General features: G+C 70.4%; 40 protein-coding genes and 1 riboswitch (2 of these 41 only partly in view). Of the genes, 12 read left to right on the top strand and 28 right to left on the bottom strand.

Going from position 1 to position 57,671, the window contains the following annotated elements; all coding sequences use genetic code 11:
* Both OG504_RS31580 and OG504_RS31575 read left to right on the top strand, forming a co-directional pair.
* On the top strand, positions 1-642 hold the 3' portion of the coding sequence (locus OG504_RS31580; protein ID WP_384286947.1) for an ABC transporter ATP-binding protein. 129 nt of this gene lie to the left of the window's left edge; 642 of the gene's 771 nt are visible here — the last part of the coding sequence; its start codon lies beyond the left edge, outside the window; the stop codon is at positions 640-642.
* Positions 643-1,202: 560 nt separating this feature from the next.
* A complete protein-coding gene (locus OG504_RS31575; protein ID WP_405992840.1) occupies positions 1,203-3,731 on the top strand; it encodes an ABC transporter permease in 2,529 nt (842 codons plus the stop codon).
* An 83-nt stretch (positions 3,732-3,814) separates the two neighbouring features.
* On the opposite strand, the gene OG504_RS31570 is transcribed toward OG504_RS31575, so the two are convergent.
* Positions 3,815-5,107 carry a class I SAM-dependent methyltransferase gene (locus OG504_RS31570; protein WP_405992839.1) on the bottom strand — a complete coding sequence of 431 codons (1,293 nt, stop codon included), beginning with the start codon at positions 5,105-5,107 and terminating at the stop codon, positions 3,815-3,817.
* Between the two features lie 230 nt (positions 5,108-5,337).
* On the bottom strand, positions 5,338-6,723 hold the full coding sequence (locus OG504_RS31565) for an NAD(P)/FAD-dependent oxidoreductase (RefSeq protein ID WP_405840779.1): 1,386 nt from the start codon (positions 6,721-6,723) through the stop codon (positions 5,338-5,340).
* A 487-nt stretch (positions 6,724-7,210) separates the two neighbouring features.
* Here OG504_RS31565 and OG504_RS31560 point away from each other — a divergent pair, with 487 nt between their 5' ends.
* Together OG504_RS31560 and OG504_RS31555 are read left to right on the top strand one after the other, a co-directional pair.
* Positions 7,211-7,954, top strand: a complete 744-nt coding sequence (locus tag OG504_RS31560) for a methyltransferase domain-containing protein (protein ID WP_405992838.1) — start codon at positions 7,211-7,213, stop codon at positions 7,952-7,954.
* Positions 7,955-8,030: 76 nt separating this feature from the next.
* Entirely contained in the window at positions 8,031-9,032 is a 1,002-nt protein-coding gene (locus tag OG504_RS31555; RefSeq protein WP_405992837.1) for a zinc-binding dehydrogenase, read from the top strand.
* 185 nt (positions 9,033-9,217) lie between these two features.
* On the opposite strand, the gene OG504_RS31550 is transcribed toward OG504_RS31555, so the two are convergent.
* The 14 genes from OG504_RS31550 to OG504_RS31485 all read right to left on the bottom strand — a co-directional run bounded on the left by OG504_RS31550 (position 9,218) and on the right by OG504_RS31485 (position 26,659).
* Positions 9,218-10,186 (bottom strand): exopolyphosphatase, encoded by a 969-nt coding sequence (locus tag OG504_RS31550; protein WP_405992836.1) that lies wholly within the window; start codon positions 10,184-10,186, stop codon positions 9,218-9,220.
* The gene (locus OG504_RS31545; protein ID WP_405992835.1) at positions 10,183-10,818 is read right to left on the bottom strand and encodes a DUF501 domain-containing protein; all 636 of its coding nucleotides are present in this window, start codon (positions 10,816-10,818) and stop codon (positions 10,183-10,185) included. Before OG504_RS31545 ends, OG504_RS31550 begins: the two co-directional genes overlap by 4 nt.
* Positions 10,819-10,887: 69 nt before the next feature.
* Positions 10,888-11,364 (bottom strand): septum formation initiator family protein, encoded by a 477-nt coding sequence (locus tag OG504_RS31540; RefSeq protein WP_019066681.1) that lies wholly within the window; start codon positions 11,362-11,364, stop codon positions 10,888-10,890.
* 107 nt (positions 11,365-11,471) lie between these two features.
* Positions 11,472-12,758: a phosphopyruvate hydratase gene (gene eno, locus OG504_RS31535; protein ID WP_033284339.1), complete on the bottom strand. Its 1,287-nt coding sequence runs from the start codon at positions 12,756-12,758 to the stop codon at positions 11,472-11,474.
* A gap of 318 nt (positions 12,759-13,076) precedes the next feature.
* Entirely contained in the window at positions 13,077-13,772 is a 696-nt protein-coding gene (locus OG504_RS31530) for a transglycosylase family protein (RefSeq protein ID WP_405992834.1), read from the bottom strand.
* A 9-nt stretch (positions 13,773-13,781) separates the two neighbouring features.
* Positions 13,782-13,955: riboswitch (cyclic di-AMP (ydaO/yuaA leader) on the bottom strand.
* A gap of 194 nt (positions 13,956-14,149) precedes the next feature.
* Positions 14,150-15,169: a transglycosylase family protein gene (locus OG504_RS31525; protein ID WP_405992833.1), complete on the bottom strand. Its 1,020-nt coding sequence runs from the start codon at positions 15,167-15,169 to the stop codon at positions 14,150-14,152.
* A gap of 214 nt (positions 15,170-15,383) precedes the next feature.
* Entirely contained in the window at positions 15,384-16,682 is a 1,299-nt protein-coding gene (locus OG504_RS31520) for a cytochrome P450 (RefSeq protein WP_405992832.1), read from the bottom strand.
* Positions 16,679-18,976: a sel1 repeat family protein gene (locus tag OG504_RS31515; RefSeq protein ID WP_405992831.1), complete on the bottom strand. Its 2,298-nt coding sequence runs from the start codon at positions 18,974-18,976 to the stop codon at positions 16,679-16,681. Before OG504_RS31515 ends, OG504_RS31520 begins: the two co-directional genes overlap by 4 nt.
* A 63-nt stretch (positions 18,977-19,039) precedes the next feature.
* Complete coding sequence (locus OG504_RS31510) at positions 19,040-20,065, bottom strand: nucleoside triphosphate pyrophosphohydrolase (protein WP_405992830.1); 1,026 nt, start codon at positions 20,063-20,065, stop codon at positions 19,040-19,042.
* An 87-nt stretch (positions 20,066-20,152) separates the two neighbouring features.
* Positions 20,153-20,800 (bottom strand): SurA N-terminal domain-containing protein, encoded by a 648-nt coding sequence (locus tag OG504_RS31505; protein ID WP_405992829.1) that lies wholly within the window; start codon positions 20,798-20,800, stop codon positions 20,153-20,155.
* A 179-nt stretch (positions 20,801-20,979) separates the two neighbouring features.
* Positions 20,980-21,807: a glycoside hydrolase domain-containing protein gene (locus OG504_RS31500; RefSeq protein WP_405992828.1), complete on the bottom strand. Its 828-nt coding sequence runs from the start codon at positions 21,805-21,807 to the stop codon at positions 20,980-20,982.
* A gap of 140 nt (positions 21,808-21,947) precedes the next feature.
* Positions 21,948-23,435 (bottom strand): protein kinase domain-containing protein, encoded by a 1,488-nt coding sequence (locus tag OG504_RS31495; protein ID WP_405996476.1) that lies wholly within the window; start codon positions 23,433-23,435, stop codon positions 21,948-21,950.
* A gap of 38 nt (positions 23,436-23,473) precedes the next feature.
* A complete protein-coding gene (locus tag OG504_RS31490) occupies positions 23,474-24,115 on the bottom strand; it encodes a hypothetical protein (RefSeq protein ID WP_405992827.1) in 642 nt (213 codons plus the stop codon).
* 246 nt (positions 24,116-24,361) lie between these two features.
* A complete protein-coding gene (locus OG504_RS31485) occupies positions 24,362-26,659 on the bottom strand; it encodes an N-6 DNA methylase (RefSeq protein ID WP_405992826.1) in 2,298 nt (765 codons plus the stop codon).
* Between the two features lie 248 nt (positions 26,660-26,907).
* Between OG504_RS31485 and OG504_RS31480 the strand changes: the two genes are divergently transcribed.
* Together OG504_RS31480 and OG504_RS31475 are read left to right on the top strand one after the other, a co-directional pair.
* The gene (locus OG504_RS31480; RefSeq protein WP_405992825.1) at positions 26,908-27,612 is read left to right on the top strand and encodes a hypothetical protein; all 705 of its coding nucleotides are present in this window, start codon (positions 26,908-26,910) and stop codon (positions 27,610-27,612) included.
* A 190-nt stretch (positions 27,613-27,802) separates the two neighbouring features.
* Positions 27,803-28,552 carry a hypothetical protein gene (locus OG504_RS31475; RefSeq protein WP_405992824.1) on the top strand — a complete coding sequence of 250 codons (750 nt, stop codon included), beginning with the start codon at positions 27,803-27,805 and terminating at the stop codon, positions 28,550-28,552.
* Between the two features lie 95 nt (positions 28,553-28,647).
* Here OG504_RS31475 and OG504_RS31470 read toward each other — a convergent pair whose 3' ends face one another.
* Together OG504_RS31470 and OG504_RS31465 are read right to left on the bottom strand one after the other, a co-directional pair.
* The gene (locus tag OG504_RS31470) at positions 28,648-29,385 is read right to left on the bottom strand and encodes an HNH endonuclease family protein (RefSeq protein WP_405996475.1); all 738 of its coding nucleotides are present in this window, start codon (positions 29,383-29,385) and stop codon (positions 28,648-28,650) included.
* 264 nt (positions 29,386-29,649) lie between these two features.
* Positions 29,650-30,558, bottom strand: a complete 909-nt coding sequence (locus OG504_RS31465) for an SCO6745 family protein (RefSeq protein ID WP_405992823.1) — start codon at positions 30,556-30,558, stop codon at positions 29,650-29,652.
* A 106-nt stretch (positions 30,559-30,664) separates the two neighbouring features.
* Here OG504_RS31465 and OG504_RS31460 point away from each other — a divergent pair, with 106 nt between their 5' ends.
* Positions 30,665-31,303, top strand: a complete 639-nt coding sequence (locus OG504_RS31460) for a TetR/AcrR family transcriptional regulator (RefSeq protein ID WP_405992822.1) — start codon at positions 30,665-30,667, stop codon at positions 31,301-31,303.
* A gap of 6 nt (positions 31,304-31,309) precedes the next feature.
* Here the strand turns inward: OG504_RS31460 and OG504_RS31455 are convergent, their stop codons facing one another.
* The 4 genes from OG504_RS31455 to OG504_RS31440 all read right to left on the bottom strand — a co-directional run bounded on the left by OG504_RS31455 (position 31,310) and on the right by OG504_RS31440 (position 40,620).
* A complete protein-coding gene (locus tag OG504_RS31455; RefSeq protein WP_405992821.1) occupies positions 31,310-33,328 on the bottom strand; it encodes an NACHT domain-containing protein in 2,019 nt (672 codons plus the stop codon).
* Between the two features lie 79 nt (positions 33,329-33,407).
* The gene (gene mfd, locus OG504_RS31450; RefSeq protein WP_405992820.1) at positions 33,408-36,938 is read right to left on the bottom strand and encodes a transcription-repair coupling factor; all 3,531 of its coding nucleotides are present in this window, start codon (positions 36,936-36,938) and stop codon (positions 33,408-33,410) included.
* Between the two features lie 323 nt (positions 36,939-37,261).
* The gene (locus tag OG504_RS31445) at positions 37,262-39,835 is read right to left on the bottom strand and encodes an ABC transporter permease (protein ID WP_405992819.1); all 2,574 of its coding nucleotides are present in this window, start codon (positions 39,833-39,835) and stop codon (positions 37,262-37,264) included.
* A complete protein-coding gene (locus OG504_RS31440) occupies positions 39,832-40,620 on the bottom strand; it encodes an ABC transporter ATP-binding protein (RefSeq protein ID WP_033284318.1) in 789 nt (262 codons plus the stop codon). The genes OG504_RS31445 and OG504_RS31440 overlap by 4 nt, the downstream gene beginning before the upstream one ends.
* 546 nt (positions 40,621-41,166) lie before the next feature.
* On the opposite strand from OG504_RS31440, the gene OG504_RS31435 reads away from it, so the two are divergent.
* Positions 41,167-42,579, top strand: coding sequence for an MFS transporter (locus OG504_RS31435; protein WP_405996474.1), 1,413 nt, complete (start codon positions 41,167-41,169; stop codon positions 42,577-42,579).
* A gap of 15 nt (positions 42,580-42,594) precedes the next feature.
* On the opposite strand, the gene OG504_RS31430 is transcribed toward OG504_RS31435, so the two are convergent.
* From OG504_RS31430 to OG504_RS31415, 4 genes are read right to left on the bottom strand one after another with little or no spacing between them, the layout of a single operon-like run.
* On the bottom strand, positions 42,595-46,194 hold the full coding sequence (locus OG504_RS31430) for a TIR-like protein FxsC (RefSeq protein WP_405992818.1): 3,600 nt from the start codon (positions 46,192-46,194) through the stop codon (positions 42,595-42,597).
* 7 nt (positions 46,195-46,201) lie between these two features.
* The gene (locus OG504_RS31425) at positions 46,202-47,263 is read right to left on the bottom strand and encodes an AAA family ATPase (RefSeq protein WP_405992817.1); all 1,062 of its coding nucleotides are present in this window, start codon (positions 47,261-47,263) and stop codon (positions 46,202-46,204) included.
* Positions 47,260-48,894, bottom strand: coding sequence for a hypothetical protein (locus tag OG504_RS31420; RefSeq protein WP_405992816.1), 1,635 nt, complete (start codon positions 48,892-48,894; stop codon positions 47,260-47,262). Before OG504_RS31420 ends, OG504_RS31425 begins: the two co-directional genes overlap by 4 nt.
* The gene (locus OG504_RS31415) at positions 48,895-49,833 is read right to left on the bottom strand and encodes an SEFIR domain-containing protein (protein ID WP_405992815.1); all 939 of its coding nucleotides are present in this window, start codon (positions 49,831-49,833) and stop codon (positions 48,895-48,897) included. It abuts the gene before it with no gap.
* A 363-nt stretch (positions 49,834-50,196) separates the two neighbouring features.
* Here OG504_RS31415 and OG504_RS31410 point away from each other — a divergent pair, with 363 nt between their 5' ends.
* From OG504_RS31410 to OG504_RS31395, 4 genes are all read left to right on the top strand, one after another.
* The gene (locus OG504_RS31410; RefSeq protein WP_405996473.1) at positions 50,197-50,727 is read left to right on the top strand and encodes a DUF485 domain-containing protein; all 531 of its coding nucleotides are present in this window, start codon (positions 50,197-50,199) and stop codon (positions 50,725-50,727) included.
* A gap of 32 nt (positions 50,728-50,759) precedes the next feature.
* Entirely contained in the window at positions 50,760-52,418 is a 1,659-nt protein-coding gene (locus OG504_RS31405) for a cation acetate symporter (protein ID WP_405996472.1), read from the top strand.
* Between the two features lie 125 nt (positions 52,419-52,543).
* The gene (locus OG504_RS31400; RefSeq protein WP_405992814.1) at positions 52,544-54,259 is read left to right on the top strand and encodes a PHP domain-containing protein; all 1,716 of its coding nucleotides are present in this window, start codon (positions 52,544-52,546) and stop codon (positions 54,257-54,259) included.
* Positions 54,256-54,852 carry a hypothetical protein gene (locus OG504_RS31395; RefSeq protein WP_405992813.1) on the top strand — a complete coding sequence of 199 codons (597 nt, stop codon included), beginning with the start codon at positions 54,256-54,258 and terminating at the stop codon, positions 54,850-54,852. The genes OG504_RS31400 and OG504_RS31395 overlap by 4 nt, the downstream gene beginning before the upstream one ends.
* Before the next feature lie 111 nt (positions 54,853-54,963).
* On the opposite strand, the gene OG504_RS31390 is transcribed toward OG504_RS31395, so the two are convergent.
* Both OG504_RS31390 and OG504_RS31385 read right to left on the bottom strand, forming a co-directional pair.
* The gene (locus OG504_RS31390; RefSeq protein WP_405992812.1) at positions 54,964-55,851 is read right to left on the bottom strand and encodes a cellulose-binding protein; all 888 of its coding nucleotides are present in this window, start codon (positions 55,849-55,851) and stop codon (positions 54,964-54,966) included.
* A 197-nt stretch (positions 55,852-56,048) separates the two neighbouring features.
* Positions 56,049-57,671, bottom strand: partial view of an SUKH-4 family immunity protein gene (locus tag OG504_RS31385; RefSeq protein WP_405992811.1) — the 3' portion only. Its footprint extends 1,215 nt past the window's final position; only the last 1,623 of its 2,838 coding nucleotides appear in the window; its start codon lies beyond the right edge, outside the window; the stop codon is at positions 56,049-56,051.

The following is a 57,671-nucleotide window of genomic DNA, read 5'->3' as shown; positions in this document are numbered from 1 at the left end:
GCCGAGTTCACCGCGATCATGGGCCCCTCGGGGTCCGGCAAGTCCACGCTGATGCACTGTGTGGCCGGCCTGGACACGTTCTCGTCCGGTTCCGTGCGCATCGGTGACACCGAGCTGGGCTCCCTGAAGGACAAGCAGCTCACGAAGTTGCGCCGGGACAAGATCGGTTTCATCTTCCAGGCGTTCAATCTGCTGCCGACGCTGACGGCCCTGGAGAACATCACGCTCCCGATGGACATCGCGGGCCGCAAGCCGGACAAGCAGTGGCTGGACTCGGTGATCACGATGATCGGTCTCGCCGACCGGCTGAAGCACCGGCCCTCCCAGCTCTCCGGCGGCCAGCAGCAACGCGTCGCCGTGGCACGGGCGTTGGCCTCCCGCCCCGACATCATCTTCGGCGACGAGCCGACCGGAAACCTCGACTCGCGCTCCGGCGCCGAGGTGCTGGGTTTCCTCCGCAACTCCGTACGGGAGTTGGGGCAGACGGTGGTCATGGTGACCCACGACCCGGTGGCGGCGGCCTACGCGGACCGGGTGGTCTTCCTCGCGGACGGCCGCATCGTCGACGAGGTCTACGAGCCGACGGCGGACTCGGTACTGGACCGCATGAAGCAGTTCGACGCGAAGGGCCGCACCAGCTGACGTTCGGCGGACCTTCGGCTGACCCTCATGACGGTCAGTCAACTCGCCGTGCGGGCCGTCGACTTCGCCACCCGGACAGCCGCCATCGACGCCCGGGCCTCGGCCTTCACCGCCGGGGTTTCGACTCCGCCGCCCGGGACCTCGACTTCGTCGCCCCGGCCTTCAACTCCGCCGCCCCAGACCCGACTTCGCCACCCCGGCACCCGGCTTCACCCCGGGGCACCCGACCACACCGTCCCGGCAACTGACTTCGCAACCCCAACGCCCAACTCCACCACCCTGGCCGCGATGTCAGAGCCCCGGCCCCGGCTTCACCACTGGGGCTTCGACTCCGCTGTCCGGGGCCCCGACCTCGTCGCCCCGGCCCTCAACTCCGCCGCCCCGCCCCCGGCTTCACCACCGGGCCGCCCGACCTCACCGCCCCGGCAACCGACTTCGCAGCCCCAGTGCCCAACTCCACTGCACCGGCCGCGATTTCAAAGCCCGGCCCCGGCTTCACCGCCCCGGTACCCACCTCCACCGCCCGGCCAGCCCCTCGTAGACCTGGACTGAGACAACCCATGTTCCGTACCGCCTTGCGCAACGTACTCGCGCACAAAGCCCGGCTCCTCATGACCGTGCTCGCCGTGATGCTCGGCGTCGCGTTCGTGTCGGGGACCCTGGTCTTCACCAACACCATCTCGAACGCCTTCCAGAACAGCTCGGCCAAGGGCTTCGACCAGGTCGACGTGGCCGTCCAGGCCAAGTCCCAGGACGACACGGGCGACACGGTCGGCAAGACGCCCGAGCTGACCCAGGCCATGCTCGACACCAGCGCCAAGGTGCCGGGGGCCGCGTCCGCGACCGGGGTCGTCAACGGCTTCACCGCCATCGCCGACAAGAAGGGCAAGCTCATCGGCGGCGGCTTCCGGTCCGAGGGCGGGAACTATTGGGGTGGCAAGGACGCCCGTTATCCCCTCACCTCCGGTGCCGCACCGCATGGCAGCGACCAGGTCGCGATCGACGCCGAGACCGCCAAGCGTGCCGGGTACAAGGTCGGCGACACCGTGCGCATCTCGGTCGACGGCCCGGTGCTGACCCCGAAGATCACCGGCATCTTCACCACCGACGACGGCAATGTCGCCGCCGGCGGCAGCCTCGCCCTCTTCGACACGGCGACCGCGCAGAAGCTGTTCGGCAAGGCGGGGACGTACGACGAGATCGATGTGAAGGCCACGGCCGGGACCAGCCAGGCCGCGCTCAAGGCGCAGCTGGACAGCGCCCTGCCGAAGGGCCTCACCGAGACCACCACCGCCAAGAAGCTCGCCGACGACCAGGCCGAGGCGATCGCCTCCTCGATGAGCGGGCTGAAGTCGGGGCTGCTGGTCTTCGCCGGGATCGCGCTCTTCGTCGGCACGTTCATCATCGCCAACACCTTCACCATGCTGGTCGCCCAACGCACCAAGGAACTGGCCCTGTTGCGCGCCGTCGGTGCCTCGCGCCGGCAGGTCACGCGGTCGGTGCTGCTTGAGGCGTTCGTGGTCGGCGCGATCGCCGCGGTGGCCGGTCTGGTCGCCGGTATCGGCATCGGCGCCGGGCTGCGCGCCCTGATGGGCACGATCGGCGCGACCGTCCCGGACGGCCCGCTGGTCATCACCTCGAACACGGTCCTCAGCGCCCTCGCGGTCGGCGTCCTCATCACCATGCTCGCCGCCTGGCTGCCCGGCCGCCGCGCCGCGAAGATCCCGCCGGTCGCCGCGATGAGCAGCCTGCACGCGACGGCCACCACCAAGTCGCTCGTCCTGCGCAACACGCTCGGCGCGCTGTTCTCCGGCGCGGGCATCGCCGTCGTCATCGCCGCCACCACGATGAGCGGCTCGGACGGCCAGGCGCCCATGGGTGTGGGTGCCGTACTCCTCATCATCGGTGTGTTCATCCTGACCCCGCTGCTGTCCCGCCCGCTGATCGCGGCCTCCGCACCGGTCCTGCGGATCTTCGGGATCTCCGGCAAGCTGGCCCGCCAGAACTCGGTGCGCAACCCGCGCCGTACGGCCGCCACCGCCTCCGCACTGATGATCGGCCTCACCCTCATCACCGGCATGACGGTGGTGGCGGGCAGCCTGCAGCAGGCGATCGACAAGATGGCCTCGTCCGCGATCAGCGCCGACTACATCGTCTCGATGGCGAACGGCAACCCGCTGTCCCCGGACGTCGACAAGACCCTCACCACCACCTCCGGCATCACCGCCAGCAGCCCGCTGCGCAACGCCCCGTCCCGCATCGACGGCAAGACCGAGTTCCTGACGGGCGTCAACGGCTCCGCCATCGGCAAGCTCACCGACCTCAAGGTCGACAGCGGCACCTTCAAGGTCGCGGGCACGCAGGTCGTCGTGGACGACGACACGGCCAAGTCCTATGGCTGGAAGGCCGGTTCGACCTTCACCACGCACTACGAGGACGGCAAGGCGCAGCAGCTCACCGTCTCCGCGGTCTACGAGGGCAACGAGCTGATCCGCGGCATCATGCTCGACAACGCGACGCTCGCCCCGCACCAGACCGACCCGGCCGACATGCAGATCCTCGTCAAGACCGCTGACGGCGCGTCGAGTTCGACGAAGGACAAGCTGGAGAAGGCCCTCGGCTCCAACCCGGCGGTCAAGGTCCAGGACAAGAAGGACCTGTCCGACAGCATCGCGCAGGTCTTCACCCTGATCCTCAACATGGTCTACGGACTGCTCGCCATGGCAGTGATCGTCGCGGTGCTCGGGGTCATCAACACCCTTGCCATGTCGGTCTTCGAGCGCTCGCAGGAGATCGGGATGCTGCGCGCGATCGGCCTCGACCGCAAGGGCATCAAGCGGATGGTCCGGCTGGAGTCCCTGGTCATCTCGCTCTTCGGTGGGGTGCTCGGCATCGGTCTCGGCGTGTTCTTCGGCTGGGCGGCCGGTGAACTGCTCGGCACGAAGATGGCGACCTACGAACTGGTCATCCCCTGGGCCCGGATGGCGCTCTTCCTCCTCCTCGCGGGCACGGTCGGTGTCCTGGCCGCGCTGTGGCCGGCCCGGCGCGCGGCGAAGCTGAACATGCTGTCGGCCATCAAGTCCGAGTAGCCGTAGAGGAGTTGACGGCCAAGAGGCAGGGGCCCCGTTCCGGATCGGAACGGGGCCCCTTGCTGTTCTCGGAAAAACGTTGCTCAGTTCCAGGTACGGGCGCGCAACGGCATCCCGGAGTTCCCGCCGTCCGGGGTGCGGACGGCCAGGACCTGGTTGACGCCGATGCGGTTGCGCTCGAAGGCGAGTGCGGAGGCCGCCATGTACAGGCGCCAGACGCGGGCCCGCCCTGCCCCGGCCAGCTTGGCCGCACGCGCCCACTCGGCCTCCAGGTTGGCGACCCAGCGGCGCAGGGTGAGCGCGTAGTGCTCGCGGATGACCTCGACGTCGCGCACCTCGAGCCCGGCGCGCTCCAACTGGGTCACGGTGGTGCCGATCGGGGCGAGTTCACCGTCGGGGAAGACGTACGCGTCGATGAACTCGTCGATGTCGTACGCCGATTCGTCCTGCCATGGGCGGCGGGCGATCTGGTGGTTCAGCAGCCGCCCGCCCGGTCTGAGCAATGCGAAGAGGTCCCTGGCGTACTCCAAGTAGCGCTCGGTGCCCACGTGTTCGGCCATGCCGATGGAGGAGATGGCGTCGTATGGCCCGTCGGTGACGTCCCGGTAGTCCTGCACCCGGATCTCCACCTTGTCGGTGAGTCCCTCGCCCGCGACGCGCTTACGGGCGTAGGCCGCCTGTTCCTGCGAGAGGGTCACGCCGACCACGCTCACGCCGTACTCGCGGGCCGCGTGGATCGCCATCGAACCCCAGCCGCAGCCGACGTCGAGGAGTCGCTGACCCGGCGTCAACTCCAGCTTGCGGCAGATGAGTTCGAGCTTGTCGCGCTGCGCGTCCTCCAACGTGCCGTCCGGGGACTCCCAGTAGGCGCACGAGTAGACCATCGAGGGGCCGAGGACGATTTCGTAGAAGTCGTTGCCGACGTCGTAGTGGTGACTGATGGCGCGTTTGTCGGTGCGTTTGGTGTGGAGGTGGGCCCGGCTGCGGCGGACCTCCTCCGGGGGCGGGGCGGGCGGCAGCGGGAGTCCGGCGAGCTTCACCAGTCCGCGTACGGCGGACCGGACGTCGGGGTCTCGCAGGGCCTGGGCGAGGGTGCGGGCGTCCTCGCCGCGCTCCCACACCAGCTCGGACATCGCGTCGAGGGCGGCGTACAGGTCGCCCTCGACACCCAGGTCCCCGGAGACCCAGGCGCGGGCCATGCCCAGTTCGCCGGGCTTCCACAGGAGTCGGCGCAGGGCACGGCGATTGCGTACGACCAAGGTCGGCGCATCGGGGGGCCCTGCCTCGGAACCGTCCCAGGCGCGGATGCGCACCGGGACAGGGGTCCCCAGTAGCTGTTCGAAGAGGGATTTGAGCCGCAGCGCGGCATCAGCCATGGCGCACACCTCCGTGACGCGGATCCCGGAATTGTCCATCACTACGTAAACACCGGCCAGGCCCGATCGCAGTCCTGCTTGAGCGTTACGAGTAGGCAAAATAGATGTAGCGGCCATGAAGGTGACACGTGCAGCACGCCGAAGGGGCCGCCCGCACCACGGATGGCGGACGGCCCCTTCGGGCGTAACAGGTATTACGGGTACTACGGGTCAGCGATGACCGGAGGGGGTCAGGAGGCCTTGGCCTTCTCCTCGGTCTTCGCGGCCGCGGCGGGCGCCGGCGCCGGCTTGGCGGCCTCGTAGAACTCCTCGCGGGGGTTCTCCATGGCGCCGAGCGAGACGACCTCGCGCTTGAGGAACATCGCGAGCGTCCAGTCGGCGAAGACGCGGATCTTGCGGTTCCAGGTCGGCATGGCCAGACCGTGGTAGCCGCGGTGCATGTACCAGGCGAGACGGCCCTTGACCTTGATCTTCACCTTGCCCATGACGATCATCGCGACGCCCTTGTGCAGGCCGAGACCGGCGACCGCACCCTTGTTGGCGTGCGAGTACTCCTTCTGCGGGAAGCCCCGCATACCGGAGATCACGTTGTCGCCGAGAACCTTCGCCTGGCGCAGCGCGTGCTGGGCGTTCGGCGGGCACCAGGCGTTCTCGACGCCGGCCTTGCGGCTGGCGATGTCGGGCACCTGGGCGTTGTCGCCGGCGGCCCAGACGTAGTCGGTGCCGGTGACCTGGAGGGTCGGCTGGGCGTCGACGTGGCCGCGCGGGCCGAGCGGGAGGCCGAAGCGGGAGAGAACGGGGTTCGGCTTGACGCCGGCCGTCCACACGATCGTGTTGGAGTCGACCTCGAGGCCGTTCTTCAGCACGACGTGGCCGTCGACGCAGGAGTCCATCGAGGTCGAGAGGTAGATCTCGATCCCGCGGCTCTCCAGGTGCTCCTTGCCGTAGAGGCCGAGCTTGGGGCCGACCTCCGGGAGGATCTTGTCGGCGGCGTCGACGAGGACGAAGCGCATGTCCTCGCGGGAGACGTTGGTGTAGTACTTGGCCGCGTCCCGGGCCATGTCCTCGACCTCACCGATGGTCTCCGCACCGGCGAAACCGCCGCCGACGAAGACGAAGGTGAGCGCCTTGCGGCGGATCTCCTCGTCGGTGGTGGAGTCGGCCTTGTCGAGCTGCTCGAGGACGTGGTTGCGCAGGCCGATGGACTCCTCGATGCCCTTCATGCCGATGCCCTGTTCGGCGAGGCCGGGGATCGGGAAGGTGCGGGAGACCGCGCCCATCGCGATGACGAGGTAGTCGAAAGGCAGCTCGTACGCCTCGCCCACGAGGGGGGCGATCGTGGCGACCTTGCGGTCCTGGTCGATGGTGGTGACCCGGCCGGTGAGGACCTCCGCCTTCGGCAGGACGCGTCGCAACGGGACGACGACGTGCCGAGGGGAGATGCTGCCGGCGGCGGCTTCGGGGAGGAAGGGCTGGTAGGTCATGTACGACCGGGGGTCGACGACCGTGACGGTCGCCTCGCCGTAGCGCATCTTCTTGAGAATGCGCCGAGCTGCGTACAGGCCTACGTACCCACCGCCTACTACGAGGATCCTGGGACGCTCCGTGGTGCTCATGGCATCGAGTATCCACCTGCCCCAGGGGGGTCGCTCGTGCGCCCCTTCACAAGCATCGGTGGGGGGTGTGTTATCCTCCGCGACTCGCATGATCCAGGTCACTCCGCGGGCTGGGAACCACGGTGCGGTTCGCCCCGTTGTCAAGGCCGCGTGAGCTGCCGCTCTACCCCTTCGGCCCTCCTGGACCACACCTCCACGACACCCTCCCGAAACTCCCCCGAATCACTCCCGCACCACCCCGCGGAACACGCTCCCAGGCCCGCCGAGACCCCGGAAGGGCCAACCGGGGCAGTCTCGTCGTCCAACAGGACAGAATTCCTTGTGAAGAACTTCACGAACTTTCTTACGGACGCGTTCCGAAGGGGGTCGGCGAGCGCCCCTGCAACCGCTCATACGTTATATGGGCTGCTCAGGAGTTTAATACCGGCCAGTAATAATTCGGGGTCGCGAGGGTCCGGTTCAGCCGCTTCTCGCCATACTGAGAAGCATGGCGGTCTACGACACGCTCGGCACGACGTACGCCAGGACCCGGCGCCCCGACACCCGCATCGCCGCGCGGATCCACACCGCGCTCGGGGACGCCACGGACGTGATCAACGTGGGCGCGGGCACCGGCTCCTACGAGCCACCGCACACGCTTCTCGCCGTAGAACCCAGCCGGACCATGCTCGCCCAGCGCCCGCCCGGTTCCGCACCCGCCGTGTGCGCGGTCGCGGAACGCCTTCCACTGCGCGACAACGCGGCCGACGCCGTCATGGCGGTGCTGACCGTCCACCACTGGACCGACCTCGCGGCCGGTCTCGCCGAACTCCGCCGGGTCGCGCGCCGCCGCGTCGTCGTCCTGACCTGGGACCAGCGGGTCTTCCGCGAACGGTTCTGGCTCGTGCGCGACTACCTCCCCCAGGCCGCCGCCTACGACGACACCCGCGCCGTCCCGCCCGAACGGCCGGCCGCGCTGCTCGGCGGGGCGCGGGTGGAGACCGTCCCGGTCCCGCACGACTGCACGGACGGGTTCGGCGCGGCCTACTGGCGCCGCCCGCACGCCTACCTCGACCCCCAGGTGCGTGCCGGCATCTCGATGCTCGCCCAGACCGGCGAGGACGCCCTCGCGCCCGGCCTGACGGCGCTCGCCGACGACCTCAGGACGGGCCGCTGGCACGACCGGTACGCCGATCTGCTCGCGCTCGACACCGTCGACGTCGGCTACCGGCTCCTGGTGGCGGACTTCTGACCCACACGGACACCAACGGCCGTAAATACAGGGCGAGTCGGGAATGAAGCCGCCCCGGCCGCACGTTGGCAGCCCCATGACGTCCTCGCCGAGCACCATGCGCGCCGTCCGGCTCTCCGCACCCGGCCCCGTGGAGAACCTCCGGCTGACCACGCTCCCGCTGCCGCCCGAGCGGGACGGGTGGGTGCGGATCCGGGTCGAGGCGTTCGGGCTCAACCGGTCGGAGCTGAAGCTGCGGCTGGGGGTGAGCGAGGGCGTCAGCTTCCCCCGGGTGCCGGGCATCGAGGCCACCGGCACGGTCGACGCGGCCCCGGCCGGCAGCGGGTTGGTCCGGGGGCAGAAGGTCGTCGCGATGATGGGCGACATGGGGCGGACCTACGACGGCGGGTACGCGGAGTACACGTCGGTGCCGCTGGCGCAGGTGATCCCCGTCGAGACCGAGCTGCCCTGGGAGGTGCTGGGCGCGCTGCCGGAGATGGTGCAGACGGCCTACGGCTCGCTCACCGTCGGGCTGGATCTGCGGCCCGGGCAGTCCGTGCTGATCCGGGGCGGTACCTCCTCGGTGGGCCTGGCCGCCGCCGCGCTGGCCCGCTGGCGTGGCGCCACGGTGCTGTCCACCACCCGCCGCCCCGACCGACTCGCCGCGCTGAAGGAACACGGCGTCGACCACCCCCTCCTCGACACCGGCGAAGTCGCGGCCGCCGTACGGGAGTTGTACCCGGCCGGCGTCGACGCGGCCCTCGACCTCGTCGGCACCCCGACCCTCCCGGACACCCTGCGCGCGGTACGCGTCCACGGCACGGCCTGCTTCGGCGGCAGCCTCTCCAACCAGTGGACGGTGCGGGACTTCTCCCCGAACGAGTACCTGCCGAGGGGAGTTCGCCTGGCGGGCTACTTCGGCGACGCGTCCGACCTGCCCCCGGCGGTCTTCCAGGAGATCCTCGACGCGGTCACCGCCGGTCAACTCGCCTTCCCTGTCGACCGGGTGTACGACGGCCTGGAGCAAGTACCGCAGGCCCACGAGGACATGGAGCACGACCGGGCCACGGGGAAGCTGGTGGTCCGGGTCCGGCACTAGCACCGGCACCGCATGACCGGCGGGGCCTGGACGGGGACGGTGTGGCCGCCGGGCCGAGGGCCGACCCGGTCGCGCCGGCACCCGAAAGCCCGGCGGAACTAACGGAGTCGGGCGAGAGTCTCACGCGACTCGGGCCGCTCGTCCCAGGTGGAGACGAAGGCACCGCCCTCCTCATCGTCGTAGCCCTAGTCGGCGCCCCCGGCCTCTTCCGCGACCTTGAACGCGATGCCGTCCAGGATGTCGTGTTCGCTCACCACGACCTCGCTCGCCCCGACCCGCTCCATGATCGAGAGGAGTACGAGGGCGCCCGCGCCGATGACGTCGACGCGGCCGGGGTGCATGGAGGGGATGGCGGCTCGTTCGGCGTGGGTGGAGCGGAGGAGGGACTCCGTGATCTCGCGGACGCGGTCGTAGGAGACGCGGGAGTGGTGGATGGCCTCCGTGTCGTACTCGGGGAGGTTCTGGGCGATCGCCGAGACCGTGGTGACCGAGCCGGCCAGGCCCACCAGGGTGCGGGCCTCGCGGAGGGAGACCGTCTGTTCGGCGAGGTCGAGGGCGGCCTCGATGTCGGCGCGCATCGCCGTGATCTGGTCCGGGGTGGGCGGGTCGGTGACCTTGCCGTCGCGGACCAGGTGGCGCTCGGTCATGCGGACGCAGCCGATGTTCACGGAGCGGGCGGCGCGGACGGTGTCGTCGCCGATCACGAACTCGGTCGAGCCGCCGCCGATGTCCACGACCAGGTAGGGCTTGGCGAGGGCCAGGTCGTCCCGGCCGGTCAGTTCCGCTGTCGCGCCCGTGAAGGAGAGTTCCGCCTCCTCGTCGCCGGAGATGACCTCCGGCTCGACGCCGAGGATGTCCAGGACCCCGCGGACGAAGTCGTCGCGGTTCGAGGCGTCTCGGGAGGCCGACGTGGCGACGAAGCGGACGCGTTCGGCGCCGAGTTCCTTGATGATCGCCGCGTAGTCGCGGCAGGCCGCGAAGGTGCGCTCCAGCGCCTCGGGGGCGAGGCGGCCGGTCTTGTCCACGCCCTGGCCGAGCCGGACGATCGTCATCCGCCGGTCCAGGTCGACGAGTTGACCCGTCGCAGGGTTCACGTCGGCGACGAGGAGGCGGATCGAGTTCGTACCGCAGTCGACGGCGGCGACACGGGTCACTGGTCGTCCTCCTTCGTCTCGGCGGGCTCAGCGGGCTTCTCGACGGGCTTGTAGGCGAAGTAGCCCGTCCCGTCCTCGTTCGTCTCCGTCTGCCAGCCCTCGCCGGTCGGCGGCACCCCTGGCACGCTCACGCACGGCCCCTTCGCCCACCACTCCGGCAGCATCGCGATCGCCTCGTCGCCCAGCGGGTTGACGCCCGGGCCCGCGGCCAGGGAGTGGCCCACCAGGACGTGCAGGCACTTCACGCGGTCCGGCATGCCGCCCGCGCTCGGGAAGCCCTCCAGGACCTCGATGGCGTCACGGCGCGCGATGTAGTCCTCGTGGGCGGCGCGGTACGCGGCGGCGAGTTCCGGGTCCGTCTCCAGGCGGGCCGTCATCTCCTTCATGACGCCGTTCGCCTCCAGCGTGCCGATCGCCGAGGCGGCGCGCGGGCACGTCAGGTAGTACGTCGTCGGGAAGGGGGTGCCGTCGGGGAGGCGGGGCGCCGTCTCCACCACGTCCGGCTGTCCGCACGGGCAACGGTGTGCGATCGCGCGCAGCCCGCGCGGCGGACGCCCGAGCTGCTGCTTGAAGGCCTCGACGTCGGCGTCGGTGGGCTCGGTGCGCGGGGTGGGCGGCGGGGGCGTTTCCATGACTGTCTTCAGGACGTCTTTCTATGGGTCAGTTCTCGCCGGTGGTTCTCACTGGCTCGCTGGTGGTTCTCACTGGTCGGAGGCGTCGGACTTGTCGACGCCGTCCCAGACGTTCGCGTACCAGGGACGGTCGGCCGCCCCCAGTTCCGCGCGCGACTGCTTGGCCGCGTCCGGGTCGATCACGATGTAGCCGGTCTCCCCGGGCATCACATAGTGCAGCCGCTGCCGGATCTGCTGCTCCGCGTACGAGTCGTCCTGCCAGCGCGCCTTGAGGTCGCGGAGCTGCTCGACGCGCTGCCGCGCCTGCTCCTGCTGCCGCTGGAGATCGGAGATCTCGGCGCGCTGGGAGACGTACTGCCTTATCGGGTAGGCGAGCGCCACGATCAGCGAGCACAGCACCAGGGCGAGGAGGGCCGCCCGGCCGGTGAGCCGGGAGCGGCGGGCCTGCCGCTTGGTCTGGGAGCGGTAGACACGGGCCGCCGTCTGCTCGCCGAGCAGCTTGAGCCTGGTCGCGGTGGAGAACCGGTCCCGGTCCTTCACGGCCATGTCCCGCCTCCCCTTCACACGTGCGTACGTCCCCGCACACGGTACGGGACCGGGTGCGGGGACGTACGTACGACTGGCTAAGGATTGACCCGGTGGATCGCTGGGGGTCAGCCCTTGAAGCGCGGGAAGGCGCTGCGGCCCGCGTACTCGGCCGCGTCGTCGAGGATCTCCTCGATGCGGAGCAGCTGGTTGTACTTGGCGACGCGGTCCGAGCGGGCCGGGGCGCCGGTCTTGATCTGGCCGCAGTTCACCGCGACGGCGAGGTCGGCGATGGTGGTGTCCTCGGTCTCGCCGGAGCGGTGGGACATCATGCACTTGAAGCCGTTGCGCTGGGCCATCTCGACGGCGTCCAGGGTCTCGGTCAGCGAGCCGATCTGGTTCACCTTGACGAGCAGGGCGTTGGCGGTGCCCTCCTCGATGCCGCGGGCGAGGCGCTCCGGGTTGGTGACGAAGAGGTCGTCGCCGACGATCTGGACCTTGTCGCCGATGCGGTCGGTGATGACCTTCCAGCCGGCCCAGTCGTCCTCGTACAGCGGGTCCTCGATGGAGACGAGCGGGTACGCGGAGACGAGCTCCTCGTAGTACTCGGTCATCTCGGCGGCCGAGCGGGACTTGCCCTCGAACTCGTACTTGCCGTCCTTGTAGAACTCGGACGCGGCGACGTCGAGCGCGAGCCCGATCTGCTCGCCGGGGATGTAACCGGCCTGCTTGATGGCCTCGATGATGAGGTCGAGGGCGGCGCGGTTGGACTCCAGGTTCGGGGCGAAGCCGCCCTCGTCGCCGAGGCCGGTGGACAGGCCCTTGGTCTTCAGCACCTTCTTGAGGGTGTGGTAGACCTCGGCGCCCCAGCGCAGCGCCTCGGAGAAGGACTCCGCGCCGATCGGGGCGATCATGAACTCCTGGATGTCCACGTTCGAGTCGGCGTGCGAGCCGCCGTTCAGGATGTTCATCATCGGAACGGGCAGCAGGTGCGCGTTCGGGCCGCCGAGGTAGCGGAAGAGGGGGAGGTCGCTGGCCTCGGACGCGGCGTGCGCGACGGCGAGGGAGACGCCGAGGATGGCGTTGGCGCCGAGCGAGCCCTTGTTGTCGGTGGCGTCCAGGTCGAACATCGCCTGGTCGATCAGGCGCTGCTCGGTGGCGTCGTAGCCGACGAGCTCCGGGCCGATCTGCTCGATGACGGCGAGGACGGCCTTCTCGACGCCCTTGCCGCCGTAGCGGTTGGGGTCACCGTCACGCAGCTCGATGGCCTCGAAGGCACCCGTGGAGGCGCCGGACGGAACGGCGGCACGACCCGTGCTGCCGTCGTCGAGGCCGACCTCGACCTCGACCGTGGGGTTGCCTCGGGAGTCCAGGATTTCCCGGGCTACGACGACGTCGATGGACGGCACGAGCATCTCCTTCTTGGGATCTGACGCGGCTACGGCAACACCGCAGCGGCTCTGCGAGACGAGCCTAACCGGCTCGGGGCGATTGGCCATCCGGTCGGCCGCCTGATGGACAGAACCGAGAGTAAATTGTTTCCGAACGGAACAAAGAGTTCGGCAAAAGTGCGGGAACACGGGCGGGGACGCAAAAAAGCCCCGCCCCGGTGCGTACGGGGGAACACGCACCGGAGCGGGGAGCCCGTGGGGGACGGGGGTGGCCCTCACGGGGTCTCCATCATGGACACCACGGATGTGAGGGCGCTGTGGTTCAGCTACGAGCCGCGTAGGTCACTTCAGGTGGAGCTGCTGGCCCGGGAAGATGAAGTCGGCGTCGTCGATGATGTCCTTGTTCAGCTTGAACAGCTGCTGCCAGCCGCCCTTCACCTTGTGCTTCTCGGCGATGGAGCTGAGGGTGTCGCCCTTGACGACCTTGTACTCGCCGTCACCCTTCTTGACCTTCTTGCCGGTCGGGGTGGTGACGGTCTTCTTGGCGGCCGGGCGCTCGGCGGAGCGGGAGGCGGTGGTGTCGCTCGTGGAGCGGTCGCTGGTGGAGCCGCTGCTCGAGGAGGAGCTGTTGCCGCTGGAGCTGGAGGAGCTGCCGCCGGAGTAGGAGGCGCCCGACAGGCCGGTGCCGCAGTTGGGCCAGGCGCCCTTGCCCTGGGCGGCGAGAACCTTCTCCGCCACGGCGATCTGCTGGGACTTGGAGGCCTGGTTCGCGGTGGAGGCGTAGGCGGTGCCGCCGTACGCGGCCCACGTCGAGGCGGAGAACTGCAGACCGCCGTAGTAGCCGTTACCGGTGTTGATGGACCAGTTGCCGCCGGACTCGCAGCTGGCGACCGTGTCCCACTCGGACGCGGTGGCGGCGGAGGCGCTGCCCGTCGCCATGAGCGGGGCGGCTATCGCGACACCGGTGACGCCGGCGAGCGTGGCGACGCGGGTGGCCTTGGACGGACGACGGTGCTTGCCCTTGCTGGAAAACAGCATGGAAAATCCCAATCCCCTCACCGACGCCTGCGAGGTGAGCTGTCGGGTTCGGGCCGTGTGAGTTGCCCGGCCGCACACCTCTCGGTGCGCGACTTCACCCCAAGCCGGTTCCGGTCGTCTCTCAACTCCCGGGCCCGGCGCTTACCTTGGGTCCCCCGCTCCTGCCTACGGCGCTTTACGCGACGACTGTTCCCGGAGGCCGCTGGCAGGACTCGGCGTTGCGGCAACCGGACGCTCGTGGTGACGAGCGGCCTTGACCGTAGACACGGAATCCACGGAATTCCAAAGACGATCAGGCCTTCTGAGACTCATCCCACACTTTGATCAAACCGGACATTCCCGAGCGAAGCGTGACGTGAACTCCCGCTGCCCTCTTGCTACTTTTCGTCCACTTCCGTACCGACGTCCAAGGTCTGACCGGCGGCGATCTGGGTCGGATCGGCGCCTATCACCTTTTTGTTCTCGGCGTAGAGCGCGCGCCATCCGCCGTCGTAGCCAAGGGAGTCGGCGATGGACGCGAGGGAGTCGCCGGCGCGGACGGTGTAGGTCTGCGGCGACACGCTTTCCTCGGCACTGGCGCCGCGATGCTTGCCGGCACTCTGCCGAGTGCCCTGCTGCTCGCCCTGCTGGTCGTCGGAATCGCCGAGCGCGCCCGTGTCGACGAGGCTCCACTTGCCCACCGCCTGGGCCGAGTTGTCCGTTTCGTCGATTTTCGGGGAGGCGGCGGCCGAGTCGTTGCCGGCCGCGGGAGTGGTGGACTTGTCGGACTTGCTGGAGTTGTCCGTCGCGGTCGGTGAGGGACTGTCGGTCGACGAGTCGCCGCCGGACGCGTCGGACGAAGTCGAGTCCGTGGTGCCGGAGTCGGACAAGCCGGAGGAAGCGGACGAGTCGGATGAACCGGAGTCGGAGTCGGAACCGGAGCCGGAGTCGGAGTCGGAACCGGAGCCGGAGTCGGAGGAGTCGGCCGGGGTGGCCGACGGGGAGTCACTCGCGAGGCCGGTGTCGACGTCCGTCGAACCCGAGGTGGTGGTGAGCCCGGAGAGCAGCGCGCAGGTGGTCCAGGCGGAGGTGCCCTTGTCGGCGAGGATCTTCTCGGCGACGGCTATCTGCTGGGAGCGGCTGGCCAGGTCGGCGCTGGGCGCATAGTCGGGGCCGCCGTACTTGTCCCATTCGTCCTGGGTCATCTGCAGGCCGCCGTAGTAGCCGTTGCCGTCGTTCATGCTCCAGGAGCCGCCGCTCTCGCAGTTGGCCACCTTGTCCCAGGTGGTGCCGTCGGCGGCGTTCGCGGCGGCGGCCCCGAGGAGGGGGATGGCGATGGCGGAGCCGGTCACCCCGGCCGCGACGAGGAGAGCCGGAGCCTGGCGGGGGCGACGGTGACGACCGTTCCCGGAGAGCATGCGGAGGCCTTTCGCGTGACAGCGGGGGGACCGCGCGGCGGGTGGGGCAAGGGGTGGTGCGGGGCGCCGCGCTGGTAGGTGAACGTATCCACAGTCGATCACTTGTCACAAGTTAATGCCACGGAGATCACGTGAAGATCACAGAGTTGAAGAACTGTCACTTTCGGGTTTAGGGGTCCGGACTGCCTGTTCAACGGCGCCCCGGACCGCCTGTTCAACGGCGTTCCGGGGTGAACTCCACGGGGAGGGTGCGCAGTCCGCGCATGATGAGGCCGCCGCGCCAGCGCAAGTCGGCCGGATCTCCGGCGAGTTGCAGGTCGGGGAGGCGGGTGAGGAGGGTGGCCAGCGCGGTCTGGCCCTCCAGGCGGGCGAGCGGGGCGCCGAGGCAGTAGTGGATGCCGTGGCCGTAGCCGAGGTGTTGATTGTCACGGCGCCCGAGATCGAGGACATCGGGATCGGCGAACCGTTCCGGATCCCGGTCCGCGGCTGCCAGCACGACCAGCACGGGGTCACCGGCCGCGATGTCCTGCCCGCCGAGGGTGAGCGGGCGGGTGGCGAAGCGCCAGGTCGCGAGCTCCACCGGGCCGTCGTAGCGCAGGAGTTCCTCTACGCCGGTCTCGAGGAGGTCGCTCTCCCCCGCGGCCAGGGACTTCTCCAGGCGGGCACGCTGCTCGGGGTGGGTGAGGAGGGCGTACGTGCCGTTGCCGATGAGGTTGACGGTCGTCTCGAACCCGGCGAACAGCAGGATGAAGGCCATGGCGGCGGCCTCGTTCTCGGTGAGGTGCTCGCCGTGGTCGGAGGCGCGGATCAGGCCGGAGAGAAGGTCTTCGCCGGGGGTGGGGGCGGAAGTGTCGGAGAGTGCCTCGCGCTTGCGGTGGATGAGGTCGGCGAGATAGGCGCGCATCTTCTTGACGGACCGTGCGACTCCGCCCCGCGGCCCACCCCCGTGCCGGATCATCATGCCCGCCCAGTCCCGGAAGTCGTCCTGGTCCTCGCGGGGGACGCCGAGGAGGTCGCAGATGGCGTAGATGGGGAGCGGGAAGGCGAAGTCGTGGATGAGGTCGGCGGAGCCGTCGGCGGCGAACCGGTCGATCAGATCGTTCGTCAACTCCTGCACCCGGGGCGCGAATTCGGCCACCCGCCGGGGTGTGAACGCCTTGCTGACCAGTCGTCGGAGGCGGGTGTGGTCGGGCGGGTCGATGTTCAGCAGATGCGTCATCAACTCGGCCTTGCGCTCACCCGGGATACCGGTCTTGCCCTTGGCGTGCGCCGGTTCGTCGTGGTGCGCGGGGTTCTTGGAGAGCCGGGGGTCGGCGAGAGCGTGCTTTGCGTCGACGTAACGGGTGACCAACCATGCCTCCACCCCGCTGGGGAGCCGCGTCCTGTGCACGGGGGCGTGCTCGCGGAGCCAGGCGTAGGTGGGGTAGGGGTCGGTGGCGAATTCCCAGGTGAAGAGTTCGGGGGTGGGAGTCGCGGGGTTCGGCGGGGTGGGGTGGCTGGGCTGGTTGGTCACTCCTTGACGGTATCCGGGGTGGGGGCCGGGTCGGCCTCGGGCTGTGGCGGTGGCGGAGGGAGGGCAGCGGGGAGGCCCGTGGGGTTCGCGATGGCAGCTCTGCGGAGCCACACCTCGGCTTCAGCGGTTTCGCCCTGCCGGTACAGCAGTTGCCCGATGGACTTCTCCGCGTCGACGACGCCTCCTTGAAGGGCCTGGTGATACCTGGCCATCGCCTCCTCGAAGCGGCCCGACTCCTCCAGCAGCACGCCAAGGTTGCGTGCCGCGTTCGCGTCTCCGCCGTCCGCTGCCTGCCGGAAGAAGCGCCCCATCTCCGCTTCGTCCCCGCCGGGCACCCAGGAGAGCTGAATACCCATTTCGCCCGCGCCCCGCGCATCGCCCCATGCGGCCGCATAACGCAGCCAGCTGTCCGCCTCCGGATCCCGCCAGCTTCTGAGGAGCGTGCCGAGACTCGCGGCCACCTCGCGACGACCGGCCGCCGCAGCCTTGCGGTACCAGCGCAGCGCCTCGTCCTCTCGGCCGGTGCCGACCAGCATGTCGCCGAGTTCATGGGCGGCTGCGGGGTCACCGGCTTCGGCGGCTTGGCACAGCCAGGTTTCGGCACGGTCGCGGAGGAGGGTGCCGAGTGTGGCGGCGGCCTCGGCGTCGCCCGCCTCGGCTGCCTGCTCCAGGTAGGGCTCGGCCCCGGCCGTGTCGCCGCGGGCCACGAAGAGTTCGGCCAGTGCCGCGGCTGCCCGGAAGTGGCCCTCGTCCGCAGCCTTGCGAAAGCAGTACTCCTGATCGATCGTGCCGAGACCGTGGTCGTACCTGCCGAGACGGAACAGTGCCTCCGGGCTGCCGGCCGCCGCATGGGGCATGAAGTACGCGGCTGCCGCCTTCGCGAACCGCAGGTGGAACGCGGACCCCTCGCCCTCGTCGAGCGCGAGTGTTCTGACCGCCTCCCAGACGCCGTAGGGAACCTTCCGCGTCTGCGACGACCGCCGCGCATCCGCCGCCAGCGAACCGAAGGCGCGCAGCTCGCCTCGCGGACCGTCCTCGACGAGCATCCCGGTCACACCGTGCCGAACCTCGGTCGCCCAGGCGAAGGCGTCCGCCCGTGACTCGCGTTCCGGGTCGAGTCCCTCGAACAGCTCGTAGTGGGCGCTCAGTTCCTCCAGAACGTCCGGTGACACACCCTTGTCCACTCCGAGCCGAGCCAGGTCGGCCGCCACCCGCACCACCACATGCCCCCGCGGATGCGCCGTCGCCCGCCGCGCCCGCCACCACTCGTCCCACAGCTCCGGGCCGACCGCCAAGTACTCGGTCACACCGCGCTTCCCGCGCCACTCGCGGGCATCGGCGAGGCGCGGGTCCCGCTCCCGGGCGAGCCTCGTCAGCTCCGCCTCGCTCCAACGGCACGTCAACTCCAGCGGCTCGGCGCGGGCGAGCACGCGAGCCGCAGGTCCCCCGCCGAAGCGCCGCGCGTCGTACGCCTCGTCGTTCATCGTCGCCACGACCGGCACCCGCAGTTCGGCGAGCTGGGCCAACAGGGCGGAATCGAGGCCTCGTTCGCCGAAATGCCCGTCCAAATCGTCGAGCCAGAGGACGTACGAACCGTCCCGGTCCCGCAGCACACCGGGCAGCGCGCGCAGATCGGCACCCGGTGAGGGGCTGTGGACCCTGGTCTTCGGTGACAGTGCGCCGAGTACGGCGGCCCATGCGGTACGGCTCTTGCCCGAGAGAGGTTCGCCGGTCACCACGACGAGACCGCCACCGCTCACGAGGGCGCGGAGCCGTTCGTCGATGTCCCGCCCTACGTAGGCCGGGAGTTCGGGGTCCTTGTCCAGCCGACGGGTTCTGCGGACGCCCAGGCCGATGGGGTCGGCGGCCTCCACGGTGGACCATCCTGCGGGGTCATGGAGGGTGCCGGTGCCGTAGTGGTTGTGCTGGACGGCCGCCACTGTCCCGTTGAAGGTGCTGCCCCGGAAGTCGAGGTGGTCCTGGGACGAGTACGGCTCGTGCGGGCCGGCTGCGAAGTAGGGGGTCAACTCATCGATGAGAGAGACGAGTTCAGCGGCGGCCAGGACGGGTCTGGGCGCGTTCACGAGCACATGGAGGAGCTTGAGGTACCACTGCCTCTCAGGAGTGTTCGGGCTGAGCTCGGCCAGGTCGCCGAAGGAGCGGTAGGTCGACGCATGGCGGCGGAACCACTCCGCGAAGCCGTCACGAACCGGGACCCACAGCGCAGTTGAGGCTGCCCCCTCCGCGAGGAGACCCGCCCCGTCCACCGCCAGCCGCTCAACGTCCGTCGCCACACTCGCCCCCGCGCACACTCCAACGACTCCCCGTCAAAGGTACTGAGTCGGAGGGCCGCCGAGTCAGCCTTCGGTCACACTCCCGGTCCCCTTCCCAACCCCGGTCTCCTTCTCCTTGATCGCATCCCGGTAAGCCCGCCCCGCCGCCCGCAACGCGGCCTCCGGATCCACCCCGGCCGCCTCCGCCCGCACAGCCAGCGCCAGCAAGTCGTACCCGATGCCGTCGTCCCCCGTAGGCAACGGCACCTCAAGTCCCGCCGTGCGCACGCGTGATGCCAGCTTCGACGCGAGGGCGAGGCCGGGCTGGCCCATGGGGATGCCCTCGGTGATGGAGGTGCGGCGCTTCTCCTCGGCCTTGGTGCGGAGCCAGTGCGCCTTGACCTCTTCGGGAGTTGACGCCGTCTCGTCGCCGAAGACGTGCGGGTGGCGGTGGATCAGCTTGGTGACGATGCCGGCGGCCACGTCGTCGATGGAGAAGGGGGTGTCGGGGTCCTCCTCGGCGATGCGGGCGTGGAAGACGACCTGGAGGAGGACGTCGCCGAGCTCCTCGCGCAGTTCGTCGCGGTCGCCCTCCTCGATCGCCTCGACGAGTTCGTACGCCTCCTCGATGCCGTACTTCGCCAGGCCCTTGTGGGTCTGCTGGGAGGACCACGGGCACTCGGCACGGATGCGGTCCATGACCTGGACGAGGTCGAGGAGGCGGGCGCCGGGCAGGTCGTAGGAGGCGGGGAGCAGTTCCAGGTCCGGCATCTGGACACGGCCGGAGCCGGCCAGGCGGGCCAGGCCGTCGGTCAAGGTCGGCTCGCCCTCTCCCGTGGCCACGATCACCACCGTGGAGCCGTCCGCGCAGGCCGCGACCAGTTCCTCGGCGGTCGGGGACGCCTCGTCCACCCGTATCCCCGCCTCGCGGAGATACGGCAGCTGCGGATGCGCGCCGTCCGCGCACAGCACCCGGTCGGCGTCGCGCAGCGCCTGCCAGGCGGGCCAGGACAGCAGGCCGGGGGCGACGCGGTGGCTGGTGGTGAGCAGGACGATGCGGCCGGGGGTGGAGGCCGGGCTGCCCTCGGGGGCGGGGCTGGTTGCGTTCACCCACCGAACGTAACCCACGCCGCCGACAGCCCCGGAGTTATCCACAGGCCGGGTGAGAGCTCTGCGGACAGCGCCCCCGCCGTACCGTTACGCCGGCTGCTGGGTCTGCGTCGCAGTGACTTCCCGCACCCACGGCGTCTTCGCGTCCACCCGGCTGCTCTTGGCCACGTCCCACGTGCCGTAGCGCGGGTTGAGGTCGACGTGGAGTTCCTTGGAGGCGGTGGAGAGGGCCTTCCAGAAGGCGGGCTGGGTGGTGTCGGTGCCGAGTTTCGCGGCGAGTTTGCGGCCCTCCACCTGGAGGCGGAGGTTCTCGTCGAGGCGCTGCGGGGGGACGCCGTACTGGGCGAGCCAGGTCGCCTCCAGGGCCTTGGAGCCGCCCGCCTGCTGGGCGAGGGCGGTCCGCATGTCCTGGATGTCCTTGCGGGTGACGGTGACTCCGGCGTCCTGTGCGGCGCGGTGGACGACCTGGTCGAAGACCATGCCGTAGAGCGTCTCGCGGGTGAGGCCGCCGGTGGTGGCGATGGCGCGCTCGTACTGTGCCTCGTTCTGTACGGACGACCGCTGGGCCGTGCGCACCTCGTTGACCCTGCTCTGCAGCTGCGCGACGGTGATGCGTTGCCCGCCCACGACGGCCGCGGCGCCCGGATGCGCCTCGTTCCCGCAGGCGGTCAGGGCGGGGGCCGCGGCGGCGATCACGGCGGTGAGGACGAGCGCGGTGCGACGGCGGCGGTGCAAGGGAGCCTCCCGTTGGAGATTGTGCGACGGTGCACAAAGTCTTGCGGTGATCGATGGTAGGCAGTGGGTCGCCTGTGGCCAACCCATTCGACCAACGATTCACCAGGACTTCGGGCACCGGCACGCACGCGTGGGCTCCGCGGGCTCCCCGTAGTCAGCCTCTTCGGGCTTCCCCGTCCTCAGCCGGTGATGGCGACCGGCGCGTCCCACGTGTCGCGGTCCACGGTGATCGTGTAACCGCCGCGGGTCTCCTTGCTGTTGACCATGTACTGGTGGGCGCGGCTGTGGCTGGTGAACTGGGTGGAACCCCACGGCCAGTCCGAGGTCGTCGTGTACGTCTTGTCCCACAGCGCGTACCAGAGGTTGCCCGGCAGGTCCGTCTTGTTGGTCGCGGTCGCGATCGCCTTGGCGCTGGAGCTGGAGAAGCCGTAGAGGCCACTGCGGTAGATCTTGGCGTGCAGTTCCTTGTCGAAGGCGCGGACGTACGTCAACACGGCGTTGTTGCAGGCCGTGTTCGTGATGTCGTACGACTCCATGTCCAGGTAGACCGGGCTGCCGGCCTTGAAGCCGAGCGCGGCGGACTTGGCGACCGCGTCGTCCGCCTCGGACTTGCCGACCGCCGCGGCCGTGGAGGCGCTGATCTTCACCGAGCCGCCGGAACCGCAGGACGGCTGCGAGCCGACGTAGAGCGGGATGAACTTCCAGCCGACCGTGCTGAGGGACTTGACCCAGGACGCGGTGAGGTTGGGCTGGCTGCAGCCGCGGTTCTTGCCGCCGATGTAGACGGCGGCGGCACCGTAGGCGCCGTCGGTGTGCCAGGCCTTCATCGCGGCGAGGGAGGGCGCGGCGCAGGTGTCGAAGGCGCGGCCGGTGTAGGTCTTCTGCGCGGGCCAGGTGGTGGCGGCCATCGAGTTCGTCGCGGCGATACCGCCGCCGGCGACGACGGCGGCACCGGCGACGCCCCAGGCGATGTATCTGCGCTTCTTCGACTGCCGATGCTCGGACATGAAAGACCCCACCCCTGGTGTACACGTGCTTGCTCGTACGTTTCTGGCAAAAGAGAACCGCAACGTATCCGTTGCAGCTCATGCGTTCGGGAAACTCCGCCCCCAGAAGGTCACAACGTTCTCCCAGGGAACGGCAAAAACTAGCCGCGCACCTGCCCCAGCCACTGCAGGGTCCGCCGGATGTCCGCCGCGAGCGGGTGGCCGGGGCCGTGGCGGCGTTCGACGTCGACCAGGAGGCGGGCGAGGGTCTCGTGGGCCGCGCCCCGGTCGCCGAGGGCGAGCAGCAGGTGGCCCATGCGGCGGCGGACCTCGTGGGCGAGCTCGGGGTCGCCGGCCATGTACTGGTTCTCGTAGTACGGCAGCAGCGCACGGTACTCCGTGAGCGCCGCCGCCGGGTCGCCGAGCGACTCCAGGCACTGGGCGGCCTCGTAGCGGTAGCGCAGGGACTGCGGGTCGGACGGGCCGGCCTCGGCGGCGCGTTCGTCGGCGAGGCGGCGCAGTTCGGGCAGTGCGCGCCGGTACTGGCCGTCGTCCATCAGCGTGGCCGCGTACTGCTTGCGCAGGGTGCGGACGACCGGGGAGTGCACACCGTGCTGCTCCGCGGCGGTGGGCAGGATCGCGCCGAGGATGTCGACGGCCTGCGTGATGCGGCCCTCGCCGAGCAGCCGCTTGACCTCGTCGACGGCGGCGGCGACATCGCGTTTCTCGGCGGCGGGCGGCGCGAGCGGGGCCGGCTGCGACGCGGGCGTGCGGGCGCGGTCCGGCCAGGGGGCGTGCGGGCGCAGGAACGGGCGTGTGGGGTCGAGCGGCGCCCCGCTGGGCATCCCGCGCGCGGGCAGCAGCAGCGCGAGACGCTCGTAGACCTCCTGCGCGGAGCCGGGGCGGTGCTGCGGGTCCTTGGCGAGCAGGTGCAGGACGAGCGCTTCGAGGGACTCGGGGACCTCGGGGCGGATGTGACGGACGGGCACCGGCGGCTCGTACAGGTGCCGGTGCAGTACGCCGAGGGCCGTGGAGCCCGCGAACGGGACGTCGCCGCTGAGGAGTTCGTGCAGCACCACGCCGAGCGCGTACAGGTCGGTGTACGGGCCGACCGCGCCGCCCATCGCCTGCTCGGGCGCCATGTAGGCGGGCGATCCGATGGGTGTGCCGGTGTGCGTGAGGCGGGTGGTGTCGGCGTCCATGACGGAGGCGACGCCCAGGTCGAGGACGGTGACCGTGCCGTCCTGCTTCACCATCACGTTGCGCGGCTTCAGGTCGCGGTGGACGATCGGCACGGCGTGCACCGCGCTGAGTACGGCGCACAGTTGGGCCGCGACCGAGACAGCCCACTGCCATGGGTACGGGTCCTGCTCGGCGAGGTGGTCGGAGAGGTCGGCGCCGTCGATGTACTGCATGACGAGGAACAGCTCCTCGCCCTCGCTGCCCGCGTCGTGCACCGTGACGAGCCCGGGGTGGTCGACCTGGGCGGTCACCCGGCACTCGCGCACGAAGCGGCGGCGCAGTTCGTCGGCCTCCTGGCCGGCCACCTTGTCGGGGCGCAGCAGCTTCACCGCCACGCGCCGGTCCAGGCGCCGGTCGTAGGCCGTCCAGACCTGGCCCATGCCGCCCTGTCCGATCAGCGTGGACAGCTCATAGCGGTCCGCGACGACCCGTCCTGCCGTCGCGGTCACTTTCCGCCCTCGTCGTGCTTGCGCAGGTAGTCACTCAACTCGTCCAGTTCGGCCCGCACTTGGTCGATCCGGGCGGGCGCGGGGCGCTGCGGCGGCGGGGTGTTCATCGGCGGCTGCGGCACGGGCGTGTGCGGCATGGGCGGCGGGGTGTGCTGCTGCGGCACGGGCGTGTGGGGCATCGGGGGCGGGGTGTGCTGCGGCGAGGTCGTCGCGGTGTACGACGGGGGCTGGGCCGGCCGCGCGGGCTGCGGATAGCCGTAGGCCGGGGCCGGCTGCCCGCCGTAGGCGCCCTCACGGAGCTGCTGGAAGTGGCGTATGTCCGCCGCCAGGTAGTACGCGATCGACGCCACCAGGGTGCCCAGGAGCAGGGTGATGCCGAGATAGCCGCCGGCGGTGTGGACGTCCTCGCCGGGCTCGGAGCCGAGCAGCACGACGCTGAGGACGTCCGCCGCCAGCGCGGCCACGAACAGGCCCCAGTCCAGGGACTTGCGGGTCACGATGGCCAGCCGCAGCAGCATCGTCCAGGCCAGGAACCCGATGCAGAACACCGAGATCCCCACGAACAGCACGCGCACGAGGACCAGCGCCCCGGTGGGCGGCGGTGGCTTCGCCGGCTGCGGGTAGCCGTGGCCTTGCATGGCTGCTCCTGGTGCCTTCAGAGGGCGTACGGGTTCGCGGCCGGTGCGCTCCGGGATACGGGCAACACCGGTCGTCCGATTGTCGCTTCGAGCGTATAGGCCGACACCGACAAGCGGTCCCGGGTTGTACCGAACCGTTGTCGTGCCGATCACACAGTGCTCGCTCCCGTACGACGTCGCAGGTGCCGACGGGTGCGCACTCCTACTCAGACCTGTACACACTCCTACTCAGGCGGGTACGAGCTCCTACTCAGGCGTGACCGTGCCGTCCGTGAGGCCGTCGTACATCCCGCGCACGAGCTGCTCGCCGAGCCGGCCCGCCTGCCGCAGCGCCCGCTCGAAGTCCTCCAGGGCGCGGAACCGGGCACCGTAGCGCCGCTGTTCGTCCAGGGGGAGGCGCGGCAACTGGAGCCTGCGGACGTCGAGTCGGGTCGCCGTGGACGCGTAACTGCTGGCCTGGCGGTTGTTGGCGGTGCCGCGCAGGAAGCCGGCGAGGAACCACGGGTCCAGCGCGCCGGGATCGGGCCGCAGCAGGACGAGGCTGCGCCCCAGGGCGGCGCCCGCGGTCGTGTCGTCGATCACGCGCGCCATCGAACCGCCGCCTAGCACCGGGACGACGACATCGCCCGGCTCCGTGAGGACGGCGACCTCGTCACTCTCGGGGAGGAGGCCGGACGGGGCCGTTCCGGCGAGGACGTCGTGGTCGGTGAGAACGGGCACACGCGCGTGGCCGCCGTTTCCGCCGGTACGCATCACCAGGGCGCCCCCGCGCGCGAGTTCACCGATCGTGGTGAGCGGCCAGCGGGTGGGCCGCTCGGCGCCGGTGGAGTGCTCCACGGGTGGTGGAGTGAGGTCGGCGGTCAGCCGGAGCGTCTCGCCGAGCCGCTCGCGGACGGCCGTGAGCTCGTCGGCGCCCTCGGCCGCGGTCGCGGGCGGAAGGTGCCGGGCGGGGGCCAGGTCGACGTCGTCGTCGAGGAGTTCGATCACCGGCACGGAACGCGCCAGCCCCGGCTCGTCGGCCGGCCGTCCCGCCCGGTCGAACATCTTCCAGGCGTCGAGCACCGCACCCCGCACGGCCTGCCAGTCCGGCCCGCCCCGCCCCTCGGTGGCGAACCGCCCGGTGTCCACCAGCAGCACCTCCGGCTGCCCGGCCGCCCGCTCCGGCCGCCGCAACACCCACAGGTGCAACGGGATGTTGTACGGCGGCGCCGCCCCGATCGGCAGCGCTACGACCGCCTTCAGCGCCCCGCGCCGCAGCAGGTCGGCGCGGATCCGGCGGCCGGAACGCCGGGAGGCCGCGGCCGGCGGCATCAGCAGCACCGCCGTCCCGCCGTCCTTGAGCCGGGCCAGCGCGTGCTGCACCCAGGCCAGCTCGGACTCGTTGCGCGCCGGGAAGCCGTACTCCCAGCGGGGGTCGTAGGCGAGTTCGTCATGGCCCCAGTTCCGCTCGTTGAACGGCGGATGGCACAGGACGACGTCGGCCCGCAGCGCCGGGTACGCGTCGGCGCGCAGCGTGTCGCCGGTCGTGGCGCGCACGGTGACCTGCGCGTGCAGGGCGAGCCGGAGCGCGGTGAGCGCGGCGAGGTCGGGGGCGTCGTCCTGGGCGTACAGCTCCTGGCCGGGGCGGGGGGTGACGGCGCGCAACAGGGCGCCGGTGCCGCAGGCCGGGTCGAGCGCGGTACCGGCCGGGCCCGCCACCTCTGCCAACTCGGCCATCAGGCGGGCGAGTTCGGTCGGGGTGAGCGTGTACTGGCGCGGGTTGGCGTCGAGATGCCGACCGAGCAGGAACTCGAACGTCTGGCGTGCGCCCAGCTCGGCGGCGAGTTCGGCGGTGCCGCGGAGGAGGAGGGCGGAGGGGAGGAGTTGGGGGCCGGTGGGGGTGTGAACGGCGGGGATGGGGCTCGGGGTGGGGGCGAGATTCGCGGCGGGCGGTGTGTGAACGGCTGGCGATGTGTGAACAGCGGGGGCGCTGTTCGCGACCCGGGCCGTGTTCACAGGGGGTGCGGTGTTCACAGGGGCCGGGGGTGTTGTCGAGTCGGCCGGGGCGTTCACAGCGTTCGGGGTGTTCGGGGCGGCGTGGGTGTTCGGCGTGTTCACAGCCGCCGCAGCGCTCCCCTCCCGCCCCCTGTGAACCCCGCGGCCGCACACCACACCGAAGCGCGGCACGATCACCTGCTCCAGCGCGCCGGGCAGCATCGCGGCCATCCGCTCGTCCGAACCGGCGCTCACGTCCAGCCAGACGGTGGGGCGTTCATGGATGAGCAGCAGGGCGCAACCGGCGTACACCAGAGCGGTGACCGGGCCCTCGGGGTGGCCGACGACTTGCTGCCAGACCCGCTCGCGCAACGGGACTTCGGCGAGTTTCCCCTGCTTGCGGAGCCAGGACTCGATCTCGGCGAGGGCGAAGGCGGGGCTGGTCTCGGTGCCGCCGACCGGTTTGGGGAAGTCCGCGTGGCGGCGGCGCCAGTTGCTGACGGCGGCACGGCCGACGCCGGCGAGCCGTGCGATACCGGCGGCGGTCACCTCTGTCGCGTTGTCCTGCACTCGCCCCACTCCCCTCGTCGCACCGGCCTCGTCCCGCCCGCGCTGCCTCTGCACTGTGTCCGCGTTACGCCTGCCGCCCATCTGTGACGCCGAGCATACCGACGCAGACAAGATCTACCCCTTCACGGCCGTGTACACACTGCATCACGTGAATCGTGTTGACTCGGTTCACAGCCTCTGCTCTTATTGACCCAGCGAACAAACGACCGCCCGAGGGAGGCGGTCGCCGCATCGGGGAGGGGACAGCCATGGGGATGAAGGGCAGGCTCACGCTGGGCGCTGTCGTGGGGGTCGTCGTCATCGGGGTCGTGTCGGCGAACGCCAACACCAGTGGCGGGAGCGGCAATTCGGGCAGTGGTTCCGGCAGCGGCGCCAAGGGCTCTTCGGCGTCCGCGGAACACAGGACCGCCACCGAGAAGAACCCGGGCCCGACCGAGGCCGCCGCGAAGAAGAAGACCGCGTTCGACGGGGACGGCGACTTCCGGGTCGGCACGGACATCAAGCCCGGTACGTATCGCACCAGCGGCAACACCGACGGCATGTGCTACTGGGAGCGGGCCAAGAACGCCTCGGGCGACACGGACTCGCTGCTGGCCAACGACAATGTGAGCGGCGCCGGTTACGTCACCGTCAAGGCCACCGACAAGATCTTCAAGTCCAGCGGCTGCAAGGACTGGGAGGCCGTCGACGCGAAGGCGCAGGGCTCGCCCGCCACGCAGATGGCCGGCGACGGCGGCATGTTCAAGGTCGGCGTCGACATCACCCCCGGCACCTACAGGTCCACCGGCAACACGGACGACCTCTGCTACTGGGAGCGCGCGAAGGACGCCGAGCACGGGCTGGACTCGATCCTCGCGAACGACAACGTGACCGGCACGGCCGTCGTCACGATCAGCACCAAGGACGCCTACTTCAAGACGACCGGCTGCAAGGACTGGACGAAGACGGCCTGACGTCCTGATCAGGTCAGGTCAGGTCAGGTCAGGTCAGGTCAGGTCAGGTCAACGCTGTCCGTCTGCCACACGCGTGCCCATCCCGCCGTGGGCCCATCTCTGCCCGCCGATCTGCCCGGCGCCTCTCCGGACCTCGCTTCGGGGCGCCCCCTCATCTCGTCACCGCTCACCACACCACCAAGGAACTGCCATGCGTCGTACCGCACTTGCCGCTCTCTGCCTCACCACCGTGGCCGCCGCGGGACTCACCGGGTGTCTGCCCGGTGAGGACAAGGCGGACAGCAAGCCGAAGGGACCGTTCGCCGGGCTGACCGGTGGCGAGATCGCCGACAGGTCCCTGACCGCCACCACCGACGCCTCGTCGCTGCGGCTGAAGGGCGACATACCCGACGACGAGAGCGGCGGCACGATCCTCATCGACATGGCGCTGAACAAGAAGGGCGAGTGCGCCGGCACCCTGAGCATGCAGGGCCAGGGCAAGGCCGACATGATCAAGGTCGACGACACCATCTACATGAAGTACGACGAGGCGTTCCTGCGCGCCCAGAGCGACGGTGAGTCCAAGGCGGACACCGATGCGGTCGTGGACATGATGGCCGGGAAGTGGACCAAGATGTCCGCGAAGGGCACGGACGCCAAGGACATCGCGAGCTTCTGCGACCTGAACTCGATGCTCGGCGACGCCGCGGACGGCAAGTCCGACGCGACGCGCGGGAAGACGACCACCCTCGACGGCACCCCGGCGATCGCCCTGCACGAGAAGGACGGCAAGGACAGCTACACGCTGTACGTGGCGACCGAGGGCAAGCCGTATGTGCTGCGCATCGTCAGTGTCTCCGCGAAGGACCCGGGGACGCTCACGTTCGGCGAGTACGAGAAGCCGGTACCGGCGAAGAAGCCCACCGGCAAGATCCTGGACCTGGACAAGCTGGGCAGCTGAACCACTGAGCCACCAAGTCTCCTGCGCGGCTACGGCACGTTCACGGGGTGTGCCGTAGCCGCGGGTCGGGTTCGTCAGGTCGAGGCCGTGTCACCTCAGTTCGCGTGGAACCTCGCCGGTGCGTTCGTCGGGTTGCCGCCGGTCGGCAGGGCCTGCTTGGAGCAGGCGGAGAGGACCTTCACCATCGCGGCCTTCTCCGCCGAGGTGACCCACAGCCCGTACTTCTTCTTCACGGCGACCTGCGCGGCGACATACGTGCACCGGTACGCCTTGGGCGGCACCCAGGTCGCCGTGTCGCCGTCGCCCTTGCTGCGGTTGGGGCTGGCGCCGACGGTGAGGAGGTTGAGCGGGTCGTTGGCGAGAGCTATGCGCTTGCTGGCGTCCCAGTACTTGGCGCCCTTCTGCCAGGCGTCGGAGAGGGCGACCAGGTGGTCGATGTCGACGAGGCTGGCGCCGCGCTTGTAGACGACTTCCTTGCCGGAGTACGGATCGGATTCGAGGACGCCGTACGACACCTTGCAGTCGCCGTCGGTGAACTTCACCTGCTTCAGGTCCCGTTTGAGGATGTCGTCCCTGGTGTCGCAGCTGTTGGAGTCCGTGTCGGCCCAGGCGGTGCCGAACCGTTCACGGGAGTAACCGGTCTTCGGCGCGCGCCCCTTCACGGGCAGGGCCTCGGCGGCGGTCAGGGCCGCGCCCCCGCCGGAACCCGTGCCGGCACCTCCACCGGCCGTCGCCTGGGGCCCGGAGTCGCCCGTTCCCGTGGTGTCCGTCTTGCATCCGGCGACCGACAACATGACCAGGGCGGCAATGGCCGCCCCACCCCTCAGACGCATCACGTGCGCCCCTCCCCTTGCTCACCCGGCCCCGCCCCTGCAGGGGCGGATATTGCCTGGTCCCCACGGTAGCGGCGCACGCGTCACGGGCATACAGGACCTAAGCCCGCATGGCTCGCAACCCGCCTGTATCGCAGTGGTGGAACAGGCCGAAGTACCGGCTTCCCTCACCCCCTCTCCTTACTCCCCTTACTCCGCCCCGGATTTCACGCTGTCTCAGACCGTCAGACCGTCAGGCCGTCAGGCCGTCAGGCCCTCACCCCGTCAGACCTTGCCGATGCCCAGCGTCGACTCCGAGGGCAGCAGCCCGGACCCGAGTACGGCGACCCAGAACTCCCCCAGCAGGTCGGCGAGTCGGTCGGCATCGGTCCGGCCGAGGAACTCCCAGGGCGCTGCGGCCAGTTGGTCGGTGCGGTGTTCGACCTCCTGGCGCAGATCGCGGCCCGCCCGCGTCGCCGTACCCCTGTCGTCTATGACGCCTCGGGCGACCAGCCGTTCGCGTGCCGCCGCCCACTCCTCCCGGCTCCAGCCCCGGCTCTCGAAGCGCTGGACGGAGGCGGCTCCGATCGCGGCGAAGGAGACCAGGGACTCGACCGGGTCGAGGCCGGCGACGAGGAGGGCGGCGAGGTGGCCGTCGCCCCGGTGTTCGCGCAGGACCGTGGCCGCCTGCCACAGCTGGAGGTGGGGTTCCGTGGGCCAGGGCAACTCGGCGTTGGCCGCGGCGAGGGGGCGGCCGGCGGTGTTCGCCGCCTCGGCGGCGCGGCGGGCGAGGGCGGCTGCCTCCGCCAGCTCGGGGCTGTCGACGCGGTCGCCGAATATCGCGCGGTAGGCCCGGTCCATGCCGCGCAGCCGCGCCTTCAGCACGGCGTCGGGGCTCGCGGTGCTCCACGCCGAGTCCATGTGCTCGGCGACCATGCGGGGGCTGAAGCTGTAGAAGGCGGAGGTCACCCGCTCACTGCCGACCGGGCCCAACGGCGCGGCACGCAGCGGGAAGTAGCTCGGCCAGCGCTCCCCGGTGTCGTACCCGAGTGCGGCCGCCTCGTCGAAGACCTCCGGCGCGTAGTACACCACCGCGTGCAGGGGTTCGAGCAGATGCCAGAGCTGGCGCACGCGGCTCAGCTCCACGGTGGGCAGGCTTTTCGCGGTCTCCACTCCACGCACGCTTTCCGGCATGACGTAACTCCTCGGCGCGTCCCGGTCGTTCCATAACTTGACACTGACTAGATTGCCTCACCCGCCCAAACTTGTCAATGCCTAGATTCGGCGTACGCTGCTGACCATGAGCACAGCCAAGCCCGCGAAGACGGACGAGACCGCCGGGAGCGCAGAGAGCGCCAAGGCCTCCGAGGGCACCCGCCGCCCGTACCACCACGGCGATCTGCGCCGCGCCATCCTCACCGCCGCGCTCGACGTCATCGCCGCCGACGGCCCGTCCGCGCTGAGCCTGCGGGATCTCGCCCGCCGGGCCGGTGTCTCGCACGCGGCGCCGGCGCATCACTTCAAGGACCGCACCGGGCTGTTGACGGCGATCGCGGCGGAGGGGTTCGGGCTGCTGGCGGGCGCGATCGGGGAGGCGGCGGACCTGAAGAACGCGGGCGTCCGCTACGTACGCTTCGCGCGCGAGCATCCCGCGCACTTCCAAGTGATGTTCGCGCCCGAGCTGTTGCGCGACGGCGACCTCGAACTCACCACGGCCCGCGCCCTGGCCACCGACGCCCTGCGCCACGCCGTCTCCGCCGTACCCCCCGAGGGCCGCGGCCCCGACGACCGCCTCGCCGGTGTCGCCGCCTGGTCCCTGGCGCACGGCTTCGCGACCCTGCTGCTGGGTCACAACCTGGACGGGGCGGTGGGTGAGCGGGACCCGGAGGAGGTGTTCCGGGTGCTGGCGTCGATGTTGTTCCGCGTGGCGGCCGACTGATGGCGCTCAGGGAAGCGGTACCGCCACGGGGTGCCGTACCAGCCACTCCTGGAACTCACGGTGGCGGAACTGGTAGGTGACGCCCGAGGTGCGCATCAGGCCCGCGGCGACGGACCAGTCGAGGAACCTGGCCAGGCGGAAAGGGAGTCGGGGAGCGAAGAGGAGGAAGACGGCGTACTCCATCCACTCGCAGCCGCCCGCGAGGGCCACGGCGAGAATCGCTGCCACCATGCCGACCAGGTCCCTGTTGACCGGTCCCCACGTGGTGACCATGACGAGGATGGCGCAGCCCAGAGCGACCGCTCCGAGCACCCCGCCGCGCGCCCAACCCGACGGCCCGACAGCGGCCACGTTGATCCACTGTGTCGCCATGACGGCCGCCACCACGAGGAGCAGCGGCAGATAGGCCAACGCGAACCTCCACATCCCCAGCCCACCCGCTGGCCGGGGAACCGTGAGCGCCACGCCGGCAAGCACCATCCCGCCGAACATGACGAGTTGCAGGCGCCGTGTGCCGCCCTTGACAGCGAGTCTGGGGCCGACCCGCCACAGGGAACTGCGCAGTCCGGGGATGTACCAAGACATGTGCAGCCGCAGTTGCTGCCTCACCCGCACGGACAGCACGCTCACCATCGCCACCACACCGACGACCACGGTGAAGACGAACAGCGGGAGTTCGGCACCATCCGGCCAGGGGTCGGCCTGGAGCCAGATCGACACCGTCACACACCCCAGAATCAGGGCCCAGAGCACGGCCCTCGGCCAGTACCCGCCCAGCTGCCGGCTCACCTGCCGCAACCGCAGATCGGTCTGCGCACCCCCCGACGAATCCAACGACCGGGCCAGCACCGCGAGTCTTCGGTGCACCTCCGCCGCCCCGGCCCGCCGCTCCGACGCGCCCCCCGCCCCGCTCACCGCCGCCGGGACATACCTCCGCAGCAGCAGATCCGCGGCCTCGCCCATGGTGTGCGCGGCCAGCAACTCCCCTGGATCGCCGTCGCGTTCGTACACGGTCGCCGCGAGGGTCAGGCGCCACGGTGTGGACAGCGCCCGGCTCACCACGCCCCTGGGCGCGAAGCGGAGTTCGTCCAGCAGGGGCTGCCAGAGGGCAGGTCTGCGGGCGGCTCCGCGCAGTTCGAGGAAGCGGAGGGCCCGATCGGGGGTCACCGGGTCGATCTCGATGCGGGCGGCGTCGAGGAGGTGGTTGGCGTCGGCCTCCAGGGCGTCGTACTGGCGGGTGCGGCAGGTCAGGATCAGGGGCGCGGGATCCGTGCCGTCCTGGTAATGCGCCAGGGCGTCCAGTGCGAGGCTCGCACGGGAGTCGCCGACGGTGGTGTCCGCCGCGTCCATCTCGTCCAGGCCGTCGAGGACAGGCAGGGCCATACGGGCCTCGACGATCCGGCGTGCAGAACGGGGCGGCAGAGCGTAGTCCCGTTCCAGGTGGCGGGCGATCCAGTCGCTCACGGCTTCTTCCTCGTCCCAGTCGGCCAGGGCCATCAGGACGGGGACGGGTTCACGTTCGGTGCGGGCCTTGTTGAGCTCCATGACGAGTTTCCAGGCCAGGACGGTCTTCCCCGCGCCCGCCTCCCCCGTGATCACCAACCGCCGGGGCCTGAGCGCACGGTAGTCCTCGACCGCGCGCTCCAACTGCCCCGCCGGCGTGGACGGAGGGGCCGCGGCACGCTCGTGTGCGTACGGCCGAAAGGTGAACGTCACATCGATCGCGGTCAGGTCCCCGCCGAGGCTGTGCGCCCACTGCGGCTCTCCTACGGCGCGCACCTCGCGGGCCAGCCGGGCGACGGCGGCCGCCTCGTCCTCGTTGCCGCCGGGGCGGGCCCAGACGGCCGCGAGGACCGCGATTACCAGGGCGGGCAGGGCCGCGACCATGGACACCAGACCACTGCGGTCGGACACGCCCAGCGGCGCGTGCGCCGACCCCAGTACGAAGACGAGGGCGCCCGCGACCAACGCGCAGGTCGTCGCCCCCGTCCACGCGATCACGCTCGCGCGCCCCCTGTCGGCCATGGCCGACATCCTGCCCGAGGACGGAGGCGCGTGGCCCGTGTTTCAATGCCCGGCTTTCACCAACGCACTGTCACTCGGCCTACGACCCCAGGATGGTCGCCAGGAACTCCCCCACCCACCCGAGCAACTCCCGCCCGACGAGCGGCTTTCCGCCCACCTTCGCCGTCTTCGGGCGGGGTACCAGCACCTGGTGGGCGGCCGGCTTGATGACCGTGCCCGGGTAGAGGCGCTTGAGGCGCAGTTCCTGGGATTCCCTCAACTCCACCGGGGCGAAGCGGATGTTGGTGCCCTGGAGGACGATGTCGCCGACGCCGCACGCGCGGGCGAGCATGCGCAGGCCCGCCACCAGCAGCAGGTTCTCCACCGGTTCGGGCAACTTGCCGTAGCGGTCGACGAGTTCCTCGCGTACGGCCTTGATGTCCTCCTCCGTGTTGGCGGAGGCGATGGACCGGTAGGCGGAGAGGCGCAGGCGCTCGCCGGGGGCGTAGTCGTGCGGGACGTGGGCGTCGACCGGGAGCTCGATCTTGACCTCCAGGGGCGGCTCCTCCTCGACACCGCCCTCCAGGGAGGCGCGGTAGTCCGCGACGGCCTCGCCGACCATGCGGACGTACAGGTCGAAGCCGACGCCCGCGATGTGGCCGGACTGTTCGCCGCCCAGGAGGTTTCCCGCGCCTCGGATCTCGAGGTCCTTCATCGCCACGTACATGCCCGCGCCCATCTCCGTGTGCTGGGCGATCGTGGCGAGGCGCTCGTGGGCCGTCTCCGTCAGCGGCTTCTCCGGGGGGTACAGGAAGTACGCGTAGCCGCGCTCGCGGCCTCGGCCGACACGGCCCCTGAGCTGGTGGAGTTGGGACAGGCCGAAGTTGTCACCGCGCTCCACGATCAGCGTGTTCGCGTTGGAGATGTCGATGCCCGACTCGACGATCGTCGTCGACACCAGGACGTCGAACTTCTTCTCCCAGAAGTCGACGACCACCTGCTCCAGGGACTGCTCCGACATCTGGCCGTGGGCGGTCGCGATGCGCGCCTCCGGGACGATCTCGCGCAACCGGGCCGCCGCACGGTCGATCGACTCGACGCGGTTGTGGATGTAGAAGACCTGGCCCTCGCGCAGGAGTTCACGGCGGATCGCGGCGCCGATCTGCTTCTCCTCGTAGGGGCCGACGAACGTCAGCACAGGGTGACGCTCCTCCGGGGGCGTCGTGATCGTCGACATCTCGCGGATGCCGGTCACCGCCATCTCCAGGGTTCTGGGGATCGGGGTGGCGGACATCGTCAGGACGTCGACGTTCGCGCGGAGCTTCTTCAGCTGCTCCTTGTGCTCGACGCCGAAGCGCTGCTCCTCGTCGACGATGACCAGGCCGAGGTCCTTGAACTTGGTCTCGGAGGAGAACAGGCGGTGGGTGCCGATGACGAGGTCCACGGAGCCCTCGCGCAGGCCCTCCAGGGTCGCCTTCGCCTCCGTGTCGGTCTGGAAGCGGCTCAACGCCCGTACGTTGACCGGGAATTGCGCGTACCGCTCGGTGAACGTCCCGAAGTGCTGCTGCACGAGCAGGGTCGTCGGGACGAGGACGGCGACCTGCTTGCCGTCCTGTACGGCCTTGAAGGCGGCCCGTACCGCGATCTCGGTCTTGCCGTAGCCGACGTCGCCGCAGACCAGCCGGTCCATCGGGATCGACTTCTCCATGTCGTCCTTGACCTCGGCGATGGTCGTCAACTGGTCGGGCGTCTCCGCGTACGGGAAGGCGTCCTCCAGCTCGCGCTGCCAGGGCGTGTCCGCGCCGAACGCGTACCCCGGGGCCGCCATCCGGGCCGAGTACAGCTTGATCAGGTCGGCCGCGATCTCCTTGACGGCCTTCTTGGCGCGCGCCTTGGTCTTCGTCCAGTCGGCGCCGCCCAGGCGGTGCAGGGTGGGGGACTCACCGCCGACGTACTTGGTGATCTGCTCCAGCTGGTCGGTCGGGATGTACAGCCGGTCGCCGGGCTGGCCGCGCTTGGCGGGGGCGTACTCGACGACCAGGTACTCGCGCGTGGCGCCCTGCACCGTGCGCTGCACCATCTCGATGTAGCGGCCCACACCGTGCTGCTCGTGGACGATGTAGTCGCCCGCCTCCAGGGTGAGCGGGTCGATGGTCTTGCGGCGGCGGGCCGGCATCCGGGCGCCGTCCTTGCCGGCGGCCTTCTGCCCGGAGAGGTCGGTCTCGGTGAGGACGGCGAGCTTGAGCGCCGTGTCGACGAAGCCGTAGTCGATCGAACCGGTCGCCACGTGCACGACGGACGGGGCGATCTCCCCGAGTTCCGTCTCCAGGCGGGCCGCGACGCCCTCGGTACCGAGGACCTCGACCGTGCGGGCGGCGGGGCCGTGGGCCTCGGTCACGAAGACCGTGCGCCAGCCGTCCGCGAGCCAGCCCTTGGTGTCGGCGAGGGCCTTCGCGGTGTCGCCGCGGTAGGTCTCCGGGGCGTGCATGCCGAGCTTCAGGGTGTCCGCGTCGAGCTCTTCGTCCGCCGCGAACGGTGACACCGACCACCACATCATGTCCAGTTCGCGCGCCCGGTCCCGTACGTCCGCGATGGCCCACAGGGAGGCCGCGCCGACGTCGATGGGCGCCTCACCGCCGCCCGCGGTGGCGGCCCAGGAGGCCTGGAGGAACTCCTGCGAGGTGGCGACGAGATCGGACGCACGCGTGCGTACCCGCTCCGGATCGCATACGACGGTCATCGCGCCCTTGGGGAGCACGTCGAGCAGCAGCTCCATGTCGGCGACGAGCACCGGGGCCAGCGACTCCATGCCTTCTACGGCGATGCCCTCGGCGATCTTGTTGAGCAGCTCGCCCAGTTCGGGGTGCTGTTCGGCGAGGACACGCGCACGCGTGCGGACGTCTTCCGTCAACAGGAGTTCACGGCAGGGGGGTGCCCACAGGCCGTGTTCGGCGACCTCCAGGGAGCGCTGGTCGGCGACCTTGAAGTAGCGGATCTCCTCTACGTCGTCGCCCCAGAACTCGATGCGCAGGGGGTGTTCCTCGGTGGGCGGGAACACGTCCAGGATGCCGCCTCGTACGGCGAACTCGCCGCGCTTCTCGACGAGCTCCACGCGCGCGTACGCGGCGGCGCCGAGCGCGTCCACGATCGCGTTCAGGTCGGCGGTCTGGCCCGTCCTCAGGGCGACCGGCTCCAGGTCTCCGAGCCCCTTGACCTGCGGTTGCAGCACGGACCGTACGGGCGCCACGACGACGGAGACCGGGCCCGTCTCCGGGTCGTCCTCCCTCGGGTGGGCCAGGCGGCGCAGGACGGCGAGGCGGCGGCCCACGGTGTCGCTGCGCGGGCTGAGGCGCTCGTGCGGGAGGGTCTCCCAGGACGGGTAGTCCACGACGCCGTCCGGCGGGAGCAGCGAGCGCAGGGCTGCCGCCAGGTCCTCGGCCTCGCGCCCTGTCGCGGTCACCGCGAGGACGGTGCGGCCGGTCTCGCGGGCCAGCGCCGCCACGGCGAAGGGGCGGGTCGCCGGGGGGCCCACCAGGTCGACGTGCATGCGGTTGCCGTCGGTCGCGGCCCTGGTGGCTTCCGCGAGGGCGGGGTCCTTGACTACGGCGTCGAGCAGACCGTGCAGGCTCATGGAGGGCTTTCCGTCTGGGGGTGGGCAACACGAAGGGCCCGACGCGGGTGGTGGGCCGGGGGGTATCCAGCGTACGTCGGTGCGCTGGCCGGCGCCGGGGCTGTGGATAACCCCGCTTTCCCGGCACCCCGCACTGGTGTCGACGTACCAGGGGGCTCCGCCCCCTGGACCCCCGGGCCTACGCCCACCCACCACCCGTTTACTGGCAACCAAGAAGTCACCCCACAGACAACAACAAACCCGGCGCCGAGAAGTCCCCCGTGACTTCTCGGCGCCGGGCCTGCCCCGTTCCCCCGTTCCCCGTTGGACAGTGGCCCGGTTGGCTACTCCGTGGCGATCGCGTTCAGGACGTTCATCCGGCCCGCCCGGAACGCCGGGATCAAGGCGGCGAACAGGCCCACGAACGCCGACCCGATGAAGACCGCGATGATCGTGCCCCAGGGGATCTCCAGGACCTTCAGCCCCTCCAGGGCGAGCAACTGCTGAGCCGTGGCCCCCCAGCCCATCCCCAGGCCGAGGCCGAGCAGCGCTCCGAAGAGGGCGATCACGACCGACTCCATGCGGATCATCCGGCGGAGCTGCCGGCGGGACATGCCGATCGCTCGCATCAGGCCGATCTCGCGGGTCCGCTCGACGACCGACAGGGCCAGCGTGTTCACGACACCCAGGACCGCGACGATGATCGCCAGAGCCAGCAGACCGTAGACCATGTTGAGCAGCTGGCCGATCTGGTCCTTCAGTTCCTGCTTGTAGTCGGTCTGGTCGCGCACCTGGTACTGCGGGTACGGGTCCATGGCCTTCTTCAGGGCCGCGTACGCCTGCTTCTCCTGGCCGTCCTTGGCCTTGGCGAACATGATCTCGTTCGGCGGGACCTTGTTCGCGGGGAGGTACTTCTGCATGGTCGCGAGGCTGGTGTAGCGGGCGCCCTGGTCGATGGCGACGTCGTCGTCCGTGATGGCCGCGACCTTGAGCTTCGCCGTCGAGCCGCCCTTGAAGGCGACGCTGATCGTGTCGCCGACGTGGACACCGTGCTTCTTGGCGTACTTGGAGCCGACCGACATCGCATTGGTGCCGTAGGCCGCGGACAGGTCTCCGGCCGTGGTGGCGCGGCGCAGGTCCTGGGCGTAGGACGGGTCGGCGGCGGTGATGCCGTCGGTGTCCTTCTGGCCGTCGGGCGAGGTGAGGGTGGCGTCGATGTCCTTGTAGCGGGTGACGTGGACGAGGTCCGGCGCCTGTTCCATCGCCTTCTCGGCCTGCGGCACGATCCGCTGGTTGCCCTGGACGATGAAGTCGGCGCCGACGGACTTGTCCAGCTCGCTCGTCGCCGAGGCGACCATCGAGGAGCCGACCACCGACAGGCAGGCGACCAGCGCGAGGCCGATCATCAGGGCCGCACCCGTAGCACCCGTACGCCTGGGGTTGCGGAGCGCGTTGCGTTCCGCCAGGCGCCCCACCGGTCCGAAGGCCCGCAGGAGTACGACGCTGATGACCCGTACGACCCCGTTGGCGAGCAGCGGGCCGATGATGACGAAGCCGATCAGGGACAGTACGACGCCCGCCCCTAGTACCAGCGAACCGTCCGTCGCCTTCTTGGCCGTGGCCGCCGCGATCAGAGCCGCGACACCCGCGCCCGTCAGTACCAGGCCGATCAGACCCCGTACCCAGCCCGCCTTGCCGTCGGCCGGTGTACCGGCGTCGCGCAGCGCGGCCATCGGGGAGACCTTGCCGGCCCGGCGGGCCGGGAGGTAGGCGGCGAGGATCGTGACGATGACACCCAGCAGAAGACCGAGCACCGGGGTGGTCCACTTGACCGTCAGGTCCCGGGTCGACAGGTCCATGCCCGCCGCGCTCATCAGCTTCATCAGGCCTACGGCGATGCCGACACCGGCGCCGACACCGAGGATCGAGCCGACGATCCCGAGCAGGGTCGCCTCGACCAGCACCGAGCGGTTGACCTGCCCGCGGGAGGAGCCGACCGCCCTCATCAGGCCTATTTCGCGGGTCCGTTGGGCGACCAGCATCGAGAAGGTGTTGATGATCAGGAAGATGCCCACCAGGAACGCGATCCCGGCGAAGCCGAGCATGGCGTACTTGATGACGTTCATGAACTGGCCGACGCCCTGGCGGTTCTCGTCGGCGTTCTCCTTGGCCGTCTGGATCTTGTACGTCCCCGACGACTGGAGGGTCTGTGCCACGTTCTGCTCGAGCTGAGTGTCCGTCACACCGCTCGCGGCGGTGATGCCGATCTGGGTGAACCGGCCCGTGGCGCCCAGGAGTTCGCGCTGCGCGGTGGCGGTGTCGAAGTAGACGACGGCCGCACCGGGGTTGGTCACCTTGAAGGTGGCGATGCCGACGATCCTCGCGGTGAAGTCACCGGTCTGCGAGATGGTGCGCAGCGAGTCGCCCAGCTTCAGGTGGTGCTTGTCGGCGGTGTCGGCGTCGACCATCGTCTCGGTCGGCCCGCGCGGGGCGTGGCCGGAGGTGATCTCCATCGAACGCAGGTCGTTCTTCGTCCAGTTGCCCGCGATGGTGGGCGCGCCGGTCGAGGACCCCATGTTCTTGTTGGCGCTGTTGACGACGGTCACGTTCATCGAACTGACGCCGCCCTCGACGGACTTGACGCCCCGGGCCTTCGCGGCCTGCGCCAGCGTGGAGGCCGGCAGCGACTCGGGCAGTCCGTTCTGCGGGGTGCTGCCGTCGGCCTTGGCCGCCTTCGGCAGGACCGTCACGTCGGACGCGGTGGCCGCGAAGAGCTTGTCGAACGTCGTGTTCATCGTGTCGGTGAACACCAGCGTGCCGCAGACGAACGCGACCGACAGCAGCACGGCTATCGCCGAGAGGGCCATCCGCCCTTTGTGCGCGAAGAAGTTGCGCATCGAGGTCTTGAGGACGGTCATGACGTACGCCCCCGCGCGTCGAAGTCCTTCATGCGGTCGAGGACAGTGTCCGCGGTCGGCTTGAACATCTCGTCGACGATCCGGCCGTCCGCGAGGTAGAGGACGCGGTCCGCGTACGACGCTGCCACCGGGTCGTGCGTGACCATCACGATGGTCTGGCCGAGGTCGTCCACGGAGCGGCGCAGGAAGCCCAACACCTCTGCTCCCGCACGGGAGTCGAGGTTTCCGGTCGGCTCGTCGCCGAAGATGATCTCGGGGCGGGCCGCCAACGCCCTTGCCACGGCGACGCGTTGCTGCTGACCGCCGGAGAGCTGGTTGGGCCGGTGCTTGAGCCGGCTCGACAGACCGACCGTCTCCACGACCTGCGCCAGCCACCCCTTGTCGGGCTTGCGGCCGGCTATGTCCATGGGGAGGGTGATGTTCTCCAGCGCGTTCAGCGTCGGCAGCAGGTTGTAGGCCTGGAAGATGAACCCGATCCGGTCCCGGCGGAGTTGGGTGAGCTTCTTGTCCTTGAGGCCGGTGATCTCGGTCTCGTCCAGGTAGATCTGCCCGGAGGTCACGGTGTCGAGCCCGGCGAGGCAGTGCATGAGCGTGGACTTGCCGGACCCCGAGGGGCCCATGATCGCGGTGAACTGGCCGCGGGCGATGTCCACGTCGACATGGTCGAGGGCGACGACGCGGGTCTCCCCGGCTCCGTACGCCTTGACGACCTGCCGCGCTCGCGCGGCAACGGCCGTACGCCCTCCAGTGCCCCCGTGCCTGGGAATGGTCACAGCCGATGTCACGGTATGTCTCCTAAGTCGGTCGGCAGCAGAGCGTGCCGGTGCCCGGTCGATGCGGTTCAACTGGTTACGTCAACTGGTTACGACGATGATTCTGTCGGCGGGAGGGGGTCCGGCGCGCTGGTGCTCAGCGCAGTCTTTCCCGGGGGAAAACCCCACCCTCCTGGGTTCGGCCTGCCGCCCCCCAGCGGCATAAAGCCAGGTTAAGGACGACCCCTCGCCCTTCTCCTCCTCCGCCGGTACGAACCCTCCCCGGGTCGTAGTACGGAGAGACCCCTAGGGGCTCTCCACCGCCGGGTGGAGTCGATCTCGGGGTTCGGTCCACCCAGTGACCCGACCAGGTTCCGCCCTGCCGCGACGTGAGGGTCAAGTGGGAAGCTGGTGCGCGGCAGATAGATGCAAGGGGAAAGGAATCCTGTGGACCAGGGGGACAGGGACAGCGACACCGAGATACGACCCGAGGCGGCCGAGCAGCCCACGCCGACGCCTCCCGAGCAACCCGCACCGGCCCCTCCCGACCGCCGCAAGCGCGCGGTCGTCGCCGCCCTCATGCTGGCGATGGCACTGGCCGCCCTCGACTCCACCATCGTCTCGACCGCCGTACCGCAGATCGTCGGCGACCTCGGCGGCTTCTCCGTCTTCTCCTGGCTGTTCTCCGGCTATCTGCTGGCCGTGACGGTCACGCTGCCCGTCTACGGCAAGCTCTCCGACACCTTCGGCCGCAAGCCGGTGCTGATCGTCGGGGCGGCGGTGTTCCTCGCCGGTTCACTGCTGTGCGCGGTGGCCTGGAACATGGGCGCGCTGATCGCGTTCCGGGTCGTACAGGGCCTGGGCGGCGGGGCGTTGCAGGGCACGGTGCAGACGCTCGCCGCCGATCTGTACCCGCTGAAGGAGCGCCCCAAGATCCAGTCGAAGCTGTCCACGGTGTGGGCGGTGTCGGCGGTCGCGGGCCCCGGTGTGGGCGGCCTGCTCGCCGCGTACGCCGGCTGGCGGTGGATCTTCCTCGTCAACCTCCCTGTCGGAGCGGTGGCGTTGTGGCTGATCGTCCGCCACCTCCACGAACCGGAACGCGCCCGCACCTCCCGCCCCCGCATCGACTGGGCGGGCGCGCTGGCCGTGTTCGCGTGCGGGGGCGTGCTGATCACCGCGCTGGTGCAGGGCGGGGTCGCGTGGGACTGGCTCTCGGCACCCTCAATGGCCTTGTTCGCCACGGGACTTGGGCTGGCCGGAGTGGTCGTCGCGATCGAACGCCGGGCGGCCGAGCCCATCATCCCGGGGTGGGTGTGGCGACGCCGTACGATCGCGGCCGTCAACCTGACCCTGGGCGCACTGGGGTTGCTGATGGTGGCACCGAGCGTGTTCCTGCCGACGTACGCGCAGTCGGTGCTCGGCCTGGCACCCGTGGCGGCCGGATTCGTCCTCTCCGTATGGACGTTGAGCTGGCCGGTGTCGGCCGCGTTGAGCCAGCACGTGTACCGGCGGATCGGCTTCCGCAACACGGCGATGCTCGGGATCGGGACGGCGACGCTGATCCTGTTCGCGTTCCCGTTCCTGCCGTATCCGGGCGCGGCCTGGCAGCCGATGGTGCTGATGCTGATGCTCGGCGCGGCCCTCGGACTCTTCCAACTCCCGCTGATCGTCGGGGTGCAGTCGACGGTCGGATGGGAGGAGCGGGGCGTGACGACCGCGTCCGTCCTCTTCTGCCGCCAGACCGGCCAGACGATCGGCGCGTCCGTCTTCGGGGCGGTCGCCAACGGGGTGCTGGCGTCCCGGCTGGGCGGCGCGAGCGACCTCGACTCGGTGACGCGCGGCCTCGACGGGGGTGCCGTCCCCGAGGCGACCCGGCGCGCGATCGCGGACGCGGTGCACGCGGTGTACATCGGTGCGGGGTGCGCGGCGGCGGTGGCGTTCCTGGTACTGCTGTTCCTGGCACCGCGACGGTTTCCGGTGCTCAAGGAATGACGTCACGGTGAACTGTCAGGATTCGTCCGCCTCGAAGGCGTTGGGGACGTTGTCGAAGAGGGAGGGGTCGCAGGGGCGAAGGCGGGTGGTCGTGGCAACGTCCGCGATGGCAGTGGCAAGTTGGTGGACCGCACGCCTGTACGCGGAAGGGCGCCTGGAGGCCAACAACCCGTAGAAGCCCTCGGGGACATGTCCTTCACCGATGTCGCCGGCCGTGTACTGCAGACTCCGGACGACCGGCGGCAGCTGCTCGGGGTCGATGTGGTCCCAGAGCACGGGCACGATCGCGGATCTCGTGGAGAGGACGCTTTGTCGCTGTTGACGCAGATTGAAAGCCCCCCATTCCCTGCCGCACCAGGCACTGCGGAAGTAGCTGGGTGAGTAGAGGGGCACGAAGACCTGGGCACGGGCCAAGGCGCTTTTCGAGACCTCCTGCCAATCCACGCCCGAGGGCACTGACTCGTGGAGAGAGAAGTAGGTGACTCCGGCCGAGCCGAGCCCGGTCAGGTCCACGAGCGCGGTGGTCAGGTCGTTGACGAATTCGGCTACAAGGCGATTGTCGCGCGTGCCGGAAGCGGATGGGCCAGGGGCGTGGCTCAGGTAGAACAACGGGACCTGTTGTTTCACACGCGCGGAACGGAAAACGCGTTGAGGCGTGACAGCGATCGCCTCCGGTCTGTCGACGGAGTTGGTGACCAGGGAGCACAACCTGCCGTCCGCGTCGATCAGTGCGGCGTTCGGCGGAAGAGGGCGAGTCTCCGGGGTGATCGGACGCAGCCTGAAGGCTGGTGGCCCCAAGTTCGCGGTCGGCGGCGAAGCCCACACGGCGACGGCCGGCACGCTATCGGGGTCGGCCAAGGTCGCTGGGGAGAGAACCACCTCCGAGAGCGTGAGCAGGGTCAGCCCCGATACGACGGAGGGCTCCACTCGCACCACGCGAGCATCTCGACCATCGATTTGTTGGACACGGAATTCACCGACCACCCCATCGACAGCGGTCGTCACCACCACGTCGGGTTTCACAGCGACCCCGAGGCCGAGAAAGGCACCGTTGCGGGTGATCCAGACGAGCAGGGGCATGAACCGTGCGACTTCCGTTCGCCGCACCAGCTCGGCCATCACATAGGCCATGACCGGCCGGTGGTTCGACTCGATACTCGATACGGCCTCTGCCAAGGTGCGCGGATGTGTTCCCGTGACCTCAAACAGGTCGAGCAGGTCGTTTCTCTCGGCCCACAACTCCCCGCGAGGGAGCGCCTTCTCGACATACCGCAGGGCCGATTCCCGGCTGAAGTCGTCCAGGGTCACGGTCTCGTGCGGGCCGCGCGGCAATTCAGCGCCTTCGGAGACGGTCATCAGCAGGCTGCCGTAGCCCACCTCCGGATTCCACAATGTGGTTTCCGGGGTGACACCGTCATAGATCAGCAGCCAGCCCGGATGGTCACGCAAATAAGCGCGAAGCCATGAGGGGGCAAAGCTCGGGTCAGGCGCCCCGAGTTCGATCGTAAGGGCCGCGAGATCGCTCGACATCGCCTCAGCACTGTCGGCCCTGATCCATCGCACCAGACTGAACTCCGCCCCCAACTCCCGCGCACAGTCGATAGCCAACGAGGTCTTGCCCACTCCCGGAGCCCCCTCGACCACACACACTGTCGGACCGGAAACCGGGTAGCGCTTGACAGCCCTCGGGCTACCTCGCCGAAGCACTTCAAGCACCGAGTACGTCAGCCCCCGCCGCTCATGATGGTCCGGAAGCTCAGGAATCCGACTCGGTACCCTCGCCATCCCGTCGTCCCCAGACGGCAACGGACTCTCGTTCGGGATCGCCTGCCCCCAGGTGAACCGGAACCGGTCCAGCCGCGGCTCGACAAGCCGCCGCCACGCCCCCCGTTCCCGCCCCACCGGCCCGCTCTCGGCCTCATCGGCCATCAACTCGGCCTGATCAACCGTGGATTCGACCACCGGAGCCCCCACCCCGTCCACCAGCCGAGCCGCCACCTCCGCGTAGTCGCCGCCCGTCCCCCTGATCACCGCCAGCGCGACCTCGGCGAACGCCTGGCTGTCCTCGGGGAGTTCGAGGCCGTCCAGTCCCCCGGCCGTCCCGGCGGCGGCGACCAACGCCTGGAAGTCCGTCACCCCGCCGAACGTCGCCTCAACCCGCTCGCTCACGCCCTTGATCACGCCCCGCAGCACGCGCAGGGATTCCGTGCGGGTCAGCCGGGACAGCAGGGATTCCCGCACGCCGTCCCGGAAGTCGTAGAGCACACTGTCCGGGTCCTCACCGGTCCGTGCCGGGGTACGGCGGACCAGCAGGCCGGAGAGGAACACCTCGGCGAGATGCATCGGCGTGGACTCCGGCAGCATGCTGCGCTGGACCAGGCGCATCACCGGCAGGCTCAGCGGTGCGGCGGCGAGCAGGCGCAGCAGGCGGAAGGCCTCGGGTGAGTAGCCCTCCTCGAAGTGGGCGATCCAGGTGGCCGGTGTGGTGGGCTCGGCGGAGGGTTCGGCCGGGCGGGGCCTGGCGGCGACGGTGAGGGGGGCCGCCTGCAGCGGGGTCCAGTCCGTCGTACGGCCCGAGACCAGGCGGGCCCACGGCTGCAGCCACGGCCCGGAGACCTCCAGCACGGGCAGCCAGCGGACGCGTGCCCGGTCGGCGGCGCCCGCGTGGCCTCGGGTGATACCGGGTACCCGGCCGGAGGAGCGGACCTCGATCGTGGCCCGGGCGGCTTCGGTGCCGCGGGCCCGGACGGGGGAGGCGCGCAGCGCCGTACGGTGCCACAGGCGGCTGGGCAGGACCTGGAGTGCGGCGACGGGGCGTTCACGCGACCAGTCGGCGAGGGCTGGGGTCAGTTCGGCGCCGTACCAGGCCGGGCCGACGCCGTCCGTCAGGATCAGGACGGCCCGTCGCCCCGTGGGATCCGCCAGGTTCTGCTTCCAGCGGCGGGTGGGGGAAGCGGCCTGGACGCCTCGCCGGAACGGTGCCAGCCGGGGTTCGGGGCCGTCCGTGTGCAGGGCCCATGCCCTGACGTCGGCGAAAGCGCCGTGCCGGGTGAGGAGGGCACGGAGTTCGCAGGCTAGGCGGTGCCAGACGGTCATGGTGGCGCCGGTGTCGATCAACAGGTCGACGGAGAAGCGGCGTTCGGTGGCGGGACGCAGGACCGGCAGCAGCAGGCCGCTGTCGCCGGAGGCCGCCGCCGTGGCCTGGACGTCCAGCGTGCGGACCCGGGTGGAGGCGACCAGTTGGCGCAGGGGGCGCAGTGCCCGGTTCAGGGACAGGGCGTCGGGGATCGCGCGCGGTTGTGGGACGCGGACGGTGTGTGCCCTGCCGGGGCGGGCCAAGGCGCTGCCGTTCCCACCGCCTGGCAGGTGCAGCTGAGCCGACGGCTGTGGTGGACCCGGGAGTTGGCCGGGGTCGGGGTCCGTCGGTGTGGGCGGCGGATCGGCGGTCGGCGGGGCCGCCGTCGGGTCTTCGCCGTTGCCCACGAGCGACCAGTCCACCGGGGCGAGACCGCTGAGCCGGGCGATCCACAGCGCGTCGAGGGCGTCACCCGCTTCCGGCTCGCCGCTCGTGCCCAGCAGGCGGGCGAGTTCCTCGCGCAGGATGTCGTCCTGCACGGCCGGCTCAGCCCCGGTCCAGCGGACGCAGCAGGTCGTCGCGGAGCAGGGATTGGCCGGTGTCGTCGTCCCAGAGTCCGCGTTCGGCCATGAGCAGCGCGTTGAGCAGCTGGTCGTTGGCCAGGGGGCCCAACTCCCGCTGCCGGGTGAGGAATTCGCCGATGAGTTTGGCCCGCGCACCGGTCGGTTCGGGCACGGGTGTGCCGGGCGGGTCGAGGTGGGCGGCGACGATGCCGGCCAGCCGTTTCGCGTCGGCCGCCTTGATCTCCAGCCGGATGCAACGGCGCAGGAAGGCCATCGGGAACTCGCGCTCCTCGTTGCTGGTGAGCACCACGAACGGGAACTCCGCGCACGCCACTTCGCCGCCGCGGACCGTCACCCTTGCGCGGTCGGCTGTGGTCACCTCCTGCGGCTTCCCACCGAGCCGGGCCAGTTCAGGGATGGGGAACTCGCCTTCCTCGAAGACGTTCAGCAGGTCGTTGGGGAAGTCCATGTCGCTCTTGTCGATCTCGTCGATGAGCAGGACCCGGGGGCGGCTCCAGGGCAGCAGCGCGGTTCCGAGGGGGCCGAGCGACAAGTACTTGCCGATGTCGGGCGGTTCGGGTGCCGGAGTGTTGTGACCGGTGAGGGAGCCCGCGTTGCGCAGCCCGGCGTCGTAGAGGCGGCCGATGGCGTCGTACTCGTACAGGCCGTCCTTGAGGGTGGAGCGGCTGGTGATGGCCCAGCGCAGGACGGGGCCGAGCTTCAGTTCGTGGGCGACCGCGTAGGCGAGGGTGGACTTCCCGGTTCCGGGTTTGCCGGTGAGCAGCAGCGGGCGGCGCAGGTGCAGGGCGAGGTTGACGAGGTGGATCTCCCGCTCGCCGGCCTGGTAGCGGGCGCCCAGGTCGGCCCGGCCGAGGTGGCGCTGGACGGCGTCGCCGTCGGGTGTGTCGGGCGGTGGGAGCACCCGTTCGGGCGCCGTGGTGCCCTGCCGGAAGGCCCGCCACGGGGGTGCCGGAGGCAGGTCCCGGATCCCGTCGTGCGGGGTGCCGGTGCCCCGGTAGACCCACCAGTCCTGCGTCTGCGTCATGTCGCTCCTTCTTCGGCGCCGCCGATACCGGACATCTGGGGGTCCTGGCCGCTGAACACACAGGTGGGGTCGTCCCACAGCAGGCTGATGTTGTTGCCGACGCTCAGGGAGTCACTGCGCTCGCGCTTGCGCGCCTCGTGCACGCTGCGCGGCAGATCCGCCAGCAGGGCGGGTGGTTCGGCGCTGCGGAGCGCGTCCAGCAGCAGGTCGGGGTCGCCCTTGTCCCGCCGCCAGACCATGACGGGGATGCCGTCCTCCAGGAGTGCGTCGCGTACGGCGTCCCGGACGAGGTCGTCATGGTGGTCGTACGCCATGGTCAGGCCCAGGCAGGCCAGGTCGGCGTTGGTCCGCAGCCAGTCCTCGATGTCCGCGGGGTGGGTCAGCCGCAGCGGCGGGAACTGCCCCTGCGGGCAACTCCACCGCTCCTTGGGCGGGTTGTGGCCCTCGGCCGACTCCCCCGGCGCGTCCTTGCTGAGCCAGCCGATGCGCTCCAGGGCGTCACCGGGTGGACAGTCGCGGTCGAGCGCTTCCCAGCGGCGGATCCACTCGCCGTGGATCGTGCTGTCCTTGTAGCGGGTCAGGGACCGTACGACGACCTCGCAGCTGCGGCTGAGCGGAACCTCGGCCGACCCGCTCGGCCACAGCTCGGCGGGGTACCCGAGCAGCGAGTGCGGCAGAAGGAACTCCACGCGTCGCCTGTGCACGCCCCGGACCGCCTCCACCTGTTCCCGCCACTCGGCAAGGAACTTGCGTCCACGGTCCGTGAGTTCACTGCCTGTGATGCGGCCGGGCGCCGTCCGGGAGCCCCGGAAGACCGGGCCATCGGTGCCGACCAGCTCGTAGAGGAAGCCGTGCAGGGAGTAACTGCGCTCGGCGGCCGACAGATCGCTCGGCGCACCCGCCTCCTCGACCCGTATCTGGATGATGACCTGCCGTTCCGCGCCCTCCGGTGTCGGTCTCGTCGGGTGGCCGCCGGGAGCCGTGGCACCGTACCGGTCCTGGATCCGCGCCAGTTGACGGGCGAGCCTGTCGCCACCCGCCCCTTCCTCCACGGCCTCCTCACGGAGTAGTTCGAGGAAGCGCAGCAGCCGTCGGCGCGGGGCGTCGGGGTCGGCAGGGTCCTTCATGGGGTCGTAGAGCCGCGACAGGACGTTCGGGAGGGGGCCGCCCTCCAACGGGGGGCCGTCGCCGCGGTGCTCGGACGCGTAGCGTGATCGCGCTCTCCACCCGAACTCCGGCTCGTGCAGCTGCAGTTCGGCGACCACCTCCAGCATGGACGCTCTGGGCAGCGGGCCGGGCTCGGTCATGATGGTGACCGCGAGGGCGAACCAGGCGGCACCGATGTCGTCCCCTTCCAGCTCCAGCAGCGCGTCCCGCAGCAATGGCAGTTTCCCCTTGCGACGAGCGGTGTGGACCATCGCCCGCAGATGGTCCGCGGTGACCGGATTCGCCGGTACGGCGTCCCGGAGTGGGGGACCGGCCTCGCCGAGCAGTTCGCGACGGCCGTCCACCGACTGCAGCCGTTCTATGCCGGCCAGCGACTGCACCAGCAGCCGGATCGTCGCCCGTCTCGTGCGCGGGTCGGCCAAGTGCCCGGCTCCCCCGCCGAACCGCCGACTCCAACGGAACACTCACGCCTCCTTGAGCGTGAGTCCGGAGGCCACGAGCAGGACGCGCACCCGCTCGGTCCCGATGTCGTCCGGCGCGATGTCGGCCAGGGCGAAGTACATGGCCGTCAGCGCCGCGTCACGCGTCAGGGTGCTGGCCGTGCGGCGGACGAGTGCCCGCAGATGGGTGCGGGCCTGAGAGTCCTCGGCAACGTCGAACGGGTGGCCCAGGCCGAGGGTCTCACCCATCAGGGCCACCAGTTCGTGACGAGCGGCCAGCCGGTGCAGCGCCTCGCAGGCCATCAGGGCATCGAGCAGGACCTTCTTGTCGGGGAACACGAAGGTCGCGGGCGGGGGTTGCGGAGGCTCGACCGGGCTCGCCGCGACGACCCGTGGGGGCAGCACCAGCGGTGCCGTGCCCGGCACCGGTCCGGCCTGTCCGCGCGGCGGCAGCACCACCCGAGGCCCCAGCGGATGCACCAACTCGCGCGGCTGGCAGGTCAACAGCCGCAACAGCTCCTCCGCGCCAGGGACGGTGAAGTCCTCGACGGGGTAGTGCGAGGTGGTGTGAGGCTCCAGCCACAGCGGCAGGTCGTCGACCGACCCGCCGGGCAGGACGACGGGGACGATCCAGTCGAGAGACGCGGCATGATCCTTGTAGACGACCTCTCTCAGCAGGAGGGCCTCCCACTGCACGCCGGCCCCCACGCCGGCAGGTGCGTCGCCCTCCGCACGCCGCTTGTACTCCGGGGAGGCCACGACAATCACGTGTCGGCTGGCTCGCATGCCCCGCAGCATCCACAGGGCCCAGTCCTGACGGCGTTCGCCGGCCGCCAGATCCAGCTGGGCGTCGATCCCGCACGACCGCAGGAAGTCCGCGAAGGCCCTGACCTGGTCGACATGCTTCTGGTCGTCGTGGGCGTACGACACGAACACCCGAACCGGCGGCAGCTCTGCACTCATGTGGCCTCCCCCTTGCCTTGCAGCGCACCACGAGAGTGGATACATGATGGCCCAACACCGGCTGTCGGGAGCCGTGTTTGCTGATACACCGTTACGCAACGTCCGCCGCACCGCCCCCAGAGGCCTCCCGGAAAACCCGCGTCCCGCTCGACAACACCCAAGGTCAGCCACCCGGTTGACGCCACAACCCCATACCGACCGCCCAGTTCGGCGAAAACCACCCACATCCCCCAACCGGCGAGTAACGTGCGTGGCTCGCGCCGCCCACTCCCTGCGGTCCGCCGCCACGGACCCGAGCCACGCAAGGAGCACGGGATGTCCTACGACCCGTACCCTCCGCATGATTCGTACCGCCCGGATGATGTGCATTCGTCACCCGACCCGTACACCCCGTACGACCCTGACGCCGACCCGTACGCCCCGCACAACCCCGAGTCCGCCCACTACACCCCGTACGACCCGGACTCCGTCCCCTGCACCCCGTACGACCACGCACCGCCCCCGACTCCACCCCCGCCCACCGTCACCTACCCCTGGCAGCCGCCCCCGCCCCCGCCCGAGCGCCGCCGCCTGCCCCGTCGGCCCGCGCTCGGCAACCACAGCGATCTGCGCATCCTGCGTGGCGCGTACCGGCGCCAGCGGCGGGTGGCGACCACCGCCGCGCTCGGCTACTTCTGTCTCTTCCTCGGGCTCTCCGCGTTCGCGCCCGCGCTGATGACGAGCACCGGCACCGGCGGTGTGCCCACCGGGCTGCTGCTCGCGCTGGCCCAACTGCCCATCACCTGGCTGGCGACAGCGCTCTACGAGCACACGGCCCGGCGTCGCGTCGACCCCCTCGCGGACCGCTTCCGCAGACAGGCCGAACTGGACGCGAGACGGGAGGCGGCACGATGACCGCAACGACCTCGCTGACCAGCTTGACCGCGATGACCGGTCTCAGGGACTCCTCCCAGACCATGTCGCTGGTGGCCTTCACCTCCGTCGCCACGATCACCCTCCTGCTCTGCGTGATGACGGGCCCGGACCGCGACGACCTCGACGAGTTCTACACGGGCTACGGCTCCCTCTCCCCGCTCCGCAACGGCCTTGCCATAGCCGGTGATTACATCTCCGCGGCGAGCGTGCTGGGCGCGGGCGGGGTGATCGCCCTGTACGGCTACGACGGCGTGGTGCTCGCGCTGAGCACGGCCCTGTCGCTGATGCTGCTGATGTTCCTGCTGGCCGAACCGCTGCGCAACGCGGGCCGGTTCACAATGGGCGACGCGCTCGCCCGCCGGATGCCGGGGCGTTCCGTACGGATCGTCGCGTGCGCGGTGACCGTCATCGCGCTGCTGCCGCTGATGCTGGTCCAACTCGCGGGCGCGGGACAGCTGTTGGCGTTCATCCTCGGCTTCTCCAGCGACTTCCTGCAGACCGGCTGCATCATCGGCCTGGGCGCGCTGATGATCAGCTACGCGGCGATCGGCGGCATGAAGGGCACCGCCCTCATCCAGATCCTGAAGATCGTGATGCTGCTCGGCTCGGGAGCCGTGATCGCCGTACTCCTGCTGAACCGGTTCCACTGGGACCTGGGTTCGTTCTTCGACACGGCGGCGAAGCAGAGCGGGGCCGGACCTGCCTTCCTGCACTCGGGACTTCAGTTCGCCGGTGGCCCGACTCCCCGGCTGGACATGATCAGTTCAGAGCTGACGGTGGTGATCGGCGGCGCGTGTCTGCCGCACATCACGATGCGCATGTACACCGCGTCGAGCGCCCGGCAGGTGCGGCGGTCGATGTCGTGGGCGGTGTCGGGCGTGGCGCTGTTCGTGGTGATCCTGACGGTCGTCGGGTTCGGCGCGACGGCGCTGCTCGGCCGGGCGGCGATCGCCCGGGCCGACCCGCAGGGCAACACGGCCTATCTCCTGGGCTCACGGGCGGTGTTCGGGACGGGCCTGTCGACGACGGAGACCCTCCTCTTCACCACCGTCACCACGGCCGTCTTCCTCACCCTGCTCGCCTCGGTCGCCGGGATGATCCTCGCCTGCGCCAACTCCCTTGCCCACGACGTCTTCGCGACCCGCGTCCAGGAGATGCCGGTCCGCCGCGAGATGACGCTGGCCCGCTACTCGGCGCTGGCGGTGGGCGTTCCGGCGATCGTGCTCGCGACGCTGATCCAGCACCGGGGCCTGCAACCCCTCGTCACCCTGTCCTTCTGCCTGGGCGCCTCGGCCATAGCGCCCGCCCTCGTCTACAGCCTCCTCTGGCGCCGCTACACCCGAACGGGCCTGCTCAGCACGCTCGTTGGCGGCACCCTCTCCGTCCTCCTCCTGATGCCGGGCACGAACCTGGTCTCCGGCTCGCCCACCGCCGCCTTCCCGAACGCCGACTTCAACTGGTTCCCCTTCACCACGACGGGCCTCGTCACGATCCCCCTCGGCTTCGCCTTCGGCTGGCTGGGCACGGTCGCCTCGGGCCGCCGCGAGGAGGAGGAACAGCGGCGCCGGTACGACGCGATGGAGGGCTGGATCCTGGCGGGCGCGGTACGGAGAGACAGCGACGGGACACAGGGAGAGACACCGCATGACCGACGCAAAAGCCGCGCATGACCGATGTTGTAGCCGTGCATGACTCGTTCTTTGCCACACCACCACCTCGACTCCCGTTGTTCACCGCTCCTTTCCAGACTCTGCACGTCCGAGCGTGAAGGTCCCTGCATCAGCGGGAGTTGAACATGAGCCACGGCCACAGTCACGGCGATCACGGTCACCACCATCACCACCACAGCGGCGACGGCGACGGCACGTCCCTGCCGCCCGCCCTCGACACGTCCATACCGGACGCCGAGTTGACGCCAAGTCAGCTGTCCCGGAGAGGCATGCTGCGCCGAACTGGCCTGCTGGGTGCGGGACTTGCGGCGGGCGGCGTGCTCGCGGGCGCGGGGGAGGCAGCCGCGTCCACACGGGCGGCGCAGCAGCAGTCGTCCCAGAAGTCGCGTGGCGGTGGCTACTTGTGGCTGGCCGGCGACCACCACATCCACACGCAGTACAGCAGCGACGCGAAGTACCGGGTCATCGACCACGTACGCCAGGCGAACGCGCACGGCCTGGACTGGATGGTCATCACCGACCACGGCAGCGTCGCGCACGCCAAGATCGGTGTGGAGAAGGTCAATCCGGACATCGTCGACGCCCGCGAGAAGACCGACGACACCCTCGTGTTCCAGGGCCTGGAGTGGAACATCCCGGGCGCCGAGCACGGCACGGTCTTCGTGCACCCCGGCTCCAACGAGGTGGCCGTACTGAAGGAGTTCGAGAACTCCTTCGACGGCAGCGTCAAGAACGCGAGCGGCAACTCGCCCGCCAACGAGGCCCTAGCCATCGCGGGCGTCGACTTCCTCGCCGACCAGGTCCGCCGCCGCAAGGTCAAGGACGCCCTGTTCCTCGCCAACCACCCGGCGCGCAAGGGCATCGACTCCCCGCACGAGATCCGCGGCTGGCGCGACGCGCAGCCCACGATCGCGGTCGGCATGGAGGGCGCCCCCGGCCACCAGGCGGGCGGCATCCCCAAGCCGAACGGCCCCGGCGGCGGACGCGGGATCTACGACGGCAGCCCGAGCGCGGACTCGTTCCCCGGTTACCCGCTGGAGAGTTACCGCACCTGGGGCGGCTTCGACTGGATGACGGCCACGGTCGGCGGCCTGTGGGACAGCCTCCTCGCCGAGGGCAAGCCCTGGTGGATCACCGCCAACTCCGACTCCCACAACGTCTACGCGGACACGGCGGTTCGCAGCCCGGGCGGCGACTTCAACGCCAACGGCCGCTACGAGGACCCCGTTTACGGCACCGGCGTCAGTCTCACCGACACCGACTTCTGGCCCGGCCAGTACTCCCGCACCCACGTCGGCGCGTCGTCCTTCGCGTACAAGGCGGTCATGGACGGCATCCGCGCGGGCCGCGTCTGGGTCGACCACGGCGGCCTGATCAGCGGCCTCGACGCCCGCCTGTCCTACGGCGGCCGCGAGGTCACCCTCGGCGGCGCACTGCACGTGCGCCGCGGCGCCCAGGTGGACCTGACCATCAAGATCAGCCTGGCGAACGGCCCCAACTGGGCCCAGTTCCAACCGACTCTGGCCCGAGTCGACGTCATCCAGGGCGACGTCACCGGCCCGGTCGCGGACAAGGACACGTTCGCCACCCCGAAGACGAAGGTCGTCAAGTCCTTCGAGGTCGACAGGTCCACCGGCACCGTCCGCCTCACGTACTCCCTCGGCCACGTCGACAAGCCGGTCTACGTCCGCCTCCGCGGCACCGACGGCAACCGCTCCGCCGTGGGCATCAACGGCCCGTCCGTAGACCCCGTAGGCCCCGCGATGGACGTCCTCGGCGACGCCGACCCGTGGAAGGACCTCTGGTTCTACTCCAACCCGATGTGGGTCCTCCCCGCATGACCACCCCCTACGACCCGTCCGGCGTCCACCCCGTCATCGGGGTGGACGCCGGCACGACCACCCTCCGCGAGGCGGACCACCTGATCCGCGACCTGGCGACCACGCTCGGGCTTCCAGCGGGCACGGTCGCCTGTACTCACCTGATCCGGACGGATACGCGCAGGGGGACGGCGATATCGCTCGCCCTGCCGGAGGAGGGTTCAGCGGAGGAGGTCTGGCAACGGCTCACGGCGACGGAGATGGGCGCGACCCTGGGCGACCGTAGACACGGCCCCGCCGAGGCGGCCGCCCTGGCCGCGGCCGAACACACGGCACGACGATCGGGCCGCGCGGTGCTCTACGCCGGCGTAGAACGCCTCACCGGCACAGTCACCGTGGCCGACCTACTGGAGTCAACGGCGATCGACCAACTGACGGTAGTAGGCGCCCCGTTGGCCACCCCGGACCCCACCACACCGGTCCTCACCCAAGACCACGTACGCCCCGAGTGGCGCGAGGGCCACCTGGTCCTGGCATTGGTCCCGGCGGTGGGCAACACCCTGGCCCCCTTCGAGGTCCCCAACCCAACACCGTGCTGCGCAGATCACCCGTGACTGGGCCCACCTAAGGGGCGCGGGGCTGTGTTCAATTTGCGGCTACCGCCGCGTGGGCGCGACCAGCCCCCACCGGGCCCGCACACAACCACAACCGCGCCCCCGTTCACATCACTCCGCCGCAGCCCGCCCCGTAAGCGCCGTCAAACTACTCCGCACATGATCCATATGCGCCTGCACGTCATCCCACGTCTCCCCATGCTCGCGCAGCACCCGCTCCGTATCCCGAGCAACCCGCTCCGCCCGCACCCGAGCCTCCGCCACCACCTCAGCCGCCCGCGAGGCCGCCTCGTCCTGCCGCCGCCGATCCGCCAACTCCGCCTCGGCAAAAGCCTGTTGAGCCTCCCCCAACGCAGCCTCCGCAAGAGCAACCCGCTCGGCGTACTCCGCGTCCAGAGCAGCCGCCCGAGACGACGCCTCCAGCTCGGCCGACGCCCACCGCTCCTCCTGCTCCTTGGCCTGCTCCCCCAACATCCCGGCGGTCCGCTGCCGCACCTCACGCAACGCGGAAAGCGCCTCGGTCCGCCCCTCCTTCACCTCCCGCCGAGCCCCGATCCGAATGTCGTCGGCCTCGGCGCGGGCGGCGAGAAGCCGCTGCCTAGCCCGTTCCTCGACCTCCGCACGCAGCGCGTCGGCATGCTCCCGCGCAGCCTGGAGCACACCCGCGGCGCGCGCCTCGGCCTCCGCGACCTGCTCCTCCGCCGCACGCCGCGCGGACTCCCGTAGCGCAGCGGCTTCTTCCACCCCCAACTGGAACAGCCGCTGAGCCCGCTCCCCCAGCGCCTCGTACGTCTGCGGAGCGAGCCGGGACACGGCGACCCGCATCCGCTCGGCCTCCGCCTCCATGTCCCTGGCCAGCACGGTCAGCCGTGCCGCCCGCTCCCAGGCCACGTCCCGGTACTGCGAGATCGCCGCCGCGTATGCGTCGACCTGGTCGGGGCGGTAGCCGCGCCCCCGTACGGCCACGAAGCCACGTGGTGACACCGATGCGCTGCTCATCCTGGAACCCCTCTCCATCCGACGGACACGACATGATGATTTGCCGCATATCTTGATGGATAGGGCGTAAGTGTTCATAACGCGACACTCCGCAGACAGGTCACGGGCATCACGCGACACAAAAGGGCCGGACCCGATCACACGACCGGGTCCGGCCCTTCAATACAGCTCAATACAGCCTGTTCAGCGGATCGGGGTCACAACAACCCGTCCCACATCTGCTCCAGCAACACCGACCACCAGCTCTCCGGCGACCCGAGCGCCGCCGGATCCAGCGAAGCGAGCTGCGCCTGGAAGTCGACGGTCCAGCGGCCCGCCTGCTCCTGGTTCAGCCCGTACCGCAGTCGCCACATCCGCCCGAGCAGTGCCAGGCAGCGCGCGAACTCGGGCAGTCCCGTGTTCACGAACTGCGGCGGTACGGGCGCTCCGCCCGGCCCCGCCTCCACAGGCACGGCGACGATGTTGGCCGTGCCGTACTGGACGCAGATCGCGCGGCCGAAGTCGCTGCCCATGACGAGGTACGAGCCCGCGTCGGCGGACGGCCGCACCCCGCGTTCCTGCGCGAGTTCGGCCAACGTCGGTACGGGGCGCCCCGGTTGGGCCTGCGCCCAGAAGAACGGGCCCATGTCCATCGGCAGTCCCGCCGCGACCAGCGTGTGCGCGACGACCGGCGGCACGCCCTGCCGGGACACCGCCGCCTGCTCGAACCGGAACACGCCCGGCCCGAACGCGCCCGCCAGTTCCTGCGCGATCGCCTCCGGCGGGATCGGCGGCGTCGGCTGCACCTGCGGCAACGGCGCCCGCACCGGGGCGAGTCGGGCAGGCCCGTCGGCGACCTGGTGCAACTCGCCCTGGTGGGCGAGGAGTTCGCGCATGCCCTGCTGCCGGCTCGCGTGATCCGTGCCGTACGGCGCGATGCTGGCGATGCGGGCCTGCGGCCACTGTTCGCGGATCATCCGCGCGCAGTACGCGCCCGGCAGTTCGCAGGACTCCAACTCCGTGTGCAGTTCGAGTACTTGGTCCGGCGGGATGTTCATGCCGCGCAGCTCGTGGAAGATCTGCCACTCCGGGTGCGGCGTCCCCGGCGCGGACCGCCGGATCAGCTGCTGCTCGGACCCGTCCGGCGCGCGGTACCGCAACACGGCCTGATAGCCGGGTCCCACGGTCGGCTGCCCCTGCTGCGGATAGCCGTAGGCGGGCTGCTGCTGCCCGGGGAACGGCTGCCCGGGCGCGGGCATGGGAGGCATGCCCTGACCGGGCACGGGCTGCCCCGGCGGCATCGGCTGCTGCTGCGGCGGAGCACCCGGCGGCATACCGGGGGCGCCCAACGCACCGGGCGCGCCCGGGAATTGCGGCGGCGGAGGCACACCGGGCCCACCCACCGGCGGCCCGGCGAGCATGGTCTCCGCGTGATGCACGGCACCTTGGGCACCGCCCTGGGAACCGGGGCTGCCGGGAGCGCCAGGAGCACCGGGCATCCCGGGGGCGTTCGGCGGCTGGGGCGCGCCGGGAGAACCGGGGGCACCATGGCCACCGGGAACTCCGGGAGCGCCGGGCGGCTTGGGCGCACCCGGAACCCCGGGTACACCAGGGGCACCCGGCGGCTGCGGAGGCCTCGGCCCCGCCGCACCGGGCCCACCCGGCCCCGGATCGGCAAACATCGTCGCGGCATGGTGCACCCCACCCGGAGGCGTACCCCCGGGAGTGTTCGGAGCACCAGGCGCGCCGGGCGCACCAGGCGGCTGCGGAGCACCCGGACCGCCCGGCCCCTCAGGACCGAGCCCCGAAACCATCTGCGTCGCCACATACCCACCGGGCGG

The sequence above is a fragment of the Streptomyces sp. NBC_00986 genome (assembly GCF_045162565.1).
Taxonomy (GTDB): domain Bacteria; phylum Actinomycetota; class Actinomycetes; order Streptomycetales; family Streptomycetaceae; genus Streptomyces.
The sequence above is the reverse complement of the archived record's forward strand: the minus strand, read 5'-3'. Positions and strand labels throughout refer to the sequence as shown.

Coding starts and splice junctions, on each gene's coding strand:
- OG504_RS31545 (WP_405992835.1), bottom strand. CDS start 10,818: ATGGAAACGCCCCCGCCGCCCACCCCGCGCACCGAGCCCACCGACGCC.
- OG504_RS31480 (WP_405992825.1), top strand. CDS start 26,908: ATGGGGATGAAGGGCAGGCTCACGCTGGGCGCTGTCGTGGGGGTCGTC.
- OG504_RS31565 (WP_405840779.1), bottom strand. CDS start 6,723: ATGAGCACCACGGAGCGTCCCAGGATCCTCGTAGTAGGCGGTGGGTAC.
- OG504_RS31400 (WP_405992814.1), top strand. CDS start 52,544: ATGAGCCACGGCCACAGTCACGGCGATCACGGTCACCACCATCACCAC.
- mfd (WP_405992820.1), bottom strand. CDS start 36,938: ATGAGCCTGCACGGTCTGCTCGACGCCGTAGTCAAGGACCCCGCCCTC.
- OG504_RS31540 (WP_019066681.1), bottom strand. CDS start 11,364: ATGGCCGTGAAGGACCGGGACCGGTTCTCCACCGCGACCAGGCTCAAG.
- OG504_RS31415 (WP_405992815.1), bottom strand. CDS start 49,833: ATGAGTGCAGAGCTGCCGCCGGTTCGGGTGTTCGTGTCGTACGCCCAC.
- OG504_RS31390 (WP_405992812.1), bottom strand. CDS start 55,851: ATGAGCAGCGCATCGGTGTCACCACGTGGCTTCGTGGCCGTACGGGGG.
- OG504_RS31500 (WP_405992828.1), bottom strand. CDS start 21,807: ATGTCCGAGCATCGGCAGTCGAAGAAGCGCAGATACATCGCCTGGGGC.
- OG504_RS31570 (WP_405992839.1), bottom strand. CDS start 5,107: ATGGCTGATGCCGCGCTGCGGCTCAAATCCCTCTTCGAACAGCTACTG.
- OG504_RS31470 (WP_405996475.1), bottom strand. CDS start 29,385: ATGCGTCTGAGGGGTGGGGCGGCCATTGCCGCCCTGGTCATGTTGTCG.
- OG504_RS31465 (WP_405992823.1), bottom strand. CDS start 30,558: ATGCCGGAAAGCGTGCGTGGAGTGGAGACCGCGAAAAGCCTGCCCACC.
- OG504_RS31405 (WP_405996472.1), top strand. CDS start 50,760: ATGACCGGTCTCAGGGACTCCTCCCAGACCATGTCGCTGGTGGCCTTC.
- OG504_RS31575 (WP_405992840.1), top strand. CDS start 1,203: ATGTTCCGTACCGCCTTGCGCAACGTACTCGCGCACAAAGCCCGGCTC.
- OG504_RS31490 (WP_405992827.1), bottom strand. CDS start 24,115: ATGCAAGGCCACGGCTACCCGCAGCCGGCGAAGCCACCGCCGCCCACC.
- OG504_RS31425 (WP_405992817.1), bottom strand. CDS start 47,263: ATGACGCAGACGCAGGACTGGTGGGTCTACCGGGGCACCGGCACCCCG.
- eno (WP_033284339.1), bottom strand. CDS start 12,758: ATGCTCGTGCCGTCCATCGACGTCGTCGTAGCCCGGGAAATCCTGGAC.
- OG504_RS31455 (WP_405992821.1), bottom strand. CDS start 33,328: ATGGCCGACAGGGGGCGCGCGAGCGTGATCGCGTGGACGGGGGCGACG.
- OG504_RS31475 (WP_405992824.1), top strand. CDS start 27,803: ATGCGTCGTACCGCACTTGCCGCTCTCTGCCTCACCACCGTGGCCGCC.
- OG504_RS31525 (WP_405992833.1), bottom strand. CDS start 15,169: ATGCTCTCCGGGAACGGTCGTCACCGTCGCCCCCGCCAGGCTCCGGCT.
- OG504_RS31460 (WP_405992822.1), top strand. CDS start 30,665: ATGAGCACAGCCAAGCCCGCGAAGACGGACGAGACCGCCGGGAGCGCA.
- OG504_RS31435 (WP_405996474.1), top strand. CDS start 41,167: ATGCTGGCGATGGCACTGGCCGCCCTCGACTCCACCATCGTCTCGACC.
- OG504_RS31445 (WP_405992819.1), bottom strand. CDS start 39,835: ATGACCGTCCTCAAGACCTCGATGCGCAACTTCTTCGCGCACAAAGGG.
- OG504_RS31395 (WP_405992813.1), top strand. CDS start 54,256: ATGACCACCCCCTACGACCCGTCCGGCGTCCACCCCGTCATCGGGGTG.
- OG504_RS31555 (WP_405992837.1), top strand. CDS start 8,031: ATGACGTCCTCGCCGAGCACCATGCGCGCCGTCCGGCTCTCCGCACCC.
- OG504_RS31560 (WP_405992838.1), top strand. CDS start 7,211: ATGGCGGTCTACGACACGCTCGGCACGACGTACGCCAGGACCCGGCGC.
- OG504_RS31530 (WP_405992834.1), bottom strand. CDS start 13,772: ATGCTGTTTTCCAGCAAGGGCAAGCACCGTCGTCCGTCCAAGGCCACC.